This window comes from Ralstonia sp. SA306, from assembly GCF_054792405.1.
The window spans coordinates 2,791,888-2,847,954 of the sequence record NZ_CP096451.1 but is presented as its reverse complement, the minus strand read 5'-3'; the positions used below and the strand labels follow the sequence as shown (position 1 = coordinate 2,847,954).

The window sequence follows — 56,067 nt, the reverse complement described above, 5'->3', positions numbered from 1 at the left end:
TTCAAGCATCTCGCAGTGATGCCGGACGTGCACCTGGGTAAGGGTTCGACCATTGGTAGCGTGATCCCAACGCAGGGCGCGATCATCCCGGCGGCCGTCGGTGTGGATATCGGTTGCGGCATGATGGCGGCGCGCACGACGCTCACGGCCGCCGATCTACCGGACAGCCTGCACGGCCTGCGCAGCGCCATTGAAGCAGCGGTGCCGCACGGACGTACGCCGGGCCCGCGCGACAAGGGGGCCTGGAACACGCAGCCGGAAACCGTGGATGCCATGTGGGGTGAACTGGTCGATGGCTTCAAGCGCATCACCGACAAGTACCCGAAGCTGAACAAGACGAATAACCACAAGCACCTGGGAACGCTGGGTACGGGGAATCACTTCATCGAGGTCTGCCTGGACGAGGAGCAGCGCGTCTGGTTCATGCTGCATTCGGGTTCGCGCGGGGTGGGTAACGCCATCGGCAACCTGTTCATTGAACTGGCGCAGGCCGATATGCGACAGCACATCGCCAACCTGCCGGACCGCGATCTGGCGTACTTTGAGGAAGGCAGCGAGCACTTCAACGATTACGTTGAAGCCGTCGGCTGGGCGCAGGACTACGCGCGCCGCAACCGCGCCACGATGATGCAGAACGTGATCGCGGCCGCGCGCAAGGTCATCACCAAGCCGTTCGCGGCCGACGTGGAAGCGGTGAATTGCCACCACAACTACGTGCAGCGCGAAACCCACTTCGGTCGCGATGTGCTGGTGACGCGCAAGGGGGCGGTGTCAGCACAGAAGGGGCAGCTCGGCATCATCCCGGGTTCGATGGGGGCGAAGAGCTTCATCGTGCGCGGGCTCGGTAACGAAGAGGCGTTCTGTTCGTGCAGCCACGGCGCCGGCCGCACCATGAGCCGCACGCAGGCCAAGAAGCGCTTCACCGTCGATGACCAGATTCGCGCCACGGCCCACGTGGAATGCCGTAAAGACGCCGATGTGATCGACGAGATCCCGATGGCGTACAAGGACATTGACCACGTGATGGCGGCGCAGGCAGATCTGGTGGAGATCGTCCACACGCTGCGGCAGGTGGTGTGTGTGAAAGGCTAGGAGGATCGAGCATGCTGACGCGTGTTGAAGGTCCAGAGCTGGAAGCGATGCGCCAGCACTGGGCGCAAGCCGGCTGCGCCTTCGACTTCGTGCTGTATCGCGTTGAGGGGCCGGATGCGCCAGGCATTGAGATTCACCGCCAGGCGCTCGCCGGCTTGCTTGAGCAGCTCGAATGGCCGCCGCAAGACGTCCATCTGGACCGCGCTTGTTCAAGGAGCCTTGACTCCTCTGAAGTTCGCGCGCTGATGAAACAGGGCGGGGCGTTGGAACGCGCATTCCTTGACCCGCCTTATGGAACGAAGCTCGGCGCGAAGGACTTCCGGGATTGGCTCACGATGCTGTGCCTTCTACCGGATGACGAACTCGACGTCGCCGACTGGGTGGGCAACCCTGACGAAGCGCCCGAGCGCAGCACGTGGAGTGATTACTTTGATGCGGGAAAGGAATGGTGGGGCATCTGGTGCCTGACCGCCTACAACCCGCGATGCCGCACGTTGTGCGTGCTCGCAGCAAGCACCACCGATTGAGACAAGAACAACAAATCGCTATGACTTTCCTTTACTCACACCCCGTCTCAGACGCCATCCGCGAGCGCGTGCTGACGGAGCTGACGCACATTGAGCAGCAGCATGATGTGCGCGTGCTTTTCGCTTGCGAATCAGGCAGCCGCGGCTGGGGCTTTGCCTCGCCAGATAGCGATTACGACGTGCGCTTCGTCTACGTGCATCAGCCCGAGTGGTATCTGCGCGTTGAGCCGCAGCGCGACGTGATTGAACTGCCGATCAGTGACGAACTGGACATCTCCGGCTGGGAGTTGCGCAAGGCGTTGCAACTCATGCACCGTTCCAACCCGACGCTGCTGGAGTGGCTGGCTTCGCCCGTGGTGTACCGCCAGGACGCGGCGCTGGCCGAACGTATGCGCACGCTGGCGCCGACATTCTTCTCCGAGCGCAAGGGCCGTTGGCACTACGTCTCCATGGCGGCAAAGAACTTTCGCGGCTATCTGCAGGGCGAGACTGTGCGCATGAAAAAGTACCTGTACGTGCTGCGCCCGCTGCTGGCAGCACAGTGGATCGACGAGGGGAGGGGCATACCGCCGATGCGCTTTGCCGATCTGGCCGACGCGATGGTCAGGGATGCCGCGTTGCGCGAAGAGATCAACCAACTTCTGGCGATCAAGATGGAATCTGGCGAAGCGGAATACGGTGCGCGCTTTTCGCGCATCCATGCGTTCATTGAAGAGGCGCTGGCGCACGAAGATGTGCCCAGCGATTTCCGCCAGGCCACGGGCGACCCGGCTGCGCTGGATGTGTTCCTTCATGACACCGTGCTGACGCGCGCACCCTGTACAACTTGACGCGCATTCCATTGCGGGGTGTGCAGACCAAAAAAGAACAAACCATGAACACCCAATTACAACAAGCACGGCAAGTGCGGCCCGCCGACTGCATCGAGCTCGACGGCGCACAAGGTGAAGGGGGCGGCCAGATACTGCGCACGGCGCTCACGCTGTCCATGCTGACCGGCACGCCGTTCGAGATCACGAACATTCGGGCCAAACGTTCCAAGCCGGGTTTGCTGCGCCAGCATCTGACGGCTGTGCAGGCCGCCGTGCAGATCAGCGGCGCGACCGTGGAGGGCGCAGAAGCCGGCTCGCAGAGGCTGCGGTTCGCACCGGGCACCATTTGCGGCGGCGATTACCGTTTTGCAAAGCTGCACGCTGGTACTGCAGACCATCCTGCCCGCGCTTTGGTTTGCCGATGCACCGAGTACCGTGTCGGTCAGTGGCGGCACGCACAACCGCGCTGCGCCCCCTGTCGACTTCCTGATCCGCGCGTGGCTGCCGCTGGTGGCGCGCATGGGCGTGACACAGACGCTTACGCTCAAGCGTCACGGCTTCTATCCGGCCGGTGGCGGGGAGGTAGTCGCGACGGTGACACCATGCGGCGGCGCGTTGACTGCGCTGCATCTGACCGAGCGTGGGGCGCTGCGTGCGCTGCGTGCGGAGGGCATTGTTGCCGGGGTGCGCGGCAGTGTGGCGCGGCGCGAGTTGGACACGTTGAGTCGTCTCGTTCCCGGCATTGAGGGCACCGTGCGCGATCTCGGCAATGCAGAAGGCCCCGGCAACGCATTGGTCCTCGATATCGAGCACGAAAATGTGACCGAGGTCTTTACGGGTTTTGGCGAGCGAGGCGTGACGGCGGAGACGATCGGCAAGGACGTCGCCGGTGCCGCGCAGCGCTATTTGCAAAGCACCGCAGCGGTGGACGACTACCTCGCCGATCAACTCGTGCTGCCGATGGCCCTCGCAGGTGCAGGCAGTTTCACGGTGGTCGCAGCTTCATCGCATCTGCTGACTAACATCGGTGTGATCGAGAAATTTTTACCGGTGGAGGTGGCGGTGTGCCCGCTGGACGCAGGCGCCATCCAAGTCGAGATTGTTTGAGCCCGGCACCTCCCGGCTCACTCTTTCTCCCTATGCACCGGAAACAACGCCGACAACACCTGTCGCGCCGTTCCGCGCAGCACGCCGCTCGCATCCGGGTCGCCATACGCCAGTGCCGTCGCAAAGTTGCGTGCCTGCTGCAGCGTGACGTGCGGCGGCAGCGGCGGCACATCGGGATCGGTCTTCACTTCCATCACCACGGGCCGGTCTGCGTTGAGTGCTTCGTGCCACGCGCCGGCCAGTTGGTCGGGGTTGTCGACGTAGATGCCCTTCAGGCCGATCAACTCTGCAAAGCGGTGATACGGCACGTCTGGGATGTCCTGTGAGGCGGGAAATCTCGGGTCCCCTTCCATCACGCGCTGCTCCCAGGTGACTTCGTTCAAGTCCTGGTTGTTGAGCACCATGCAGATCCACTTGGCAGACTTCCAGCGCTTCCAGTATTTCGACACGGTGATGAGTTCGGCCATGTTGTTCATCTGCATGGCGCCGTCGCCCACGAATGCAATGACGGGTCTCTCCGGGTGCGCAAACTTGGCGGCAATTGCATACGGAACGGCTGCTCCCATCGATGCCAGCCCGCCCGACAGCGAGCCCATCATGCCGGGCTTGAACTTGAGATCGCGCGCATACCAGTTGGCGCACGTGCCGGAGTCGCTGGTGACGATCACGTTGTCCGGCAGCTTGGGTGACAGTTCCCAGAACACGCGCTGCGGGTTGACGGGGTAGGCCGGTTGCAGCGCGCGGCTTTCCAACGTTTTCCACCAGCTCTCATTCCACCGGGCAATGCGGTCGGGCCAGTAGCGATCGGTCTTGCGCTGGAGTAGCGGCAGCAGTGCTCGCAACGTTTGTGCGCTGTCCCCAACCAGATTGACCTCCATCGGATACCGCAGCCCGAGCATGCCGGGGTCCAGGTCGATCTGGACGCCACGCGCCTGGCCTTCCTTGGGCAGGAACTCCGCATAAGGAAAACCGGAGCCGACCATCAGCAGCGTGTCGCAGTGGTTCATCAGCTCCCAGCTCGGCTCGGTGCCCAGCAGGCCGATGGCGCCGGTCACATAGGGCAGCTCGTCGGGCAACACGGCCTTGCCGAGCAGCGCCTTGGCCACGCCTGCGCCCAGCGTTTCTGCCACCGCTGCCACTTCCGCGCTGGCCCCGAGTGCGCCGGCGCCCACGAGCATTGCTACCCTGCGGCCGCTGTTGAGGATGTCCGCCGCGCGTTCCAGATCGGCGGTTTGCGGCACTACGCTGGGCGCGCTGTAGCCGACGCCCGAGTGCACCGTGCCGTGCGCGCGCGCCGGCTCGGTGTAGGGCATTTCCTGCAGGTCGTTCGGCAGCACGAGTGCCGTCACGCGGCGCTGCCCGATGGCGATGCGCACCGCGCGGTCCAACAGATGCCGCACCTGCGCCGGCATGCTGGCCTGGTGCACAAACGCGCCAGCCACGTCGCGGAACATCGCCACCAGATCCACCTCCTGCTGGTAGTGCCCGCCGACGGCCGTGCGCGCCTGCTGCCCGGTAATCGCCAGCACCGGCATGTGGTCGAGCCGTGCGTCATACAGCCCCGTGATGAGGTGCGCGGCGCCAGGCCCGGAGGTCGCCATGCACACGCCCAGCTCACCCGTGAACTTGGCGTGTGCAGAGGCCATGAAGGCGGCCATCTCTTCATGCCGCACCTGCACGAACTCGATCTTGCCGCCCGCGCGCTGCAGGGCACCGAACATGCCGTTGATGCCGTCCCCAGGGTAGCCAAAGATGCGCCGCACGCCCCAGTCGTACAGGCGGGCGACGAGGAAGTCGCAGACGGTGGCTTGCATGGTCTCTGTCCAGTATCGGGTGGTCGTATCAGCTTGCTGTTTCGGCCAGCAGCGCTTCCTTGCGCGCGGTCATGGGCTCCTGCAGCGGCGTCAGGTCGACGTGCTGACGGACCAGCTTGGGAAAGAGTTCGGTCTCTTCTTCCTCCACGTGGTGTGAGACGTACTCGGCCAACACCGTGAACTTGGCCGCGAACAGATCGTCGCCCGCGTGCATGCCGTTCAACTGCTGGATCAGATCCTTGGCGGTGGCATGCTCGACCACGGCTTCGTCGACGAGGTCCTTGAACGCTTCGCCTCCGTTGTCCCGTACGAACGGGTAGAACACTTCTTCCTCGAGCTGCGTGTGCACGGTCAACTTTTCACACGCTTCGCGCACGATTTGCTCGCCGGCAGCCTTGTCCTTTTCTTGCTGGAACGTCTTAAAGAGTTTTTTCACCTCGCGGTGATCGTCCAGCAGCATCGACAGCACGGCGCGTTGCGCCACAGGGATTTCAGCTTTGTTCATGGGGCTCTCCGGTAGGGGTTTCTGTTTTGATACGCCGTACCGTCGAGCAAGCGCCATGCCGTGCGCGTGTCTTTCACGGCGATGCGCCGCAGGCAAGCTTCGTGCTGACACGGTTGATTGCGTGCGACAGACGCCGCGCTCATGCGTGGCCGCCGCACACCATCCTGAACGTCAACTGATTGATGGGAGTAACTGCTATGCAAACCACGACAACCGGCACCACGCTGGGCACCGGCACTGGAACCGGTGTAGGAACCACCGCCGGCATACGCATGCGCATCATCGGGCGCGCCGACACCGATTCGGCCGGCCCCGGCCCGGAGCTGATGGCCGCGGATACGCTGGAGGGCAATCGCGTGGTCAACCTGAACGGAGAAGACCTCGGCAAGATCACCGACATCATGCTCGACGTGCAGCGCGGCCGGATCGCCTACGCGGTGATGTCAGTGGGCGGCTTCCTGGGCATCGGCGACAAGCTCTTTGCAGTGCCGTGGAGCGCCATGTCGCTGGACGTTGACCGCAAGTGCTTCGTGCTCGACGCCAACAAGGACCGCCTTGAGGCCGCCCCCGGTTTCGACAAGGACAGCTGGCCCACCATGGCCGACCCGACCTGGGCCGAGTCCGTGCATGAGTACTACGGCTCGCGTCCGTACTGGGAAGAGTACTAAGGTACTGAGCGCCCGCAGGCACGCCATTCGCTTACGTGTCTTCAGCCACGCTTGAAACAGGAGGGCGCCATGGAGAAAGGCAAGAAAGAGAAGCATCCGCACGCAGAAAAACGTGAGGAACTGGTGGAAAAGGCCGTGGAAGACACGTTCCCGGCCAGTGACCCGCCCGCCACGGGCGGCATCACGCGCGTTGTCGACAAGGACAAAAACGCGAACGCACACCAGGACAAGCGCACCCACAACGGCAACCACCGGTAGACCTCTGCCGGCAATGCCGCGCCCGCATCGCCCCTCTGGCATGCGGGCGTTTTTTTCGATACCGCCGTGTTAGCGGTGCGCCAGGATGTTGACGACGTTGCCGAACGGATCGCGCACGTAAAAGCGGCGCACGCCCCAGGGCTCGTCAACAAGCGGGTAGACGATTTCCACGCCCAGCGATACGGCGCGCGCATGCACCGCATCCACATCGTCCACTTCCACTGACAGCGCCGGCACCGGCGTACCGTTTCCGCCTTCGCTGGCGATGCTGACCTGCGGTGTCATCGTGCTGGCCGTATCGGCAAAGGTGAGGATCCAGCCGTGGTCCATCACCACTTCCAGATCGAGCAGTTCGGCATAAAAGGCGCGGGCGCTTGCTGGATCGGCGGCATGCAGGTTGGGGACGATGCGTCGGACGGCCATACCGTGGCTCCTTTTTTACCGATTCGGTGATGGATTTTAGTCATGGCTGTGACGCCGTGTAGGCATGCGCACGGGGCGCACATCACGTAAAGTGGCGGGCACTCGAACTACAGAGACACGCACGCCATGGAATTCCTGCAATCGCTGCTGGCACCCCGCCTGCAAAACGTTGAAACCTCCGCCATCCGCGAGCTGTTCAAGGTGCTCGGCAAGCCGGGCCTGATCTCGTTTGCCGGCGGCTTTCCCGATTCGGCCCTGTTTGACGTGGAAGGCCTGAAAGCCGCGGCCGACAGCGCGCTCACCACCGACGCAGCCCGCGCGCTGCAATATGGCGCCACCGAAGGCTTCGAGCCGCTGCGCGAGGCCATCGTCACGCTGATGAAGGCACGTGGCGCCAACGTCGCCAACACCGACATCCTCGTCACCACCGGTTCGCAGCAAGGGCTGGATCTGCTGGGCAAGGTGCTGATCGGCGAAGGCGACACGGTGCTGACCGAAGCTCCCACCTTCCTCGCCGCCATTCAGGCGTTCAAGCTGTACGGCGCCAAGGTGGCCGGCGTGCCGACCGACGGCGACGGGCTGGATGTCGACGCACTGGAAAAGGTGCTTGCCACGGCGCGCCCCAAATTCCTCTACGTGATTCCCAACTTCGGCAACCCGAGCGGCGCGCTGATGAGCCTGGAGCGCCGCAAGCGCCTGCTGGACGTAGCGGTGCGCCACAACCTGCTGATCGTGGAAGACGACCCTTACGGTGATCTGTATTTCGACGCACCCCCGCCGCCGTCGCTGTATGCGCTTTCGCAGCAGACCGACGGCGCGCAAGGGCGTGTGATCTACCTGGGCAGCCTGTCGAAGGTGATGGCGCCGGGCCTGCGCGTGGGCTGGATGATCGCCGCGCAGCCAGTGCTGGGCAACGCAGTGATGGTCAAGCAGTTTGCCGATGCGCACACCTCCACGTTTGCACAGGCCACGGCGGCTGCCTACCTGCGCAGCAACCGCCTGGAAACCGTGCTGCCGCGCACGCGCGCCGCCCATGCCGAACGCGCCCACGCCATGGCCAACGGCCTGCGTGCGCTGCTGCCCGAAACCGAACTGAGCTTCAACCGCCCGCGCGGCGGCATGTTCCTGTGGTGCGCCTTGCCGGGCCGCAATGCCGGCGATGTGGCCAAGGTGGCCATCGAGCGTGGTGTGGCCTTCGTGCCGGGCGCGGCGTTTTACCCCGTTGACCCGGATCGCTCGACGCTGCGCTTGTCGTACGCCACCTCGTCGCTGGCGCAGGTGGAAGAGGGTGTGCGCAAGCTCGCACACGCTATCGGCGAGTTCAAGCTGGGCTAACCCACTCGCGCAGGCCGCGGTGGCAATGGCACACACCGACGCGCAGCAAGACCCCGCGCTGCTGCGCCGCCTGCTTCGCGCCAAAGACCGCATGGACGCCGCCTCGCACGAGGCATGGCCCGTCAAGCGGCTGGCCGAAGTGAGCGGCGTGTCGGAGGCGCATTTTGCGCGCTCGTTCAAGCAGGCCTTCGGCATTCCGCCGCACCGCTACCTGCTCACGCGCCGCATCGAGCAGGCCACCACCCTGCTGCGCGACACCGACCTGCCCATCATCGAGATCGCCTACGCCACCGGCTGGGAAAGCCTCGGCACCTTCGGCCGCATCTTCCGCGACATCACAGGGCAGAGCCCGAGCGCCCTGCGCCGCCACGCCCAGGCCACCGCGCCGCAGCAGCAACTGGATCGCGTGCCCGCCTGTGTGCTGAAGGCTGCGCAGCGGCCCGACCTTGTCACAGCAGTTTCGGAGAAGCGCCGCCAGCTGGCGGACGGTACAAATCCGTCACCCACCAACAACAAGGAGCGGTGATGAGCCAAGGGATCAATGTCGTCGGGCTGTATGTGGATGACCAGGACGCGGCGCTGGCGTTCTATGTCGACAAGCTGGGGTTTCGCGTGCATACCGATGTGCGCAACGGCCCGTACCGGTGGCTGACGGTGCAGCATCCGGAGCAGCCATCGTTCCAGCTGGGTCTGTTCCAGCCCGGGCCGCCCATTCACGACGAGGCCACCGCGCAGACGCTGCGCGCCATGGTCGCCAAGGGCGCGATGCCGCCGCTGGTGCTGACCGTTGCCGATTGCCGGGCCACCTATGCGCAACTGCGCGAGCGCGGCGTCGAGTTCACGCAGGAGCCCATCGAGCGCTTCGGCAGTGTCGATGCCGGCTTTCGTGACCCCGCTGGCAACGGCTGGAAGATGATCCAGGCCGCCGGAGGTGCAAAGTGAGCGCCCGCAACGCAATCCGCCAGTTCCATCGCTGGGTGTCGATGGCCTTCACGCTCACGGTCGTCGCCAACTTTGTCGCCATGGGTGTGGGCAAGGGCGCCCAGCCGCCGGCGTGGATCACCTATGCGCCGCTGCTGCCGCTGGCGCTGTTGCTGTTCACGGGGCTTTATATGTTTGCGTTGCCGTACGTTGACCGGCGTGGCGGGCGGGGTTCGACCGACGACCGGAATGCGCCTACTGCGGCGGTCTGAGCGCGGCGCGTGAAGCTTTGAGGCGCAATTGCCAGGCTCGGACTGTCGAGCGTGACTCTTGGAGGTTCGGGCGCCGAGCACAACGCGCCGAACATGACAGTTCGAGGTCGAAAATGTCGGGCTCAAAGGGCCGAGCGCGAGGTGCCGAAGGCCGGACGCCGAGCCTTTGTGGCCTGAGCGTCGACCTCGAAGCCTGCAGCGCGAGTGTTTGAGGTCGAAAATGTCGAGCCCAAAGTGTGGTGCACGAGGGTTTGACGCTCGGCCGCCAACATCCAGGCTCGGAATGCGAGGGTTTGACGTCTGAGCGCCGGGTTCAGAACCCGGCGCGTCGCGTTCTGCGCTGCGACTCTCAGTGGGCGACCGACGTGGCTGCAGGTTCATCAGCCGGTACTGCCTCATGCCGCCCGCCCATTCGCCACAGCACCACCGCCACCACATGGCATGCGGCCGCGGCCCACCCCAGCATGCCCGGCCCGCCATGGGCCAGCGCCAGCGCCCCCACCGTGGACCCCAGCGCGATCCCCACATACACCGCCGATGCATGCAGCGACAGCGTGATCGGCGACACATCGGGCGCGAGGCGGATCAGCCGCGTCGCCTGCGCCGGGCCGAAGCCCCAGCCCGCCATGCCCCACAGCACGACCGCACCGATGGCGATGGCGCCAGCCACCGTGCCGTGCAGCACCTGCGCCGACAGCGACAGCACCGAGAACGCCAGCACGATGCCAGCGCTGCTCACCGCCAGCACGCGCGCCACGCCTGCGCGGTCGGTCATGTGGCCGCCCAGGCCTGTGCCTAGCGCCGCAAAGCTGCCTACGAGGAACAGGACGATGCCCACATGCTGCGGCGCGAACCCCAGCCCTTGCACAAAGAACGGTGCGACGTAGGTGTAGAACGTAAAGCCGCCTGCCGCCCACAACGCGGACACCGCCAGCGCGCCCAGCATGCCGGGCCGGCGTGCCACGCTCAGGCGCTGCGCCAGCGTGGTCACGCTGTGCGGCAGGGCGCGTGGCAGGCCGAAGGCGAGGCCTGCCGTGGCCAGTGCCGACAACACAGCGCAGGCGATGAACGTCGAGCGCCAGTCGCCCTGGGCGGCAATCCACGCACCCAGCGGCACGCCGAGCGCCACTGCCACCGTGCCGCCGCCCGTGATGATGGCGAGCGCCGAGCCGCTGCGCCCAGCTGGCACCAGCGAGGTCGCCACCGCATTGGCCGTCGGCAGGAAGACGCCGGCCGCCAACGCCAGCAGCACGCGCGCCGCCATCAACTGCCCAAAGCCGTGCGCGCTGGCAGCCAGCAGGTTGCCGGCCGCAAAGATGGCCAGCGCGCCGATCAGCACGCGGCGCCGGTCCACATTGCCGAGCAGCGTCGCCATCACGGGCGAGCCCACGGCGTACGTGACCGCAAACACGGTGACGAGCTGCCCGGCCGCCGGCACGCTCACGCCCAGGTCTGCGGCCAGCACCGGTAGCAGGCCGGCAATCATGAATCCTTCAGTGCCGATGGCGAACGCGCCCAGGCACAACCACCACAGCGATGCCGGCATGGTCGGCTCCTGTCAGAAGAAGAAAGCGGAACGGAGGCGGAGCGCGGAGGCTCCGCGAGGATCAGCGCGCGGTGGAGCTGGCCGTCTGGCCCAGCAGCACGCTGCGCTCGTCGTCGGAGATGTCTTCGCGGCGGCGCGAGTAGGCGCGCTCGACCCCGGCATAGGCGCGCTGCGTGGCCGGGCGTGCGCCGACGGCTTCGAACCAGCGCTGCAGATTCGGAAAGTCGTTCAGGTCCTGGCCGTGCCCGGCGTGGGGCACGATCCACGGATAGGCCGCGATGTCGGCGATCGTGTAGTCGGTGCCCGCAATGTAGGGTCGATCGGCCAGGCGGCGGTCGAGCACGCCGTACAGGCGGTTCGTTTCCTTGGTGTAGCGCTCGATGGCGTAGGGCACGCGCTCCGGTGCATACACGTTGAAGTGGCCGATCTGCCCGGCCATCGGCCCGAGGCCGCCCACCTGCCAGAACAGCCACTTGAGCACTTCCATGCGGCCGTGCAGGTCGGAGGGCATCAGTTGCCCGGTCTTCTCGGCCAGGTAGAGCAGCATGGCGCCCGATTCGAACAGCACCACGGGTTCGCTGCCTTCGGCCGGATCGTGATCGACCATGGCCGGAATCTTGTTGTTGGGCGAGATGGCCAGGAACTCAGGCTTGAACTGGTCACCCCGGCTGATATCGACGGGGATGACGCGGTGCTGCAAGCCGGTTTCGGCAAAGAACAGCGCCATCTTCAGGCCGTTGGGCGTGGCGCAGTAGTAGAGGTCGATCATGGCGGGGCCCTCGTGTTCTGTCATGTTGGTTGACAGATTATGTGGGCGAGTGGCCTTTTGTAATGTCCAAAAACTGGAATTTTCAGGTGACCACTCACTGGCCGTGCGCCTGTGCGGGCTCCACTGTTTCGCAAGAGCGTGCGTACCATTCCCAGGCCGCGGTGCCGCACAGCACGCCCGTCGCCAGCGCCGACACGGCCAGTGCCGGAAGCTCGGCCGCTGGCAGCCATGCGCCGCCCAGCACCACCAGGCCGACCACATGCGCCGGGCGCAACCGCCCGAAGATCGCCCACTTGAACAGCAGGTTGCCCAGCAGGTATAGCGCTGCGCTGCCCAGCACCGCCAGCGCCGTCCCCGCATGGGCGTGGCCGACCGGATGCGCCAGCACGAATTCATCGGCCACCGCCCCGACGATGATGCCGGCCACCAGCACCACGTGAATGTAGGTGTAGGCCAGGCGTGCAAGCCGCCCTGGATCAGCCGAATGCGAGATGGTGCGCGCGCCGCGCTCGGCAATCGTGTCGAAGTACAGCCACCACATCGCCAGGCTGCCGATGAACGACATCGCCATCGCCGCGATGTTTTCTGCGTTCCAGTCGAGCGCGGCAAACGTGGAGCCCGTCACCAGCACCGATTCGCCCAGCGCGATGATGATGAACAGCGAGCAGCGCTCGGCCATGTGGCCGCCTTCCACGTTCCAGTCGTTGGTGGTGGAGCGGCCCAGACCCGGCGTGTAGAAGCCCATCGACGGCCCGAGCCATTCGATGGCCAGCGCGATGATCCAGCATGCCCAGCGCACGGAATCCTCCGACAGGCCACCGGCCAGCCACAGCACGGCCGAGACCCCGAGCCACGTGCCGATGCGTTGAAAGTTGCGCCGCAAGGGCAGCGACTCGCCACGCACGGCCCACAGAAAGAACAGCGTGCGCCCGAACTGCATGAACACATAGGCCAGTGCAAACGCCAGCCCACGCGAGCCGAACGCCTGCGGCAGCGATGCCGAGAGCAGCAGCCCACCCGTCATCAGCACGAGCATCAGCATGCGGATGGCGAGTTTTTCGGGGTCGAGCCAGTTCGTCACCCACGACGTGAAGATCCACACCCACCACACCGCCAGCATCAGCAGCAGCGCCTGCGCGCCGCCCTGCAGCGTGAAATTGCCGATCAGCAGATGCGAGAGCTGCGTCACCGCAAACACGAACACCAGATCGAAGAACAGCTCGATGTTGGTGACGCGGTGGTGGCTGTGGGCGCCACCGGATGTGATCGGCGCGGGGCGGAGGTAACTGCGGGGCATTGGGTGTCCTCGGTGCGGCTTGGAGCGCGATCAGGCCGACTGCATGCCCAGCGTGAGCGTGCCTGCGCCCACCATCACCGCGCCACCCGTGTAGCCGAAGCGGCGCTGTGCAGCCACGCTGGTCAGGCGCTTGGCGAGCAGCTTGGCGGCCAGCGCGTACATCGACGCATTGGCGGCGGCCAGGACGACGAAGGTCGGCAGCAGGATCACGCTCTGCGAGAGGAAGGTCTGCTCGGCCGACATGAACTGCGGCACAAACGCGACGAAGAAGACAATGCTCTTGGGGTTCAGCGCGGTGACCGTCCAGGCCGACAGGAAGCGGCGGCCAGCGGACTTCTGCTGAACAGGGATGGCGGCCTCGGGCGCGTCCGCCTGTACGTCATCGCGCAGGCGGCGGGCGCTGAGGATGGACTTGATGCCCAGATAAACGAGGTACGAACCGCCGATGAGCTTGAGTGCCGTGAAGGCCGTGGCCGAAGCGGCGAGCAGCGCGCCCGCACCGGCAAGGGAAATGGTCATGGCGGTCGTGTCGCCTGCCGCCACGCCGGCAACGGTGCTCCACGCCGAACGGCCACGGTTGGCCAGCGAATCACCGATCACCAAGAGGATGGTCGGGCCCGGGATGAGCAGGATGATGATGCTGGCGCCGATGAAGGCCAGCCAGGTTTGGACGGTCATGGAGTGGCTCGCTGTGTTGTTGGGGGGAGGGGACACAGTTATCCATGAAAAATTTGGGGCGTCAAATGGGGCGGGGGTTTTTTGTTTTTGTTTTTGTTTTTGTTTTTGGTTTTGGGGTTGGTGGTCCATCCGCTTTTCGTACCCTGCCGGGCACGACTTACTTTTCTTTGTCTTGCCAAAGAAAAGTAAGCAAAAGAAAGGCGCGCCCGAGATGGCGACATCCCCTTGAATTTGTGTGACCGTGCGGGGAAGGAGGCAAACTCGCTGCGCTCAGACAAGCCTCCTTCCTTGATCCGCCCGCTCACACAAATTCAAGGCGCCATCAAGGGCTCAACGTCAAAAGAAAAAGGCCAACCCGTCGCGAGGTTGGCTTTGTCGTTTGGGCTGGCGCTGAGATGGTTTGGCCTTTGACTTTCCTGCCCTTGATGGCGCCTTCAATTTTCGTAAGCGGGCGGAAAAAAGGCGGGGAACTGTTTGAGCGCAGCGAGTTTTCCCCGCCTCCGCCCGGTTACGGAAATTGAAGGAATCTTTCGCCATCTCGGGCGCGCATTTCTTTGCTTACTTTCTTTGGGCAAGACCAAAGAAAGTGAGTCAGCCCCGGCAGGGGATGAAACAGGGGATGGACCACCACGTCCAAAACAGCCCAAACAAAAAACCTACCCATGCCGCCGAGCCGCCAACCCCACCCCACTCACCAACAAAACCGCAGCCGCCACCTCAAGCCCATGAGGCCATCGAGCCTCATAGATAAACCCATACACCAACGCAAACACCGTCTCAAACACAATCAACTGCCCCGACAGCGTCAGCGGCAACTTGCGGCTGGCCGCATTCCACAGGCTATTCCCCAGCACCGACGCCCCCAGCGCCACCCCCATATTCACCAGCCAGAACATCCCCCACGCCGATGCGGGCTGCGCAGAAGCCGTCGCCATGCCGGGCATGAAAAACGCCGGCACGGCCAGTGCCAGTGACAACACCCCAGTCGCAACGCCAGTCAATAGCGACCACTCCCGACTGGTGAACTGCGGCCGCGCGCGCAGGTACCGCGCATTGCACACCGCATACACCGTCCAGCACCCCAGCGCGCCCGCGGCCATCAGCAGGCCGATGAAATAGGTTCTGCCGCCCGCATCCGAATGCACGTCGGGCGCATCCAGGTAGATGCACACCACACCGGCCACGGCCATCAGCAGCGGCAGGGCCAGACGGCGCATGGGCAGGCTGCCCCGTTCGGCTGCGCCCGCGAGCGTGACCGTGACCGGCAGCAACCCGACGATGAGCGACACCGGTGCCACGCCCGCGCGCTGCACGCCACCCGCCACGCACAGGTAGTAAAGAATGTTGCCCGGCAGCGATAACAGCAGCAGCGCCACCCAATCACGCCGAGTCGGTTTGCGCCATAGCGTGCGCCACACCGGCAGTGCCAGCACCAGCGACAACACGCCGTACAACACATACCGGGCTGCCGAAAGCGCTAAGGGCGAGAACTGCGGCAGCATCTTCGGCGCGACGAAGATGACGCCCCACAGCGCCCCGGCCGCGACGCCGTAGCCGATGCCCGTCAGGTGGTCACGCCGTGTGTCGTGCTGACCGTGATGAAGATGCGTTGCAGTGGAGGTGTCGCCAACAGCCATGGAGCGTCTGCCCGGAAAGATCAATCGAACCGGCACTCTGCGCGTGCGCGCGCCGCGCGTCTTGGCGAAGACGGCTGCGCTTTGGCAAAAACGGAAATGGGTGGGGCTAGCGCCGCACCGCGGCGGGGGTGATGCCGTGTGCGGCTTTGAGGTGGCGCGTGAGGGCGCTTTGGTCGTAGTAGCCGGTGCGCGCGGCAACCTCGGCGATGGGCAGGGCGGTGGTTTCCAGCAGCGTCAACGCATGCCGCAGCCGTACCTCGGCCAGATGCGCGTGCAGCGTGGTGCCGTATGCCGCACGGAACAGCGTGGCGAGGCGACGCGCGCTCACACCGACTTCTGCGGCGAGCGCATCGACGGTGAGCGGCTCGGCGTAGCGGTGTTCAATCGCGTGCCATACGCGCTCGGCACGCGCATCGGCGCGTGCGCGTATCTGCGTGGATTGGTTGGCCGGATGCGCGGCCAGCGTCGCCAGCGCGAGTGACGACCACGCATTGGCCAGCACCGTGTCGACGATGGGCGCGTCTTGCAGCCACGTCGTCAGCGCGCGCAGGCCCGGCGTGAGCGGAAAGAACACGCGATCGGCCAGGCCGCCCAGGCCGGGGGCGTCAGCGGCCTGCCCGGGAATGTCGAACACGATGAAGCGGTTGGCGCCCGTGGCTTCAAACGCATGCGTGGCGCCGGCCGGAATGAGCGCCGCGTGGTGCGTGTCGACGCGGCCGCCGCGGCCGTCTACGTCCATCTCCAGGATGCCGCGTGCGGGCATCACGACCTGCATGAAGTCGTGCGAGTGCGGAGGTGCAGCGAGGCCGTAAGTGCGGAAGTCCAGCATGGTGCCGCCGAGAATAGCACCGGCATCCGCCCAAAAAAATACCCGGCCACAGATCATGCTGCGCCGGGTCTCGGAACTTTCACGGAAAGAGGATCCGTGAGAAGAGGAACATGCACATCGTGCGCCGCCTGCATGACAGCGGCATGTCAGCAGCGCCTGCGCACTCATTCCTCCTGGATGGTCACCTTGTCCGGATAGAACGCGAGATAGCCCGCCACTTCACGCGCGACGGGTTTGGGCTGTTCGTACGTCCAGACGGCGTTGTCGGCGCGCACATCGCCGGCCACGATGGTGTAGTACGACGCGTCGCCCTTGTAGGGGCAATGCGTGTGATGCTGCGTGCGCTCCAGCAGGTTCATCTGCACATCGTCGCGCGGGATGTACTGCACCGGCGGGTACGACGCCTCGCGCAGCGTGCGCGCCAGATGCGTGCTGGCGATGGTGAAGCCGTTGAGGCTCACCGTCACGCGGCGCGGGTTCGACTCCACGGTAATGGGGTGATTCGGATCGATATCGGGCATGCGGCACTCCTGCAGTTGGGCGGGGGAACACGCTTTCACTGTAGCAAGCGCCGCGCGCGCCTTCTTTCGACGCCCCTGCTTACCAGTGGGTTTCCGATTCCGGCGTGGATGAGACGCGGTGGATCGCCAGGTCGGCGCCCATGAACTCGGCCTCGCGGTCCAGCCGCAGCCCCACGAGCTTGCGCAGGGTGCCATACACCACCGTGCCGCCAATCAGCGCAATGACAATGCCGCCTGCCGTGCCCGCCACCTGCGCCCAGAACGACACACCGCCCAGACCGCCCAGCGCCTTCAGGCCGAAGATGCCGGCCGCGATGCCGCCCCACGCGCCGCACAGACCATGCAGCGGCCACACGCCGAGCACGTCGTCGATGCGCCAGACGTTCTGCACGCGCGTGAACATCCAGACGAACAGCACGCCCGCAATGCCGCCGACGGCAAGCGCCCCCAGCGGGTGCATCACGTCGGAGCCTGCGCACACGGCCACCAGGCCCGCCAGCGGCCCGTTGTACGAGAAGCCCGGGTCGTTCTTGCCCATCCACCACGCGGTGAGCGTGCCGCCCACCATGGCCATCAGCGAGTTGATGGCAACCAGGCCGCTCATCTTGTCGAGCGTCTGCGCGCTCATCACGTTGAAGCCGAACCAGCCCACTGCCAGCACCCAGGCGCCGGCTGCCAGGAACGGGATGTTCGACGGCGGATGCGCGGCGATGCGGCCGTCGTCTCTGTAGCGGCCGTGGCGGGCGCCAAGCAGCAGCACTGCCGGCAGCGCGATCCAGCCACCCACGGCATGGACAACCACCGAGCCGGCAAAGTCATGGAACTCCGCGCCCGTCACGCTCTGCAGCCAGTGCTGGATGCCGAAGCGCTCGTTCCAGGCGATGCCTTCAAAGAACGGGTAGACGAAGCCCACCAGCACGAAGGTCGCCGCCAGTTGGGGTTCGAAGCGCGAGCGCTCGGCAATGCCGCCCGAGATGATGGCCGGGATGGCCGCCGCGAAGGTCAGCAGGAAGAAGAACTTCACCAGCTCATAGCCGTTCTGCTGGGCGAGCACATCGGCGCCGGTAAAGAAATTGACGCCGTACGCAATCGAATAGCCGATGAAGAAGTACGCGATGGTCGACACGGCAAAGTCGACCAGGATCTTGACCAGCGCATTGACCTGGTTCTTCTTGCGGACGGTGCCCAGCTCAAGGAACGCGAAGCCGGCATGCATGGCCAGCACCATGATCGCGCCCAGCAGGATGAAGAGCGCGTCGCCCCCGGTTTTGATGGAGTTCATTGCGGTTGTCGTGCGGGTTGAGGGATCAGCGCCATCCGGGTGCAGTGCGTGCCCACAAATGACGCAAAAAGCGCCGACAGATGCAATTCTTGTTCCAACGGTGTGCAAAAAGGTGACATGGCGCACCAGGGCCGTGCGCGCGAGGTCGTGGTCGGGCGGCGCGTTGAGGCGAGCCCGAAATCGGTGCGTGAGTGCCTTGAATTGGTGCGAGCGCCGCGCCAAATGCGCCGTCGTGGTGCGTTACGCCTTGGGAAGGTTACGGCTTGGCGCCCGCGACGCTAAACGATGCCGCCACGGCGTTCCACAGAGGCTCGTACCGCAAGCGCACGGTGCTGGCCTGCTCGGGCGATGTGGCGGGAGACTGCACGTGCAGCATCAGCAGCGCGCCGTCGGTCGGCACCATGAAGACGCGGCCGACCAGCGTGTTGCCCGGCGCGCGGGGGATGTGCGGGCCGGGCGATTCGCCGATGTAGCTGGCCCACACGCCGGGGCGCCCGCCGAACGATTGCGTGCCCCAGCCAATTAGCCGGCAAGGGGCGGCCACAGCTTGCTTGACGGCATCGCGCATCCAGCGAGGCTCGCGGCTGTCAGGGACGGTTTCGGGGTCGCCTTCGGTGGGATGCACGATCAGTTCAATGCGCGACAGCCCCGAGCCCCCCTGGTTGGCCCACGCGCCGATCGCCACCCGCGCCGGGTCGGGCTTGCGCGGCGGCGTGGGCGGCACGCGCTCCCAGGAGAACGGCAGCCGCAGGCCGAGGCTCGCACCGCGCGCATTCGGCCAGTCAGACAACGTCACGGCCTGTGTGAAGCGGCTGCCCAGCTCATCGGCGGGGCGGTCGTCGTAGACCACCGCCAGCAGCGTCTGCAGCGTGGCGCGATCCTGATTGCCTTGCGCACGTGCAACCACGCGCTCGGCCAGCGCGTGGGCCGTCTGGGCAGTCTGGGTGGCTGTCATCACGCTGGGCTGGTGAATATCCAGTGCGCGCTCGATCAGCAGTTGCCGCTCGTCGTCGGATAGCGGAATGCCGGCGATCAGGCGGCGCGTGCGGGCCAGCGCCTGCGGGAAGGTGTTGTCGAACTGGGTACGGGCGCGGATCAGCTCTTCACGCTGGCCGGGAAAGCGCTGGATGGCGCGGTCGAGCGCCTGCGATTGCACGGTCAGGAAACCAAGCACGCTGATCAGCCCCGGGATGGCGCCAGGCGTGTAGTCCCACGCCAGGGCGTGGCCGGACCACGCCAGCAAGGCGGTCAGACACCAGCGCATCGTTGCGCGGCTTGGCATTGGAATATCCCCCTATGGCCGGACCCCTCTCCGACCAAAATCTGACTCTAACGATTTGTATCGATTGTGTGCAAGCTGGGTGTTGCACCGAGATCGGACCGTTCCCGCCCCGCCATTTGCGCAAACCACGGCGGGGCGGCGGCGTGCCTGTTGGAAGGAATCGCGCTCCGGGCACCATGAAGCTGCAGGTAACGAAGCACTGGAAGTGCTGGCGCACCGTGCGGCCGGTTGACGAGTGCGTCAACCCCGAAAATACTGTCTGTTCGACCCGCCGACCGGCACGCCTCGCCTTGTGCGTCGTACAACACATCCAACGCCGGCGCCCACTTTTCGAAGGTGGAGACATGACCGATCTTTCCGCTGCCCGCGCGGCCGATCCCACGCCCGCCAGCGAGCCTGCGCCGGCGCGCAACAAGGTGCGCTTCGTGACGGCCGCATCGTTGTTCGACGGGCATGACGCGTCGATCAACATCATGCGGCGCATCCTGCAGTCGATGGGCTGCGAGGTGATCCACCTCGGGCACAACCGTTCGGTAGACGAGGTGGTCAACGCCGCGCTGCAGGAAGACGTGCAGGGCATTGCGGTGTCCAGCTACCAGGGCGGCCATGTCGAATACTTCAAGTACATGATCGACGCGCTGCGCGCACGCGGCGGCGAGCACATCCAGGTGTTCGGCGGCGGGGGCGGTGTGATCGTGCCGACGGAGATCCGCGAGTTGCAGGACTACGGCGTCGCGCGCATCTACAGCCCCGAAGACGGCCAGCGCATGGGCCTGGCCGGCATGATTGCCGACATGGTGCAGCGCTGCGATATCGATCTCTCCATCTATGCGCCGGCCACGCTGGAGCCCGTCGCCAACGGCAACCGCCGCGCCCTGGCGCAATTGATCACCGCATTGGAATCGGGCCGTATCGATCCGGCACTGCGCGAGGCCGTGCACGCGGCTGCGATGGCCACGCCGACGCCGGTGCTCGGCATCACGGGCACGGGCGGTGCGGGCAAGTCGTCGCTCACCGATGAGTTGATCCGCCGCGTCCGGCTCGACCAGCAGGACGCGCTGCGCATCGCCGTCATCTCGATCGATCCGTCGCGGCGCAAGTCGGGCGGCGCCCTGCTGGGCGACCGCATTCGCATGAACGCGATCAATCATCCGAACATCTTCGTGCGCTCGCTGGCCACGCGGGAGGCCAGCCGCGAGATCTCCGACGCGCTGCCCGACGTGATTGCCGCATGCCGTGCCGCCGGGTTCGATTTCATCATTGTCGAGACCTCCGGCATCGGACAGGGCGACGCGGCCATCGTGCCGCATGTCGATTTGTCGCTGTATGTGATGACGCCCGAGTTTGGCGCCGCCAGCCAGTTGGAGAAGATCGACATGCTCGATTTTGCCGATCTGGTGGCCATCAACAAGTTCGATCGCAAGGGCGCGCAAGACGCGTGGCGCGACGTCGCCAAGCAGGTGCAGCGCAACCGTGAGCAATGGCATGCCCGGCCTGAAGACATGCCGGTGTTCGGCACGCAGGCCTCGCACTTCAATGACGACGGCGTGACGGCGCTGTATCACACGCTGGCCGATCGGCTGACCGAGCGCGGCATGGCGCTGGCCGAGCGCACGTTGCCGCGTCCGGCCGGCAAATGTTCCACCAGCCACGACGCCATCGTGCCGCCCGCGCGCGTGCGCTACCTGGCGGAGCTGGCCGATACGGTGCGCAGCTACCACCGCCGCGTCGATGCGCAAAGCCGCCTCGCGCGGGAGCGCCAGCAGTTGCGGGCCAGCCACCGCATGCTGGAGCAGGCGGGCGCCACCGTGCAGACGCTGTCCGCACTGGACAAGCAAGCGGCCGAGCGCGACGCACAACTCGGCGCCACCGAACGCAAGCTGCTCGCCATGTGGCCTGACCTGCGCCGTGCTTATTCCGGCGACGAATACGTCGTGAAGATCCGCGACAAGGAAATCCGCACGCAGCTTACGCACACCACGCTCTCCGGCACCACCATCCGCAAGGTCGTGCTGCCGCCCTATGAAGACGATGGCGAAGTACTGCGCTGGCTGATGCGGGAAAACGTGCCGGGCAGTTTTCCGTACACCGCCGGCGTGTTTGCCTTCAAGCGTGAGAACGAAGACCCGACGCGCATGTTCGCGGGCGAGGGCGATGCCTTCCGCACCAACCGGCGCTTCAAGCTCGTCTCCGAAGGCATGGACGCCAAGCGGCTCTCCACCGCGTTCGACTCCGTCACGCTCTACGGCGAAGACCCGGCGCTGCGCCCGGACATCTACGGCAAGGTCGGCAATTCGGGCGTGTCCATCGCCACGCTCGACGATATGGAAGTGCTGTACGACGGCTTTGATCTGACCAGCCCTGCCACGTCGGTATCCATGACGATCAACGGGCCGGCACCGACGATCCTGGCAATGTTCATGAACACCGCCATCGATCAGAACCTGGCCCGGTTCCGCGCGGACAACCACCGCGAGCCAACGCAGGACGAGGAGGCGAAGATCCGCGCATGGGTGCTGCAGAACGTGCGCGGCACGGTGCAGGCCGACATCCTCAAGGAAGACCAGGGGCAGAACACCTGCATCTTCTCGACCGAGTTTTCGCTCAAGGTGATGGGCGATATCCAGGAATATTTCGTGCACCACCAGGTGCGCAATTTCTATTCGGTATCGATCTCGGGGTACCACATTGCCGAGGCGGGCGCGAACCCGATCTCGCAACTCGCCTTCACGCTGGCCAACGGCTTCACGTATGTGGAGGCGTACCTCGCGCGCGGCATGCACATCGACGATTTCGCGCCGAACCTGTCGTTCTTCTTCTCCAACGGCATGGACCCGGAGTACAACGTGCTCGGCCGCGTCGCGCGCCGCATCTGGGCGGTGACCCTGCGTGACAAGTACGGCGCGACCGAGCGCAGCCAGAAGCTGAAGTACCACGTGCAAACGTCAGGCCGATCCCTGCACGCGCAGGAGATCGCCTTCAACGACATCCGCACGACGCTGCAGGCGCTGATCGCCATCTACGACAACTGCAACAGCCTGCACACGAATGCGTACGACGAGGCCATCACCACGCCGACGGCCGAGTCTGTACGGCGTGCGCTGGCCATCCAGCTCATCATCAACCGCGAATGGGGCCTGGCCAAGTGCGAGAACCCGAACCAGGGCAGCTTCATCATCGATGAACTGACGGACCTGGTGGAAGAAGCCGTGCTGCAGGAGTTCGAGCGCATTGCTGAGCGCGGCGGCGTGCTTGGCGCGATGGAAACCGGCTACCAGCGGGGCAAGATCCAGGAAGAGTCGATGCTGTATGAGCAGCGCAAGCACGACGGCTCGCTGCCGATCATCGGTGTGAATACGTTCCGCAATCCGGACGCAGAGAGCGTGGTGCCGCCGCACATTGAACTGGCGCGCTCAAGCGAGGAGGAAAAGCAGAGCCAACTCGCGCGGCTGCAGGATTTTCACGCACGGCATGCTGGGGAAGCGCCGGCCATGCTGCAGCGTCTGCAGCGGGCGGTGATCGAGGATCAGAACGTATTTGCGGTGTTGATGGACGCGGTGCGGGTTTGCTCGCTGGGGCAGATTACGCATGCGTTGTTTGAGGTGGGGGGGGAGTATCGGCGGAATATGTAGGGGGTTTGGGTTTTGGTTTTTTGTTTGTGGTGCATCCCTTGTTTCATCCCCTGCCGGGGCTGACTCACTTTCTTTGGTCTTGCCCAAAGAAAGTAAGCAAAGAAAGGCGCGCCCGAGACGGCGACCCCTTCCTTGAATTTGCGTAACCGGGCGGAGGCGGGGAAAACTCGCTTCGCTCAGACAGTTCCCCGCCTATTTTCCGCCCGCTTACGAAAATTCAAGGCGCCATCTAGGGCAGGAACGTCAACTACCAAACCGTTGGTCTGCGTGCCCGAGTGGCTCTTGCTTGTTGCTGTTGCTGCTCGCTTTGCTCCGCGTTGTGCTGCTATCTGCGACTGCAGTTGTGCTTCGATGGTGTGGCCGTTGGGGCCCTAGATGGCGCCTTGAATTTCTGTTGCAGAGAGGAAAAAGGAAGGGAAACTGTCTGAGCGAAGCGAGTTTTTCCCTTCCCCTCTCTGCGACATAAATTCAAGGGGAAGTCGCCATCTCGGGCGCGCCTTTCTTTTGCTTACTTTTCTTTGGCAAGACAAAGAAAAGTGAGTCGTGCCCGGCAGGGAACGAAAGGGGGGCTGAACCACACCCGCCCGCCGCCGGCGTAGGCAAAAAACATCCACGACACAGAAACAAAACCTACCGCTGCATCACAGCCAGGACCGCCAAGATGCCCACCGGCGGCAACACGCACCAGAACGAAAACGTTGCAAACGCCAACGCCCCCAGCACCGCGCCCGTGGCGAACCCGGCCAGCGGCGGCACCATCTTCCGCAACCGCGTGCGCGCAACATCCTTCTGCGTACCACCCGGCGACAGCAGTTCGACCACGTCGATCACGATCTGCGTCGTGTTGCCGGTCATGATGGTCGTGGGTGCATGCTCCGACAGCACGATGCGCGCCTTGGCGTTCTGCACGCCCATCGCTGCAACGCCGATGAGCCCGACAACAATCGTGGCCGGTGCATCCGCCGATTGAATTGGCAGCGCCAGCAACCCCGCCACCATGAACGCCAGCAGGAGCACGGCCTGCGCGAACAGCAGCGGCCGCAGCGGCGCCACCCCGCGCTGTGTGAGCGCTGTCACGGCCAGCTTGGTCGCCGCCACGGCCAGCACGAACATCGGCAGCGCTAGCAGCTTGGCCAGCACGCCTTGCCCGGAGCCCGCCAGCTCCAGGCCGATCATCACGAAGTTGCCCGTAACGTGCGCGGTGAACAGCCCAAACAACGCCGCAAAGCCGACCACATCCACATAGCCGGCGACAAACGCCAGCAGCGTTCCCTGGGCGATCAGGAAACGCGCCGACGCTGGCGCTGCCGTCGCTGTCGTCGCCGTTTCAGAAGGCAAAGCACGAACACCCGAAGGCGCCCCAGAATCCGCGGAAGTCGGTCGTGGGCACGTTGGCCGTGCGGGCCTTCTGATGCGCATGGCCGTGCACGGAGCATGAGCCAACGCACTGGTGCACCTGCTGCTGCAACGGCGCAGCCGGCCGCCAGTGCCCCGGCACGCGTGCCACGGGCGACCACTCCGGCAGCACCGGAATCGGCGGCGGGCCGAACTCGGAGAACTCCGCTGCCCCGTAGACGATGCGGCCGCCCACCACCGTCAGCACCGATTCGATGGTCTTGATGTCGGCCTCGGGCACGCTGAAGAAATCCGCCGACAACGCTGCCAGGTCGGCGAGTTGCCCGACCTTGATCTGCCCCTTGTTGCCCTGGTCTGCCGAGAACCATGCGCTGCCGTGCGTGTACAGCTCCAGCGCCACCTCGCGCGGCAGCCCCTCCGGATACAGCGCCATGCCGCCCACGGTGCGCCCGCTCGCCAGCCAGTACAGCGACGTCCACGGGTTATAGCTCGACACGCGCGTGGCGTCGGTGCCGGCGCCCACCGGCACGCCTTCGGCCAGCATGCGCTTGATGGGTGGCGTCTGTTCTGCGGCGGCAGCGCCGTAGCGGTCGACAAAATATTCGCCCTGGAAGGCCATGCGATCCTGAATGGCGATGCCGCCGCCCAGTGCGCGCACGCGTTCGATGTTCTTCGGCGAAATCGTCTCCGCATGGTCAAAGAACCACGGCAGGCCGTTGAACGGAATGTCGCGGTTCACGCGCTCGAACACGTCGAGCATGCGCGAGATCGATTCGTCGTAGGTGGCGTGCAGCCGGAACGGCCAGCGTTGCGCAACAAGGTGGCGCACCACGGTTTCCAGCTCCTGCTCCATCGTCTCGGGCAGGTCGGGGCGCGGCTGCAGGAAGTCTTCAAAGTCGGCTGCGGAGAAGACGAGCATTTCGCCCGCGCCGTTGTGGCGGAAGAAGTCATCGCCCTGGCGGTATTGCACGCTGCCGGTCCAGTTCTTGAAGTCGGCCAGTTCCTCTTTCGGTTTTTGCGTGAAGAGGTTGTAAGCGATGCGGATGGTGAGCTGGTTCTGCACCGACAGCTCGCGGATGATTTCGTAGTCTTCCGGGTAGTTCTGGAAGCCGCCGCCTGCGTCGATGGCGCTTGTCACGCCCAGGCGGTTCAGTTCGCGCATGAACTGGCGCGTGGAGTTGACCTGGTATTCCGGCGGCAGCTTCGGCCCCTTGGCCAGCGTCGCGTACAGGATCATCGCGTTGGGCTTGGCGATCAGCATGCCGGTGGGCTCGCCGGACGCGTCGCGCTGGATCTCGCCGCCCGGCGGGTTCGGCGTGTCCTTGGTGTAGCCGACCTGGCGCAGCGCCGCGCGGTTGAGCAGAGCGCGGTCGTACAGGTGCAGCACGAACACGGGCGTATCGGGTGCGGCCTGGTTCAGCTCTTCCAGCGTGGGCATGCGGCGCTCGGCAAACTGGAATTCCGTCCAGCCGCCCACCACGCGTACCCATTGCGGCGACGGCGTGCGCGCAGCTTGCTCCTTGAGCATGCGCATCGCGTCTGCCAGGGAGGGCACGCCTTCCCAGCGCAGCTCCAGGTTGTAGTTCAGCCCGCCCCGGATCAGGTGCAGGTGCGAATCGTTCAGGCCGGGGATGACGGTGCGCCCGCGCAGGTCGATGATCTGGGTGGAGGCGCCGCGCTGGGCCATCACGGTCGCATCGTCGCCCACGGCAACAAAGCGGCCGTCACGCACGGCAACGGCGCTGGCGGTGGGGCGTTCGCGGTCGACCGTGTGGATGCGGCCGTTGTGCAGGATGAGGTCGGCGGTCATTGCGTCAGTATTTGGGGTAGATCGAAAAACGTCCGGGTCCGGCAATCAGGACCGTGGTGAAGATGATCAGCAGCATCCATCCGAACTGCCCATCGGCAAGCGACCAGTCAGGATGCACCACCAGCATGGCCACCAGCAACGTGGCGACGATGGGCAGACACGCCAAGCGTGTGAGCAGGCCGAGCGCAACCAGCAGCGGACACAGTGTTTCCGACAGGATCGCCAGCAGCAGTGTGGGGGCGGCGCCCATGTGGAACGGGTCTTCAATGCGCGTGAGTTCCTGGCTGTAGTGCAGCACCTTGGGCAGCCCGTGTACGGCAATCAGCAGGGCGCTGCCGGTCAGGCGCAGGAACAGCAGGCCAACGTGCAGGGCGGTATCGGCAGGGGCTGCAGCGTGCAAGGGGTCGAGCGAAAGGCGTGTCATGGCGTCAGCTCGGGTTGCGCGGCGTGGTGCCGCCAGAGCCGCCGGTGGCGGCCAGGTCCGTTGGTTGCGCCGCGGGTGGCACTTGGGGCGGTGCGCCGGTGATCTTCGGCACGCACTCGTGGCGGAACCACGCCATGGTGATCGGCTCGCCGGCCAGCAGGCGCTGCGCGGCCGGTACGACCTGTTCGCCGATCAGCATGCCGAGCAGCCCGACCAGCGCAATTGCCGGTGGCGCCGGTGAGCGGACGTGCAGCAGTGCGTAGATGATGCCGACCAGCATGCCGACGCCAATGGAGATGAGGTAGGGCTTCAAAGCGAGGGCTCCAGATCCAGAATGCGAAGGGCGGCGCGCTCGACGTGCGCCGCCCGCCCAGGTCAGCCGGTGATAAACGCCAGCAGGTCCGCGTTGACCTTGTCCGCTTCGGTCACGCACATGCCGTGCGAGCCGCCCGGATAGACCTTGAGCGTGCCGTTTTTCACCAGCTCCACGCCCAGCCTGGCCGAATCGTCGATCGGAACGATCTGGTCGTCGTCGCCATGCAGGAACAGCACCGGCACCTCGATCTTCTTCAGGTCTTCGGTGTAGTCGACCTCCGAGAATTCCTTGATGCACAGGTACTGGCCATGAATGCCGCCGGTCATGCCCTGCGCCCAGAAGGCATCGATGGTGCCCTGCGAGACCTTTGCGCCGGGCCGGTTGAAGCCGAAGAACGGCGTGGCGAGATCACGGTAGAACTGCGAGCGGTTGTCGGCCACACCCTTGCGGATGCCGTCGAACACGTCCATCGGCAAGCCCTTCGGGTTGGATGCCGTCTTGAGCATGATGGGCGGCACTGCGCCGATCAGCACCGCGCGGGCGACGCGCCTGGTGCCATGGCGGCCGATGTAGTGCGCGACTTCGCCACCGCCTGTGGAGTGGCCGACCAGCGTGGCGCCCTGGATGTCGAGCGCATCGAGCAGCGCTGCCAGGTCGTCGGCATAGGTGTCCATGTCGTTGCCCTGCGACGGCTGGTCGGAACGGCCATGGCCGCGCCGGTCATGCGCGATGACACGAAAACCCTTCTGCACCAGGAACAGCATCTGCGCGTCCCAGGCGTCGGCATTGAGCGGCCAGCCGTGCGAGAAGACGACGGGCTTGCCGCTGCCCCAGTCCTTGTAAAAAATACGCGTACCGTCTTGGGTGGTAATCGTTTGCATGGGAATGAGAGAGGGTGGTGGCTGATTGAATGGACGACAGGGCGACGCATGCGGTTGCACATGCGTCGCCCGGCCGGAGCAGCGTCTTCTTTTAGGGGCGGCAGCGCGATCAGTTGGCCGCCACGGGCGCCAGCGCCTCGTGCGGCGTGGCCGTGCGTTGCGAAGCCTTGTGCACCATCGTGTAGGCATAGTCCACGCCCATGCCATAGGCACCGGAGTGTTCCTTGACCAGCTTCATGACGGCGTCATACGTGTCGCGGTGGGCCCAGTCACGCTGCCATTCCAGCAGCACCTGTTGCCACGTCACGGGCACCACGCCAGCCTGGATCATGCGCTGCATGGCGTAGTCGTGCGCCTCCTTCGACGTGCCGCCCGAGGCGTCGGCGACCATGTAGATCTCGTAGTCGGCATCGTGCATGGCCGATAGCGCGAAGGTGCAGTTGCACACTTCCGTCCACAGGCCCGAGACGACCACCTTCTTGCGGCCGTTCTTTGCCAAGGCATCGCGCACCTTCTGGTCGTCCCAGGAGTTCATCGAGGTGCGTTCGAGCAGTTCCTGATCCGGAAACACATCGAGCAATTCCGGGTAGGTATAGCCCGAGAAGCTCTGCGACTCGACGGTCGTAATGGTGGTGGGGATGTTGAAGATCTTCGCGGCCTTGGCAAGGCCGACGGTGTTGTTCTTCAGGACCTGGCGATCGATCGACTGCACGCCGAAGGCCATTTGCGGCTGGTGGTCGATGAAGATCAGTTGACAGTTCTGCGGGGTAAGGACTTCCAGCTTGGGATTCATGGCCGTATCCGGTTCCGATAGGAGATGCGAGGGGGGCGCTGCAGATCTGACGCCGCATCGGCGCGGCGCGATCAACGGCCCAACCATGATAGGAAGTTGCGTACCGGGCGCAACGCTCAATCGGCGAGTGCAGTTTTTGCGATTGCCGAACAATCGTCGCGACTTCCCGAAACATTCCATCGGTACCCTGGATACGCGCGCCAGTCGTGGGATTCGGCGCACGCGGCAGTTAGCGGACCCAGCCGCGCTCGAGCAAAGGCGTGTCCCATGCCGGCTCGCCAGCGTGGTAGCTGGCGAGGCAATCGATCAATGCGCACACCTTGACGGCCTGGCGCTGCGTCGCCGGATACACGGCGGAGAAGTGCAGCGGTGTCAGGTCGTAGTCGGCAAGCACGGGTACGAGGCGGCCGGCGACCAGATCGTCGCTGATGACGAGGGTGGGCAGGCAGGCAATGCCGGCGCTGGTGAGGGCGTAGTCGCGCAGCAGATGCACTGAATTCGAGCGCACCTGCTCGGGCAGGTCCATCGCAGCGCTGGCCTCGCCATTGCGCGAGAACACCCAGCGCTTGCGGGTCGGGTAGCCGGAGTACAGCGCCAGCGAATGCTGCAGCAGATCGGCCGGCTGCTGCGGCATGCCGTACTCCTCGACGTACGCGGGGGTGGCGCAGAACATGCGCCGCAGCGGGAACAGGCGCCGCTCGATCAGCGAATCGTTGATCGGCGGGAAGATCTGAAACGCCACGTCGAACCCCTCGGCAATCGGGTCGACCACGCTGTCGTCGACCACCACGTCGAGCTGGATATCGGGGTACTGCGCCCCGAACCTGGCCAGCGGCTCGGCAAAGTGGCTGAGTGCGTACCCGGGCAGCATGCGGATGCGCAGCTTGCCGGCGGGGGTGGCGCGCAGGCCGCGCATCTGGTCGGTCAGGTCCGTCAGCATGCAGACGGCTTCGGCGCATTGCTTGTAGTAGGTTTCGCCCACTTCGGAAAGACGCACGTGCCGCGTGCTGCGGTGAAACAGCGGCGCTTCGATAAAGCGCTCCAGTTGTTGCACGCGGTTGGTGACCACCGAGTTGGTCACGCCCAGCTGGCGTGCGGCCTCGGCAAAGCTGCGCGTTTCTGCCACGCGCACGAAGGCTTCAATACTGAGAAAGCGGTCCATTTCCAGCGTCCTTGCGCCTGAGATGAGAGAGCGGCGCGACGCCGGTCATCATACGGCGATCCGGTGGAATGTGACGTTACCGTCAGCAAGGCTTTTCTGTGCATCGCCGCGTCGTTTATCCTCTGCAATCTGTTTCATTTCCATCTCTCATTCCAATACCAAACGAGGAGCAGTTCATGGCAATTCAAGTCGTCGGCATCGTCGGTGCCGGAACAATGGGCAACGGCATTGCGCAAGCGTGCGCCGTGGTTGGGCTGGATGTGGTGATGGTGGACATCAGCGATGCCGCCGTGCAGAAGGGCATTGCCACGGTGGCGGGCAGCCTGGACCGGCTCATCAAGAAGGAAAAGCTGACCGAAGCCGACAAGGCTGCGGCGCTCGCACGCATCCACGGTTCGACCAGCTATGACGACCTCAAGCGCGCCGACCTCGTGATCGAAGCCGCCACCGAGAACTTCGACCTGAAGGTGAAGATTCTCAAGCAGCTCGAAGCTGCGGCCGCACCGCACGCAATCGTGGCGTCGAATACGTCGTCCATCTCGATCACCAAGCTGGCCGCCGTGCTGCAGGACGCGAGCCGCTTCATCGGCATGCACTTCTTCAACCCGGTGCCGATGATGGCGCTGGTCGAAGTCATTCGCGGCCTGCAGACGAGCGATGCCACGCATGCGTCTGTGGAAGCGCTGGCCAAGCAGCTCGGCAAGACGCCGATCACGGTCAAGAACAGCCCGGGCTTTGTCGTCAACCGCATCCTGTGCCCGATGATCAACGAGGCGTTCTGCGTGCTGGGCGAAGGTCTGGCCTCGCCGGAGGAGATTGACGAGGGCATGAAGCTCGGCTGCAACCACCCGATCGGGCCGCTGGCGCTGGCCGACATGATCGGCCTGGACACCATGCTCGCCGTGATGGAAGTGCTGTACACCGAGTTTGCTGACCCGAAGTACCGCCCGGCCATGCTGATGCGCGAAATGGTGGCCGCCGGCTACCTGGGCCGCAAGACCGGCCGCGGCGTGTACGACTATCGCAAGTAAGTCAGCGGCAATCTTTCACGGCATTCGCGCTGTCCGCCAACTGTCAGGCCGGATTCGCGCGAACTGTCTGCAAGTGTGCATGGAGGCGGTGTGGGGATGCGTTGATGATGACGTATCGCCACACCGCTTTTTTTCTTCCCCACACTCCGGACGCCACCATGCCGCGCTACGCCTTCCGTCTGCTCAACGTCTTTGCCGAATCCACGTTCGGCGGCAACCAGCTCGCCGTCTTTGAAGACGGGCGGGGCCTGGACGACGCCACCATGCAGGCCATCGGACGCCAGTTCAACCTGTCCGAGATCACGTTCATTTTTCCCGATGACACGGATGGCGCCACGGCGCGTTTCCGCATCTTCACACCCGATTACGAGATGCCGTTTGCCGGGCATCCGTCGCTGGGGACGGCGCAGGTGGTGCGCGAGCTGTACGGCCCAGGCAATGAGCTGACGCTGCGTTGCCAGTCGGGCATCGTATCGCTGACGGCGCAGGACGAGGGGTGGTCGCTCGTGCCGCCGCGCTCGGGGGCGCTGAATACGCGCGAAGCCGATCCGGCCATTGCCAAGATGCTCGGGTTGGACGCCGATGCGCTGGCGGGCCCGCCGCTGTGGGTTGACGCAGGCATCGAACAACTTATGGTGCCGGTCAAGACGCGCGCCGATGTGGAGCGCGCCCGGCCCGACCCGTCAGCCTTCGATGTCTGGCCGCGCAGCCGCAACGACGGGCGCAACGCCTACGTCTTCACCATGCCCGCGCCTGGCAGTAACGATCCGGTGGCTTCGCGCTTCTTCTTCGAATACGGCACCGGCCTGTGGGAAGACCCGGGCACCGGTTCGGCGTGCGCCAACCTGGGCGGCTGGCTGCGCGCGACGGGCCATGCTTTGCCGGCAAGCTACCGCATCGAGCAGGGCGCCGCAGTGGGTCGACCCTGCCACCTGACGCTGCGTGTGGATGCCGACGGCACGATCCACGTGGGTGGCCGCGTGATCGAAATCGGACGCGGCACGTTGACGATTTGATCGGTCGACTAGGCCGCGCGGGCCGACGGTGTGAGCTGCTTGCAGAAGAACGTCGTCCCGCAGAATGCCCCGTCGGGCATCAGCGCGTAGTTGGGCACCACGCCCACGCGCTGCCAGCCGGCGCGTGCGTATAGCCGCTCGGCATCGCCGCCCGTCACCGTGTCGAGCACGAGCACCGTCTTGCCCTCGGCGCGCGCTTCGTCTTCGATGGCCGCCATCAACCGCTGCGCCACGCCATGACGGCGCGCACGTCGGTGCACGAGCATCTTGGCGATGTCAGCGCGGTGCGGCTGGTTTTCCGGCTGTGCGAGCACCAATTGCACGGTGCCCTGGATGGCGCCCGCTTCATCCTCGGCAATCAACAAGGCGCGCTCGCCGCGCGCCACGCCTTCGGCAACGTTGCGCCAGAACGCCTGCGCCTTGTCGCGAGACAACGGCCACATGAAGCTCACCGACGCGCCGCCTTCCACGCAATCGATCAGCACATCGGCCAACGCATCAACACACGCGCTTGCCTCGTTGGCGCCCACGCGCCGGATGGTCAGGGTGTCGATCATCAGGGCCTCCAGTGGGCAGCGGACACGGTTGTCAGCGCGACTAGGTAGCGGGCCGGCCGCCGTGTGGGGTTGTGATAGACGATCGGGCAATCCAGCCGCATGGTCAGGCAGTCGCCTGCATTGAGGCGCCAGTGTGTGTCGCCCACGGTCATTTCCATCGAACCTTCGATCACCCACACCTGCTGGTGGATTTCGGCATCGCGCGCGCCGGTGTCGTAGGCCACGCGCTCGCCGGCCGGAAAGCGCACCTCAACGAGCTGCAAGGGCGAACGCGCCGCCGGCGACAGGTTGCGGCGCACGTAGCCGGAGGCGGGGTCGGTCCACTCGGGCTGATCTGCCGCGCGTGATACGGGCGACGGTTCCACGGCCGGCGCGGGACTGTCTTCGAACAGCGAGGCAAGCGTCACGCCCAGCGCGGAGCTGAGCCGATCCAGCACCGCAGCGGTCGGGCTGCTCTGGCCGCGTTCAATGAGCGAGATGGCCGAACGGCTGACCTGGCTGCGCTCTGCCAGCGCGTCGAGCGACAGACCCTGGGCGTCGCGCAGTTCGCGCAAGCGGTGGGCGATACGTTGGTGGATGTCCATGCCATCCAGTTTAATGGAAATTTATCTCTAGTAAACTGGAATTTGCGGCACGGCCAAATTGGGCCCGCTCTGGGTCGTGCTTTGCCCAGATGGCGGGGCCATCGCGTTGGCGAGAGCGGGGAGAACGCCCCGGCCGCGTTCATCGGCCTGCTCGAAGGTCGCAACTTCGGCAAGCTCGTGGTGCGGGTGGCCGAGGCCTGACCGCGCGCTCGGCCGCTCTTGGCTATTGGGTTGCAGCGTCCCGCCGCTGTACGGCAGGCGGCAGCCACGATGCGTCGAGTGCCGCTTCCTTGGGCCAGGTCAGTTGCATGCGCAGCAGGAACGGGCCGCTGGGCGGCGGCAGCCAATTGTTGCGCATGCCCTTGGGCGGTGCGCGCTGGATCAGGATGTCGAGCGAGCCATCGCGGTTCAGGCGCGGGCGATCAGCTTCGCTCAGCACGTTGCGCAGGCCCGGGCGTTCGATCGCGCGGCGCGGCTGCTCGGCAGCGGACAGGGCAGCGATGGCCCAGCCGGCATTCTCGGGCGGCAGTTGGTTGCGCTCGAAATGCAGGACGTAGCGGTGCGTGCTGTCCAGCGCCATGCCGTTGACGTCGGTCCGGGCGGTGGCGATGAGCATGTCCTGCGGCAGGTCGGTGCCGCCGCCGTTCCACGCCACGATGGCGCGCTGTGCGTAATCCAGCCCGTAGGCGCCGATCATGCGCGGGATGAACCAGCCATTCTGCGTGACGGACGGTTGCTTGACGGCCAGCGCCAGCGTTTCGCGCGCGGCCGCCACCCCACCCTCCATCACCTTCAGGTTGGCTGCGCTCACGGCTTTGGCGTCGAATGGCGCACCGGGCACGATGCCCAGATCACGCAGCGATTGCAGCATCGTGGAGTCGGCTGCGTGCGGCGGATTGTCCTTGAGCAGTTCGGCAAAGCGCGTGAAGTAGCTGTTGGCGTCCAGCGCGGTGACACGGCGGCGCGCGGCATCCAGGCTGACGTCGAGGTCGGTGGCCTTGTCCGTGTTGACCTTGGTTTCGGCTTCGGCCTCACGCAGGGTGCTCTTGCTGAAGGCCTCCAGCGGGGTGATGCGGTAGCGGTCCTGTACGCGGCGTGCGGCGGTCAGGTCGCGCGGGCCGGCCACCTGCGTCCGTGCCACCACCCAGACGAGGCTGGTCGGCGCGGCAATCTGCTTGACGCCCGTGGGCAGCGTGCCCTCCCAACCCGGCGGCGTGATGGCGTAGTGCGCGGCACGCGCCCCGGTGGTGCGGTTGCCGAGCGATTCGAACACGTCGTTCCACCCGTCGTGCAGCGCCACCCAGAGGTGTCGGCGCCCGGCATCGGGCAGGCTCAGGACGACCGGGCCGTTACGCAAATCGACGAAGGCGCTGCTGGCGAGCACGTCCACGCGGGCGCGCACGCCGGTGGGCAGGGCTTCGTCTTCCAGCGTGCGCTGGTGCATGAACGTGCCGGCAGGCGCCAGTGCAGACGTGGTCTGCAGCAGCGCGTCGGTCATCATCAACGGAAACGCGTAGACATAGGCCGAGCGCACGAGCGCTTCGTTCGGCTGCGGCAGACGTTGTTCGATGGGGGCCGTGGTCGCGGCGTTCTGGGTGGAGCAGCCGGTCAGGCTCAGGGTAAGCGCCGAGGCCGCCACGCTCAGCGCCACGGCCGCCAGCTTGGTAAGCGGGCGCGCGGGCGCAGGGCAGTGCGTCATCTTGTTCTCCTTTTGTCGTCGTCGGTGCGCGCAACAGGAAAGCAGACGCCTGTCGGACATCCCCCCAAGGATGCTTGCGCATACGGTTGCGCGGTGGCCGATCCGGTGGCTCCGCGCATATCGTGGCTTGAATCTTTGGAATGTAGAAGCGCCGCCAGCGCAAGTCAATTTAAGTGCAGTGGGGCATGCATGCAGGGGGGGGCGATGCAGGCAGGTGTCTAGAGGCGCAGGTGCAGCGCAAGACGCAACTTGGCCGCGTCATATTCGGCCTTCATGCGCGCCACGATTTCGGCCGCGGGCGGCAGATCGGCAATCTGCCCCACCCCCTGCCCCGCACCCCAGATGTCTTTCCAGGCCTTGGCGCGCGAGCTGCCATCGCCAAAGTTCATCTTCGATTTGTCGGCCTCGGGCAGGGCCGCAGGATCCAGGCCCGCGAGTTCGATGCTTTCGCGGATGTAGTTGCCGTGCACGCCCGTAAAGAGGTTGGTGTAGACGATGTCCGACGCGGCCGCGCGCAGGATGGCTTGCTTGTAGCTTTCGGCGGCGTGGGCCTCCTGGCTGGCGATGAAACGCGTGCCGATGTAGGCGAGGTCCGCGCCCATGGCTTGCGCGGCAAGGATGGCGTCGCCCGTGGCAATGGCGCCCGACAGCGCGATCGGCCCGTCGAAGATGCGCCGCACCTCGCCCACCAGCGCAAATGGCGACAGTGTGCCGGCATGCCCACCCGCACCCGCAGCCACCAGGATCAGCCCGTCGACGCCGGCTTCCAGCGCCTTTTCGGCATGGCGCAGATTGATCACGTCGTGCAGAACGATCCCGCCGTAGCTATGCACGGCATCCAGGATCTCCTTGACGGGCGCGCGCAGCGAGGTGATGAAGATCGGTACCTTGTGTTTGACGCAGGTGGCCACGTCCTGCTCCAGCCGCGCGTTTGAGTGGTGCACGATTTGATTGACGGCGATCGGCCCGACCACTTCGTGCGGATGCGCGGTGCGGTACGCCGCCAGCTCCTCGTTCATCTGCGTGAGCCAGTCGTCCAGCATCTCGGCCGGGCGCGCGTTGAGGGCCGGAAATGCCCCGACGATGCCGGCCTTGCATTGCGCCAGCACCAGTTCCGGATAGCTGACGATGAACATCGGCGAACCGATCACGGGCAGCGTCAGGTGCTGCAGCATGGGCGGCAGGTGCTTGGCGGCGGGCATGGCGTCTCCTGGTTGGGCAAACCGGCACGACAGGGGCAGAGCATGTCGTTTGATTATAGGAACGATCCCGCACCCCGCCGTGCGCGGTCTACCCGCCGGGCTCAGACATGGGCGTGCTGCGTCAGCAGTTCAATGAAGGCGCGGTTGAAGGCGGGCAGGTCGTCGGGTTTGCGGCTGCTGACCCAGTTGCGGTCGGTCACCACTTCGCGGTCCACCCACATGCCGCCGGCATTGCGGATGTCGTCCTGCAGCGTCGGCCAGCTTGTCAGCGTGCGCCCGCGCACCAGGCCGGCAGACACCATCAGCCATGGCCCGTGGCAGATCACGGCGATCGGCTTTTTCGCCCGCTCGAACGCTTTCACAAAGGCCTGCGCGGCCGGCACGATGCGCAATGCATCGGCGTTGAATACCCCGCCGGGCAGCACCAGCCCATCGAAGTCGTCAGCCTTGGCTTGATCCAGCGTCAGGTCCACCTTGAAGGTGTCGCCTTTGGTTGCATGGTGCAGGCCCGTTACGTTGGGGCCCTTGGGGGCGACGATGCTGACGTTGGCACCGGCGCCTTCCAGCGCCTGCTTGGGGCTGGCCAACTCGGCCTGCTCGAACAAGTCGTCGACGAGGATGGCGATACGCAAGTCGTGCAATGGGGTCATGGCGAACTCCTTGTCAGGGGAAATCCAAAGAAGGGAACGGCAGGGGATGGTTCCGCAACGCGCGTGCCCGCTCTGCGCTAGCATGCGGAGCATTCGCCACGCATCACTTCACCCAAGACTGATCACCGGAGACTTGCATGACCACGCCGCTTTCCATCGATGCCGCCACCGCTGCTGCAGACGCCGCGCTGTTTCCTGGCTTCCGTCCGTTCCGCCAGGTGGTCAACGGTGTGGAAATCGCGGGGGTGATCGGCGGTAGCGGCCCACCGCTGCTGTTGCTGCATGGCCATCCGCAAAGCCATGTGATCTGGCACAAAGTCGCGCACGAGCTGGCACACGATTACACCGTCGTCGCGACCGATCTGCGCGGCTATGGCGCCTCGTCCAAACCAGCCGGCAGTGCCCGGCACGCCGAATACAGCAAGCGAACCATGGCGCAGGACCAGGTGGAGGTCATGCGCGCACTCGGCTTCGGCCGCTTCCGGCTGTGCGCGCATGATCGCGGGGCGCGTGTGGCGCATCGCCTGTGTGTCGATCACCCCTTGCACGTCGAGCGGGCCATGCTGCTCGACATCGCCCCCACGCTGGCGATGTACGAGCACACCGACATGGCGTTTGCATCCGCCTACTGGCATTGGTTCTTCCTGATCCAGCCGTCGCCGTTTCCTGAGACGCTCATCAACGCCACGCCCGATTTCTACATCGGCAAGCTGATGGGCCTGCGCCACGCGGGGCTCGAACCGTTTGCCCCGGAAGCAATGGCGACCTATGCCGCCGCCATGCGCGAGCCCGCCTGCGTGCACGCCATGTGCGAGGACTACCGCGCCGCCGCCACCATCGACCTCGAACATGATCGCGCCGACCGCGACGCCGGCAAGCGCGTGAGCGTGCCACTTCGCGTGCTGTGGGGCGAGCATGGCGTGATCCAACGTTGCTTCAAGCCGCTGGAACTGTGGCGTGCCGTGGCGGACGATGTGAGCGGTGGCACCGTGCCGTGCGGGCATTACGTGCCGGAAGAGGCGCCGGAGGCGTTGCTCAAGGAGATGCGGGCGTACTTTGCTTGATGCAGCCACCTAGGCGTCGGCCCACTCGCGCAGCAGGTTGTGATACGTCCCCGTCAAGGCGATGACTGACGGGTCGTCCTGACCTAGCAGCCCCATCAGCCGCTGCAGTTCCGTATCCATCTGGAACAGCAGCGTGCGATGCGCTTCGCTGCGCACCATGCTCTGCAGCCAGAAGAATGCGCAGACGCGTGCGCCGCGTGTAACGGGCGTCACGCGATGCAGGCTGCTGCTGGGGTAGAGCACCATGTCGCCCGCCGCAAGCCTGACGCGGTGCTCGCCGAAGGTGTCGTCGATAACGAGTTCGCCCCCGTCGTAGTCTTCGGGCTCCGTCAGGAACAGCGTGCAGGAGAGGTCGCTGCGGATGCGGAAATCTGTGCCGCGCAGGTGGCGCACGGCGTTGTCGACGTGGTTGCCGAAGGTCTGCCCGCCCGCGTAGCGATTGAACAGCGGCGGGAACACCTTGAGCGGCAACGCGGCGGAGAAGAACAGCGTATTGGCCGAAAGCGCATCCTGGATGAAGGCGCCAACCTCGCGCGCAGCCTGCGAGCCTTCGGGCAACTGCATGTTGTGCTTCACCTGGCCCGACTGCACGCCGGCCGTGACCTTGCCGTCCACCCATTCGGCGGCATCGATCGTGGCGCGGCACTGCGCAACCTGTTCCTTGGTCAGGACCTTTGGAATCTTCAGCAGCATGATGGTGCGGTTTCCAGCGCAGCGGCCAGCACGCATAGGCGCGCATCGGGATGGCCGGCCAGAAAGTCATGGGCCTTCGCGAGGAAGGCTGGTGTGGCGGTGTGCGGCACGGCGTGCATCCAGGTGAGGGCGTCGTCTGCGCGGTTGGCGAGTGCAAGCAGGCGCGCAGCGTTGAACTGGCCGCGGAAGTCGCCGCCCTCTGCTGCACGCAGGTAGCAGCGCAGGGCCATCGCTGTGTCAGCCTCGACTTCCCAGCTGTCTTCATAGAAGCCGCCGAGCACGTTGATCGACTTGGCGTGGCCTTGTGCGGCCGCGGCCCGGAAGAGGGTGAAGGCGCGGGCGCGATCAGCCGGAATGCCGCGGCCGAGCTGCAGGCTCGTGGCGTAGTTGTACTGGCCCCAATCGAGGCCGGCAGCGGCGGCGCGCGCGTACCAGTGCGTGGCGGTCTTGTCGCAGGCGGGCGCGCCCCAGCCGTGCTCGTAGCAGCGGCCGAGCATGTTGGCGGCCATGGCATGGCCCGACAGCGCGGCCGTCTTGAACCAGAGCAACGCTTCGGCCGGATTCCGTTCGACACCGCGGCCATCGAGCAGCCATTGGCCGAAGATGGCCTGCGCTTCCGTGTGCCCGCGCCGGGCGGCAACCGCCAGCCAGCGTGCGGCGCGCTCAGCAGGGCCGGTCAGCACGGCGTGGATGGCATCGACCACCGCCGCATCGGCAGCGGTGGTTGCAGCGTGTTCAGGCATCAGTAGCGGATGCCCAGCGTCAGGATGGCCGTGCGGCCAGGTGCCAGCGATGCGTAGTGCGATGCATACGCCTGGTTGAAGTACACCTTGTCGAACACGTTCTGCACGTTCAACTGCAGGGTGGTGTGCTTGTCGATGCGGTACGCGGCCATGGCATCAAAGCGCCAGTACGCCGGCACCCACTTCGGGTTGGCGGGGTTGGTGCTGCCCCACACCTTCGAGACGTAATACGCACCGCCGCCGAGCGTGAGCTTCGGCATCGGCTGATACGTCGTCCACAGGCTGAAGCTGTTCTTCGGTGTGTTGGGGAAGGCCGTTCCGTTGGTGCCGCCAAAGGCCGCGCCTGCGCCGCCGTTGTTGCGCAGCTCGCTCTTCAGATACGTGTATCCGCCGAATACCTGCCAGCGGTTGGTGAGCGCGCCCGACCAGCCCAGCTCGAAGCCATCAACGCGCTTGTTGCCGGCCATGGCGGCGGTGCCGTCCTGCAGCACGATGCGTGCATTCGTCGTTTCAATGCGGAAGACGGCGGCTGTCAGTGCAAGCTTGCTGTCGAGCACGTTCCACTTGGTGCCGAGTTCGTAGGCGCGGTTCTTTTCCGGGGCGAGCACGTCGCCGCGATTGCCGGAGCGGTCTGGCGTCAGCGCGCTGGTATCGGCACCCTGGCCCGCCACCGAGCCCGACGGCGTGGAAGACGTGCCGTACGCCACATAAATGCTGCCGTTCTGCGCAGGCTTGAAAACCAGGCCGAGCTGGTAGTTCAGCAGGTTGTCGTCACGCGAAAAACTCGAACGCACGCCCTGCGCATTCGCCGACGTGGTGGCCGATGCCGAGTAGCGATCGAAGCGCAGGCCGCCGTTGACCTGCCAGCGCGGCGACAGCTCGATGGTGTCGAACACGTAGGCCGATTGCGTGCGCACGGTCGTCTCGGCCGGATTGTTGTTGAGCTTGATGCTGCCCGCCCAAAGGTCGTTCGGGTTCGGGTTGAAGAGATCGGTGCAGTTGTAGCCGCCGGCTGCGCCGATGCCGTTCGGGCAGCGGTTGCTGCCGGTGGCCACCGCGTATGTGTCGTTGCGGCTGCGCTCGCGCGAGAACTCCAGGCCCGCTGCATAGCTGTGCTTGAACCCGCCGGTGTCGAACTTGCCCGTGGCTTCCGTCTGGTTGGCGATGGTGTTGGCCACGGAGTATCGCGAATTGGTGCGGCGCCAGACCATGCCGTAGTAGATGTTGCCCTGGCTATCGTCGGGCTGCGTCCAGATGGTGTCCTGGCTTGTGCGGGCGACGCGCGTGGTGTTGCGCAGCTTCAGCGCGCTCGACACATCGTGTTCCAAAGAAAGCGTGCCCATGTCGGCGCGGTCGCGGCGGAAGTCGCGCGACAGGCCGTAATAGACGCTGCGGTCGACATTCACGGGCGCGCCGTCGCCGGGGCCGAACAGTTGCGGGCGGCCATCGGTGCGGCGGTTGAACGTGCCGTTGTTGTACGGAATGCCGGTGTCGGGCGTGTCGTTCGATTGCAGGTGGTAGTACGACAGCGTGGCGCGCGTGGGCGTGCCCAGCCCAAAGGCGATGGATGGCGCAATACCCCAGCGGCTGAAGCTCGTCACGTCGCGGCCGGCAACGGCGGCGTCGTGCGCCATCGCGTTCAGGCGGAACGCGGCGTGCTCGCCGATCTGGTAGTTGCCGTCGGCCGTGACACGTTTGTACGCCGCGTTGCCGACCGATAGTGTGCCCTCGGTGAAGTGCTCCAGCTTGGGCGTCTTGGTGACGATGTTGATTGCACCGCCGGCCGCGCCGCGCCCTTCATACGCGCCCGACGGCCCCTTGATGACTTCCACCGATTCCACGTTGAACATCTCGCGCGATTGCGCGCCGATGTCGCGCAGCCCATCGAGGAAGGTGCTGGCCTGCGCGTCGTAGCCGCGGATGAACGGGCGATCGCCCACGGGGTTGCCACCTTCGCCCGCGCCAAACGCGATGCCCGGCACCGTGCGCAGCGCCTCGGTCAGGGTGGCGGAAGCGGTGTCCTGCAGCACCTCGGCCGGAATGACCGTGACGGACTTGGGCGTATCGAGCAGCGGCGCGGTGAATTTGCCACCCGAGGCCGCGTCCGTCTTGAAGCCGCTCCTGCCGGTCACGGTCTGCTCGGGCAGGGTGGCCGATACGGCGTCTTTCTTCGTGTCGGCCATCGCTGGCGCCGAAGCCACGGCAAAGCTCATCGCGCCGGTTAGATATCCCACGACCGAATGTTCGGTGCGCTTGCGTTCCGTCTGTGCTGCGTACATGGCGTGCTGCCCCTCCCCAAAAGTTCTGATTACATGCTTTTTGCAAATGAGAATTGTTATCGTTTACATGTGAACGAGTCAACGCCCCGGCTGGCGAATTCCTTACGAACACACAGGGTTCGTCATATAAATCAGGGGGTTATAGCGCCGCGACGCTGCTGTAGAAAATTGTTGGAAGCGATGTCGCTCGAACGCTTCCATTTTTTCAAGCAAATGATTTAGTATTGCCGGGCAGGTTGTCCAACCGAATCCCTTTTCAAGGCGAACATCGCGTGAGCACGGACCCGGAACTCCTCATTGAGCGGCGCGGCCAGGCGCTGTGGCTGACCATTCAGCGTGAAGACCGCCGCAACGCGATCAACGCCGCCGTGCTCGAAGCGCTGACAGCCGCGTTGGCCGACGCCAGCCGCGACACTTCCGTGCGGGCCGTGGTGCTGACCGGCAACGGCACGCGTGCCTTCTGTGCCGGCGCCGATCTGCAAACCGGCCAATCCTTTCGCTTCGACTATTCCCAGCCGCATCAGGCCCTGGCCGATCTGTTTCGCCAGGCGCGCCGCTGCACCGTGCCGCTCATTGCCCGCGTGAATGGCGCATGCATGGCGGGCGGAATGGGCTTGCTGGCGATGTGCGATCTGGCGGTGGCAAGCCGCAGCGCCACGTTCGGATTGCCGGAGGTGAAGGTCGGCGTGTTCCCCGCGCAGGTGTTGGCCGTGCTGCAGCACCAGTTGCCGCGCCGCGTGTTGAACGAGCTGTGCCTGACGGGCGAACCGATGAGCGCAGACCGCGCACTCGCCGCAGGCCTCGTCAACGAAGTCGCAGAGCCCGAAGCGCTCGATGGGGCCGTCCATGCATTGCTTGCGCGACTGCTCGACAAATCGCCGTCGGCCATCCGGCGTGGCTTGTACACGCTCAAGCAGGTTGAATCGCTCGGCTTCGAGCAGGCCATGGCGTTCACCGAAAGCCAGATCGGCCTGTTCGCCCTGACCGAAGATGCGCAGGAAGGGCAAGCCGCCTTTCGCGAAAAGCGCGCTCCTAACTGGACGGGCCGCTGACATGCGCAAGGACACCGTTTCCATTGGCGGGGCCAGCGGTTTCTGGGGCGACAGCATCACGGGCCCGATGCAGCTGGTCGCCTCGGGCCGTCTCGATTTTCTCGTCTTCGATTACCTGGCCGAGCTGACCATGTCGCTGCTGGCCAGCGCGCGCATGAAGAACGACGAGTTGGGTTACGCCACCGACTTTGTGAGCGTGGCGATGCGCGCGGTGCTCAAGGATGCGCTGGCGCAGAACATCCGCATCATCGCCAACGCGGGTGGCGTGAATCCGCGCGGATGCGCAACGGCGTTGCAAGCGCTGGCCGATGCGCTGGGCGTGAGCGTGCGCATTGCGGTGGTGGAAGGCGACGACGTCATGCCGCTGCTGCCCGCGCTGCGCGAGGCAAGCGTGCGCGAATTGCAGAGCGGTCGCCCCTTGCCCGACAAGGTGGTGAGCGCCAATGCGTACCTGGGCGCATTGCCGATCAAGGTCGCGCTTGATGCGGGCGCGCAGGTCGTCATCACGGGGCGATGCGTCGACAGCGCCGTCACGCTCGGCGCGCTGATGCACCACTTCGGCTGGGCAATCGATGACTACGATCGACTCGCCGCCGGCAGCCTCGCTGGGCACATCCTTGAATGCGGCTGCCAGGGTGCTGGCGGCCTGCATACCGATTGGGAAGCGGTGCCCGACTGGGCGCACAGCGGCTACCCCATCGTCGAATGCCGGGCCGATGGCAGCTTCATCGTCACCAAGCCCGACGGCACGGGCGGGCTGGTGACGCCCGCTACCGTGGCCGAACAACTGCTCTACGAAATCGGCGACCCGGCGCGCTACGTGCTGCCCGATGTGGTGTGCGACTTCACACAGGTGACGATGGCGCAGGCAGGCGAGCATCGCGTCGAAGTGCGCGGCGCACGCGGCCTTGCGCCTACGCCCGATTACAAGGTGAGTGCAACGTATGCCGACGGCTACCGCGCGACTGGTCAGCTCACCATCGTCGGCATTGACGCCGATCGCAAGGCGCGCCGCACGGCTGAGGCGATTCTGGAGCGCACGCGCGGCCTGTTCCGCCAGCTCGGTCTGCCGGATTACAGCGCAACGCATATCGAGACGCTCGGTTCGGCGTACCTGTTCGGGCCGCACCAGCCGAACGTGCCGCGATTCGAATCGGTGATGTGGCTGGCGGTGATGCACCCGAGCAAGCAAGCGTTGGAGTTGTTCGCGCGCGAAATCGCCCCGGCCGGCACGTCGTGGGCGCCGGGCACGACGGGCGCGGGTGGCCGGCCAAGCGTGGTGCCTGCCATCAAGCAATACGCCTTCCTGGTCGACAAGGCGCGCGTGCAGGCGCGTGTGACGCTGCTGGGCGGGGAGGGCTTCGACATTACCGTGCCGACGGGCGGTGCCGCGCTTGAGGCTTCCGCTGCCGCACCAGCATCGGATGCCTTGCCGCCCGGCCCGACGCGCGAAGTCCCCCTCATCGAACTCGCCTATGCCCGCAGCGGCGACAAGGGCGACACGTCCAATATCGGCGTCATCGCGCGTCGGCCGGAAGACCTGCCGCTGCTGCGCGCGCAATTGACGGAAGACGCCGTCGCCGCATACCTCGCGCACGTCGTGAAGGGTCGCGTCACGCGGTACGACTTGCCCGGCATCCACGCGCTGAACTTTGTGTGCGAGCAGGCGTTGGGCGGCGGCGGCATGGCCTCGCTGCGCAACGACCCGCTCGGCAAGGGCATGGCGCAGGTGCTGCTGACGATGCCGGTGCGCGTGCCGGTCGACCACCCTTGATTGACGAGGCGATCATGCTCTCAGGCCTGCTGCCGTCTGCCCGCTTCGACGCCGATCACGATACGTTTCGCGAGACCGTTCGTCGCTTCGTCGACAAGGCCGTGCTGCCGAACATCGATGCTTGGGAAGAGGCCGAGACGTTTCCGCGTGAGTTGTATCGCGAGGCGGCGGATCTCGGCTTACTCGGCATCGGTTTTCCGGAGGAGTACGGCGGTACGCCGGGCGACTTGTTTCTGGAACTGGCGATGATCGAAGAGCTGACGCGGGCGGCCAGCGGCGGCTTGCTCGCATCGCTGTTCAGCCACACGATCGGTGCGCCACCCATCGTGGCGGGTGGATCGGCCGAACTGAAGGCGCGTGTGCTGCCGGAAATCCTGTCGGGCGAGAAGATCAGCGCGCTCGCCATCACCGAGCCTTCCGGCGGATCGGACGTGGCCAACCTCGCCACCCGCGCGGTGCGGGAGGGCGATCACTACATCGTCAACGGCAGCAAGATCTTCATCACCTCCGGCATGCGCGCGGATTACATCACCGTGGCCGTGCGCACGGGCAGCGCGGGGGCTGGTGGCATTTCTGTGCTGCTCGTGGAAGGCGATACGCCGGGCCTGACGCGCACGCCGCTCAGGAAAATGGGCTGGTGGTGCTCCGACACGGCGCAACTGCACTTCGACAACTGCCGCGTGCCCATCGGCAACCTGCTCGGCGTAGAAAACCGCGGCTTTGAGCTGGTGATGCGCAACTTCAACCACGAACGCCTCGCGCTGGCGATGCAAGCCCATGGCCTGGCGCGCACGTGCCTGGCTGAAGCCGTGGAATGGGCCACCCAGCGTGAAACCTTCGGCAAGCGCCTCGTGCAGCATCAAGTCGTGCGGCAGAAGCTGGTGGCCATGGCCACGCGCATCGAAGCGACGCGGGCATTGCTTGAAGACCTGATGCGACGCATGCAGGCCGGCGATTCACCGGTCGCGCAACTGTGCATGCTGAAGAATTTCGCCACGCAGGGTCTGCAGTTCTGTGCCGACACGGCCGTGCAGCTGCTCGGCGGCATGGGCTTCATGCGCGGCACGAAGTCGGAGCGCATCTATCGTGAAGTGAAGGTCTACATGATCGGCGGCGGCGCGGAGGAAATCCTCAGCGATCTTGCCGCGCGCCAGCTCGGCTGGGCCTAAGGGCCTAACGCGCGCAATCAGGGAGAGAACCATGTATCGCTCAGTCTTTCGACCGGGGCTGTTTCAGGGGCAAGTGGCCGTGGTGACGGGTGGCGGCAGCGGCATTGGCCGGTGCACGGCGCATGAGTTGGCGTCGCTGGGGGCGGCGGTCGCGTTGGTGGGGCGCAATGCAGAGAAGCTTGCCGCCGTGCGCACGGAGATTGTCGAAGCCGGCGGCACCGCGCACACCTACGTTTGCAATATCCGCGACGAGGCCGCTGCGCAAGCCACCGTCGCGCAAATCTACGGCGAGCACGGCCGCATCGACGCGCTGGTCAACAACGCCGGCGGCCAGTTTCCGGCGCCGCTCAAAGACATCTCCGCCAAGGGCTGGGAAGCGGTGGTGCAGACGAACCTGACCGGCGGCTTCCTGATGGCGCGCGAGTGCCTGAACCAGGCGATGCAGCAGCGCGGCGGCGCCATCGTCAACATCGTGGCCGACATGTGGGGCGGCATGCCGAACATGGGCCACTCCGGCGCAGCACGCGCGGGCATGGTCAACTTTACGGAGACGGCGGCGTTCGAGTGGGCGCAGTACGGCGTGCGCGTGAACGCGGTGGCGCCCGGTTACGTGGCGTCGTCGGGCATGGACGCGTATCCGCCGTGGATGGCCGAGACCATCCGCAGCATGCCTTCGACGGTGCCGCTCGGTCGCTTTGCCACCGAGGCGGAAGTGTCGTCGGCAATCGTGTATCTGCTGTCGGAAGCCGCCGCGTTTATCACCGGCACGACGCTGCGCGTGGACGGCGGCCGCCCGAACGTGCGGCCCGGGTCGCCCATGCCGGCACCGCGTCATGGCGCCGAGCCGTTCAACGGCTTCCACCTGGCCGTGACGCCCAAGGTGCTGCAAGACGAGGAGGGCCGCAATGCCGGCGCTTGAATCGCGCATCGTGCCGCATAGCGACGTGTACCTGCAGAACCACGCCGCGCTCACGGAACTCGTCGGCCAGTTGCGCACGCTGGAAGACCGCACGCGCAACAAGTCCGAGGCTTCGCGCGCGCGCTTCGAGCAGCGCGGGCAACTGCTGCCGCGTGACCGGCTCGGCCGCTTGCTCGACGCCGGTGCGCCGTTTCTGGAGCTGTCCACGCTGGCGGGTTTTTGCCTCGACCACACAGACCCGGCGCGCTCGATTCCTGGCGGCGGCTTCGTCGCGGGCATCGGCTGGGTGAGCGGCGTGCGCGCAATGATCATCGTTGACGATGCGGGCATCGATGCAGGCGCCGTGCAGCCGATGGGCATCGAGAAGTTCCAGCGGGCTCAGGCTATTGCGCTGGAGCAGAAGCTGCCGTTCATCCACCTTGTCGAATCGGCCGGCGCCAACCTGTTGACCTATCGCGTGGAGACCTTCATCCACGGCGGTAGCGGCTTCTACTGGCTCGCGCGGCTGTCGGCGGCGGGCATTCCGGTGATCAGCGTGGTGCACGGGTCGAGCACGGCGGGTGGTGCATACATGCCCGGCCTGTCGGACTACGTGGTGATGGTGCGCGATCGCGCGCGTGCTTTTCTCGCCGGTCCACCGCTGCTGAAAGCGGCCACAGGTGAGATCGCCACCGAAGAAGAACTGGGCGGTGCACAGATGCACGCCAGCACGTCGGGCTTGGCCGAATACCTGGCCGAAGATGATGCCGACGCACTGCGCATCGCACGCGAACTTGTGGCTGCGCTCGACTGGAACCGCGATGTACCGGCAGCGGATCGCCCTTATGCGCCGCCGCGCTTTGATGCGGAGGAATTGCTCGGCATTGCGCTGACCGATCATCGCAAGCCGCTCGACATGCGCGAGGTGATTGCCCGCATTGCCGATGGATCGGAGTTTCTGGAGTTCAAGCCCGACTACGGCCCCGCAACGATCACGGGGCACGCGGCCATCTGCGGCATGCGCGTCGGCGTCATCACGAACAACGGGCCGCTGGACCCGGCCGGCGCCACCAAGGTGGTGCATTTCATCCAGGCGTGCTGCCAGGCCGACACGCCGCTGCTGTACCTGCAAAACACTACCGGCTTCATCGTCGGCAAGGCGTCGGAGCAGGCCGGCATGATCAAGCACGGATCGAAGATGATCCAGGCCATGGCCAACGCCACCGTGCCGCGCGTCACCGTGCATTGCGGTGCGTCGTTCGGGGCGGGCAACTACGGCATGTCGGGGCGCGGCTTCTTTCCGGATTTCTGCTTCAGCTGGCCCAATGCCAAGACGGCCGTGATGGGCGCAGAGCAGGCCGCCGGCACGATGGCGACGGTCATGGCCGCGAGCATGCAACGCAAGACGCAGACCGTCGACCACGAAGCCATCGAAGCGATGCGCGCCAAGGTGATCGACACGTTCGAGCGGCAGTCCGATGCGTTCACCGTTTCGGGCCGATTGCTGGACGACGGCGTGATCGACCCGCGCGACACGCGCAAGGTACTGGCTTGCGTGCTTGGGGTGTGCGACGAAGCGCGCCGCCGCACCCTGCACCCGATCCAGTTTGGCGTTGCGCGCCCGTAGCCACCCCGAACCCATACACGAACAGCCCAGGACAAGCGGAGCGAGACACCATGCACTTCACCCACGAGCATCAGGAACTGCAGCGCAACCTCAAGCGCTTCATCGACAGCGACATCAACCCGTACGTCGATGAATGGGAGGCAGCGGAGATGTTCCCTGCCAAGCAGCTCTTCAAGAAGATGGGCGAGCTGGGTTTTCTCGGCATCGCCAAGCCGACCGAGTTTGGGGGGCTGGGCCTCGACTATTCATATGCGATGGCGATGGCCGAGACGCTTGGCCACATCCACTGCGGCGGTGTGCCGATGGCGATTGGCGTTCAGACCGACATGGCGACGCCCGCGCTTGCCCGCTTCGGTTCGGACGACCTGCGCGCGCAGTTCCTGGCTCCCGCCATCAGCGGCGATGCGGTGGCGTGTGTGGGCGTGTCGGAGCCCAGCGCGGGCTCCGATGTGGCGAGCATCAAGACCACCGCACGCAAGGACGGTGACGACTACATCATCAACGGCAGCAAGATGTGGATCACCAACAGCCTGCAGGCAGACTGGATGTGCCTGCTGGCCAACACATCGGACGACTCCGCCCACCGCAACAAGTCGCTCATCATCGTGCCGATGAACACGAAGGGCGTGTCGGTCGGCAAGAAGATCCGCAAGATCGGCATGAATTCGTCGGATACCGGCCTCATCTACTTTGACGACGTGCGCGTGCCCCAACGCTACCGCATCGGCGAGGAAGGCAAGGGCTTCACGTACCAGATGCTGCAGTTCCAGGAAGAGCGCATGTGGGCCGCGGCCAGCAGCCTGGCGACGATGACGATGTGCATCGAGGCCACCGCCGAGTACGCGCGTGAGCGCAAGCTGTTTGGCGCCAGCCTGCTCGACAACCAATGGGTGCACTTCAAGCTGGCCGAGTTGAAGACGGAGGTGGAAGCGTTGCGCGCGCTCACGTATCGCGCGTGCGATCTGTACATCCAGGGGCAGGACGTGACGGAGCTGGCATCGATGGCCAAGCTCAAGGCGGGGCGGCTGGCGCGCATCGTCCCCGATGCCTGCCTGCAGTTCTGGGGCGGCATGGGCTTCACGTGGGACAACCCGGTCTCGCGCTATTACCGCGATGGGCGTCTGGGCTCGATCGGTGGCGGCGCGGACGAGGTGATGCTGGGCATCATCTGCAAGTACATGAACACGCTTCCGGGCAAGAAGGGCTGAGCGATGACCGCCCCGCATGCGGCTTTCCGCTCGATCCTGATCGCCAACCGGGGCGAGATTGCGCTGCGCATCATGCGCACGGCGCGCCGCCTTGGCATGCGCACCATTGCCGTGTATTCCGAGGCTGACCGCGATGCGCCGCACTGCCGCGCGGCCGATCTTGCGTTGCCGATTGGCCCATCGCAACCGCAGGCGTCTTACCTGAACATTGCGACATTGCTGGAAGCCGCGCGCAAGTCGGGCGCGCGGGCAATCCATCCCGGCTACGGTTTCCTTGCGGAGAGCGACGCCTTTGCCCGTGCGTGCGCAGACGCGGGCCTCGTCTTTATCGGGCCGCCTGCGGATGCCATCCGCGCGATGGGTAACAAGGCCGGCGCCAAGCGCCTGATGGAAGCCGCTGGCGTGCCGTGCGTGCCGGGTTATCAGGGCGAGGATCAATCCGCTGCGTGCATGGCGCACGAAGCCGCCCGCATTGGCTATCCGGTGATGATCAAGGCGGCGGCCGGTGGCGGTGGCCGCGGCATGCGCCGGGTAGACCGCGCAGAGGACTTTGCGGCCGCGCTGCAGTCCGCGCGCTCCGAGGCGGAGAACGCGTTTGCCTCGGGCGAGCTGATCCTGGAGAAGGCCATCGTCGAGCCGCGCCATATCGAGATCCAGGTGTTTGCCGATACGCATGGCAACGTGGTTCACCTCGGCGAGCGTGATTGCTCGGTGCAGCGCCGGCATCAGAAGGTGATCGAAGAATCGCCGTCGCCTGCCGTATCGCCCGAGTTGCGTGCGCGCATGGGCGCGGTGTCGGTGGCGGCGGCGCGCGCGATCGGCTATGTGGGTGCGGGCACGCTGGAGTTTCTGCTCGCCCCGGACGGCGCGTTTTACTTCATGGAGATGAACACGCGCCTGCAGGTGGAGCATGCCGTGACCGAAGCGGTGATCGGGGTCGATCTGGTCGAGTGGCAGTTGCGTGTGGCGCTTGGCGAGCCGTTGCCGCTCGCGCAAGACGCCATCGATGCACGTCGTGCACAAGGCGGGCACGCCGTCGAAGTGCGCCTGTGCGCAGAAGACCCACAGCAGGATTTCCTGCCGCAAAGCGGCACCGTTGCCCGCTGGCGTGCACCGCAGGATGTCCGCACGGACCATGCATTGGCCGACGGGCTTGTCGTCTCGCAGTACTACGATTCGATGCTCGCCAAGATCGTCGCGCACGGCACCGACCGCGCCGATGCGTGTCGACGGCTGGCGCATGCCTTGGATGATTGCCTGCTGCTTGGCCTGCCGACCAACCGTGCGTTTCTGCGCGATTGCGTCGCGCACCCGACGTTCCTTGCCGGCGATGTGTCGACCGCGTTCATCGCCCGGCATTTCCCGGCCGCGATGCGTCATGCGGCCGTACCCGACGCAGCGGTCTGCCAAGCGGCTGCCGTGCTGCTCACGCACCTGCGCCAGGAAACCGCGCGCCGCTATCCCGCAGAACTGCATGGCTGGGCCAGCAGTTGCACATACCCCACGCTGTGCCGCTTCACGCTCGACGATCAGGCCATCGAGATGCGCGTGCGAGCGCTCGGTGCACGGCGATGGGAATTGACTTGGGACGGCGGTTCCACTCAGGTGGCCCTTGTGTCAGCGGCCAACGACCGCGTCACGCTTGCGCTGGGCGACACGCTCCACGCGGTCGACTACGCCTTCACCGGCGACGCTTGCCACTTCGTGTTGAATGGCGTCGAGCACACCGCCGTCGACACCACTTACGCCCGGGCGGAGCGTGACGGCGTGCAAGCCGGCAGCGGCCGGATCAGCGCACCGATGAATGGCCGCGTGGTTGCCGTACACGTGGCTCAAGGCGAGGCGGTCTGCGCCGGTCAGGTGCTGCTGGTGGTCGAGGCGATGAAGATGGAGCACAGCATTGCCGCACCACTCGCAGGCGAGGTGAAAGGTCTGTTCACCCAGGTCGGGGCACAGGTTGCGCCCGGCGGGTTGCTGATGGAGATTGCCGCGGCCTGACGGTTGCACTGCCGTCCTGATCCATCGTTTCGTCGTGCAGCTCATGCGGTCAATGCAGTCCATAGGAGACGTCCCATGTCCGAAGCCACGCCAGACACCACGCTTGAAGCCAACCTGCTGAACCGGGTGGCGCTGGGCGATACGTTGCATCGCAGTGCACGCAAGTTCGGCGCGAAGGTCGCGCTGGTTGATGGCCCGCGTCGCATGACGCATGGCGAACTCAGCGCAGACAGTAATCGCTATGCGCACGCGCTGCTTGCAAGCGGCCTCACGCCCGGCGACAAGGTGGCGATGGTGTGTGGCAACTCGGCGCAGTTCTTGGTGGCCGCGTACGGCATTCTCAAGGCGGGGCTGGTGTGGGTGCCGATCAATGCGATGCTCGGGCCGGACGATGTGCGCTACATCCTCGAACATGCCGAGGCGCGCCATGTGGTGATTGACGCGGCGCTGTACCCGGCGCTGCGTGACACGCTGTCGGCGCTTGCTTTGCCCGCGCACCAGTGCTTCGGCGCACCGGTTGCCGATGGCCCGCAAACCGTGGAGCAAGCGTTGCAAGGCCACGCCGATACGCTGCCCGCCGTGGTGATCGACGATCGCGATCTCGCGCTCATCATGTACACCAGCGGCACGACCGGCCGACCCAAGGGCGCAATGCACTCGCATCGCTCGGTGCATGCCGCGCTAATGTCCAACATCGCAGGCCTGAATCTGAACGAGACCGATGTGTTCTCGTGCCTGCTGCCGATGTTCCACTGCGCGCAGTTTGCGACCGCCGCGTCCGCGATGCTGGTGGGCGCCACGCTCGTCATACAGCGCGGTTTTGATCCGGCGGCGCTGCTCGATGCGATTGCGAGCGAGCGCATCACGCAACTATTCGGCCTGCCGCTCATGTACGCCGCGTTGCTGCACCATCCGCTGCGTGCGCAGCGCGATCTCTCAAGCCTGCGCCTGTGCCTGTATGCGATGGCGCCGATGGCCAAGCCGCTGCTCGAACGCCTGATTGCCGAGGTGTGTCCGAACTTTGCGCTCGGCTCAGGCCAGACCGAAATTTTCCCGATGACGATGTACTTCGCGCCCAACCAGCAACTGCAGCGCACCGGCAACTACTGGGGCCAGCCATGCATGGTGAACGAGGCGGCCATCATGGACGATCAAGGCAATCTGCTCGGCCCGGACCAATTGGGCGAGATCGTGCATCGCGGCCCTAACGTCATGCTCGGCTACTACAAGGACCCGCAGGCCACCGCCAACGCGCGCCGCTTCGGCTGGCACCACACGGGCGACCTCGGCATGTGGGATACCGACGGCCAGCTTCAGTTCAAGGACCGCATCAAGGACATGATCAAGACCGGCGGTGAGAACGTGCCTTCGGTCAAGGTGGAAGAAGTGTTGCTGCGGCACCCGGCCGTGGCGAACGCCGCGGTGGTCGGCTTGCCGCATGTGCACTGGGTGGAAGCGGTGGCAGCGTTCGTCTGCCTCAAGCCCGATGCACACGCCGATGCCGCCGCGCTGCAGGCGCATTGCAGAGAGCATCTCGGTAGCTTTGAGGTGCCTAAGCACATCGCCGTGGTCGACAAGCTGCCCATGACGGCGACCGGCAAGATCCAGAAGCACGTGCTGCGCACTGCCAACCAGACGTTGTTCGAGGGCGATGCGCGCTAGGGGTGCTAAGCCGTCGGCTGGGGCGGCGTACGCAGGATGAACAGCACGGCCTGATCGGCCAGCGCGTCAATGCTGATGCCCGCGCCAGCCTGATACCACTGCGCCGTCCAGTTGAGCGCGCCGAACATCAGCAGGCGGTCGACGGGCGTCGGGTGTGCCCATTCGCCCGAGGCGCGCAGGCGGTCGATCACGCGCGTCCAGATGTCTTCGTAACGGTCTTTGAGCGCAATGATGCGTTCTTGCGCCTGCGAATCGAGCGAGCGCCACTCATACAGCATCACCGGAATGAAATCCTGGTGGGGCGCAAGGATCGTGTAGAGGTGCGCGCGCACGAGTTGGCGCATCGCCTCGCGTGGCGGCAGGTCGTCGATATCGATGGCTTCGATATCGGCCAGCGCCACGGTCAGGCCGTGTTCGATCACCGCCTGCAGGATGTCCTGCTTGGTTTTGAAGTGGTAGAACCAACTGCCCGCATGGACGCCCGTGGCGGCGGCAATGTCGCGCACCGTGGTGTTGCCGTAGCCCTTCTCGCGGAACAGCCTGGCCGATTGCTCGATCAACGCGCGGCGCAAGCCCTCGTTGGCATCCTGCGCGGGGCGGCCGCGCTTGCGGCGCGGCGCTTCGGCTTCAGTGGCGGCTCCTGTGGCGGACTCGGGCGGATTGGATGTGGCGGGTTTCGGCATGCCCAGGCGAAGAGAAGAGGCGTCGCTGCATTGTAGCGGGGCATCGCCGCCGCGCGGCACGTCAATCGCGGTTCAGGATGCGGCCGTGTTCGACGGTGGCAGCGCCTGCCTTGACCAGCGCCGCGATCGCGGCATCCACCAACGTTTCCATCGATTGGCTTGCGAAGAAGCGCGCTTGCAAGCGCGGCATCAGCGTGGTCTGCGTGAACCACGCGAACAGCGCGTCGTGCGACAGCGCCTGCTGCTCCAGCAGCTTGAACTTCACCAGCACGCGGATGGCGTGCAGCGCATTGCGCTCCGGGTCTGCGCGCAGATACGCAAGCCGCCCCAGCGATGCATCAATCGCGGCGTTGACGCTGGTGAACGGCCGGCCGTGTCCAGGAATCACCACGCGCGCATCGAGCTGCGCGATGCGCTCAAGAATGGCCTGCTGCTCGGCAAAACCGCTCTCGCCTTCCAGCTCGGGAAAGATCACACCAAAGCCGCGCTCCCACAACGCATCGGCAGAGATCAGCACGCGTGTGTCGGGGTTGAAGAGGATGACCGCGTGCGGGTCGTGCCCGGGCGCGCTGATGACCTGCCAGTCGAAACCGCCTAGCCGTGCCGTCATGCCGTCGGCGAGGCCCGCGTCGGCATCGCTGTCAGGCAGCGTGAAGCGTGCGCATTCCTGGCCGGTGGGGGCGTAGCTCAGGGCGTCGGTATCCCAGCGGCGCACGTCGTCGATCTGCGCCGCAGGCACGCGCGTGTGACTGCCGTAGAGTGCCCGCAGCGCGGCATTGCCGCCGCAATGGTCGGAGTGCAAGTGCGTGTTCAGCAGACGGCGCAGCGGCCTGCCTTGCAGGGCGTGCTTCACAAGCGCCACAGTTTGCGGGGCGTGCGTGAGGTAGCCGGTGTCCACCAGTGCGCAGCCGCCTTGCGCATCGTCATCGAAGAAAAGGATGTTGTTGGACGACAGCCAGCCGCGCTCGAACACGCGCATCGAATCAGGCAAGGTGACGATGTCGTGTTCGGCCATGGTGATGGGCGCTCAGGCGCAGGGCGTCTCGTTGAGCCAGGCGCAGGCGCGCTCGGGCAAGGTCTTCCACACGGCCTGGCGAGCGGTGTCGTTCATGGTCGACCAGGCGGCAATTTCGTCGATGGTGCGCATGCAGCCGATGCACAGGCCGCGCGCCTCGTCCATCTTGCACACGCTGATGCACGGCGACGACACCGGCTGGGCGCGCTCGGCCTGCGCGCGGCTATTGCGCAGCTTGCCGAGCGAGAGCTTCAGTTGCGCGCGGGTGCAGGCGTCCATGTGTGTTCGATCAGTCGCGCTGGGCGATGTCGGCCACAGGCGCGCCCGTCATGGCTTCCAGTTCGGCGGGCGTGAGGTTGAACACGGCGTGCGGGTGGCCGGCAGCGGCCCACACGCTGTCGTACTGGAACAGATCCTTGTCGAGCAGCATGACGGGCTTTACGGCATGGCCCACCGGACACACGCCACCGATGGCGTAACCGGTCTTCTCGCGGACGAACTTCGCATCGGCCTTGGCCAGTGCGCCCACGTGCGCGGAAACCTTTGCTTCGTCGACACGATTGGTGCCGCTGGCGATCACCAGCACAGGCACATCGTCATCCGCACGACGGAAGATGATCGACTTGGCGATCTCCGCCACCGAGCAGCCCAGTCCGGCAGCCGCTTCAGCAGACGTTTTTCCCGTGGCGGGCAGCATCACGATGGCTTTCTCGTAGCCGAGCGTGCGCAGGTGGTCGGCCACGCGTTGGGCAGATTCAGGCAGCGGTGCGTTCGTATCGGTAGCGGTCATCGTCGTTCTTCTTGATGGGGTTTCAGATGCAGGCCTGGGCGATCTGGTCCTGCAGCTTGAGCAACAGCGCGCGGCCTGCACGGGACGCGGTGGGGCGGCCGATGGCTTGCGAGATGAAGTCGCCCGCCAGCACGACCTTGTCCAGGTCGATGCCGGTGCGGATGCCCAGGCCGTGCAGCAGGTACAGCACGTCTTCGGTGGCCACGTTGCCAGTGGCGCCCTTGGCATACGGGCAGCCGCCCAGCCCCGCTACCGATGCATGGAAGATGGCGATGCCGACTTCCAGGCTGGCGAGGATGTTGGCCAGCGCCTGGCCGTACGTGTCGTGGAAATGGCCCGAGAGGCGGTCGATCGGGAACGTCGCCGCGGCGGCTTCCATCACGGTTTTCACCTGCCCGGCGGTGCCCACGCCGATGGTGTCGGCAATGTCGATCTCGTCGCAGCCCAGGTCGGCCATGCGCTTGATGACGTCCACCACCGACGATACCGGCACCTCGCCCTGATACGGGCAGCCCAGCGAACACGAGATCGACCCGCGCACGCGAATGCCTGCATCCTTGGCGGCCTTGGCCACCGGCGCAAAGCGTTCGATCGATTCGGCGATCGTGCAGTTGATGTTCTTCTGCGCGAAGGCCTCGCTGGCGGCGCTGAAGATCACGATCTCGTCCGCGCCTGCTGCCGCAGCGCCTTCGAAACCCTTCATGTTGGGTGTGAGCACCGAATA

53 protein-coding genes and 1 pseudogene (2 of these 54 cut by a window edge) are annotated in these 56,067 nt (G+C 65.4%); 22 read left to right on the top strand and 32 right to left on the bottom strand.

All coding sequences use genetic code 11. The features are described from left to right. The 4 genes and pseudogenes from M1D44_RS13620 to rtcA form a co-directional block, all read left to right on the top strand. Nucleotides 1–1,092, top strand: the 3' portion of a protein-coding gene (locus tag M1D44_RS13620) for an RtcB family protein (protein WP_316852834.1). The gene continues 123 nt to the left of window position 1, outside the view; the window shows 1,092 of its 1,215 coding nt (coding positions 124–1,215); its start codon lies off the left edge, out of view; its stop codon occupies nt 1,090–1,092. Between the two features lie 11 nt (nt 1,093–1,103). Then, entirely contained in the window at nt 1,104–1,619 is a 516-nt protein-coding gene (locus M1D44_RS13615) for a hypothetical protein (RefSeq protein ID WP_316683857.1), read from the top strand. 20 nt (nt 1,620–1,639) lie between these two features. Beyond that, nucleotides 1,640–2,449: a nucleotidyltransferase domain-containing protein gene (locus M1D44_RS13610; protein WP_316683855.1), complete on the top strand. Its 810-nt coding sequence runs from the start codon at nt 1,640–1,642 to the stop codon at nt 2,447–2,449. Between the two features lie 158 nt (nt 2,450–2,607). Next, nucleotides 2,608–3,538: pseudogene (gene rtcA / locus M1D44_RS13605) on the top strand (RNA 3'-terminal phosphate cyclase). 17 nt (nt 3,539–3,555) lie between these two features. On the opposite strand, the gene M1D44_RS13600 reads toward rtcA, so the two are convergent. Next, nucleotides 3,556–5,352: a thiamine pyrophosphate-requiring protein gene (locus M1D44_RS13600; RefSeq protein WP_316852833.1), complete on the bottom strand. Its 1,797-nt coding sequence runs from the start codon at nt 5,350–5,352 to the stop codon at nt 3,556–3,558. 28 nt (nt 5,353–5,380) lie between these two features. Continuing rightward, on the bottom strand, nt 5,381–5,857 hold the full coding sequence (locus M1D44_RS13595) for a hemerythrin domain-containing protein (protein WP_024976899.1): 477 nt from the start codon (nt 5,855–5,857) through the stop codon (nt 5,381–5,383). A 197-nt stretch (nt 5,858–6,054) separates the two neighbouring features. Between M1D44_RS13595 and M1D44_RS13590 the strand changes: the two genes are divergently transcribed. Continuing rightward, nucleotides 6,055–6,525, top strand: a complete 471-nt coding sequence (locus M1D44_RS13590; RefSeq protein ID WP_024976898.1) for a PRC-barrel domain-containing protein — start codon at nt 6,055–6,057, stop codon at nt 6,523–6,525. 69 nt (nt 6,526–6,594) lie between these two features. Beyond that, nucleotides 6,595–6,783 (top strand): hypothetical protein, encoded by a 189-nt coding sequence (locus M1D44_RS13585; protein WP_024976897.1) that lies wholly within the window; start codon nt 6,595–6,597, stop codon nt 6,781–6,783. A gap of 69 nt (nt 6,784–6,852) precedes the next feature. On the opposite strand, the gene M1D44_RS13580 is transcribed toward M1D44_RS13585, so the two are convergent. Beyond that, the gene (locus tag M1D44_RS13580) at nt 6,853–7,206 is read right to left on the bottom strand and encodes a glyoxalase superfamily protein (RefSeq protein WP_112186216.1); all 354 of its coding nucleotides are present in this window, start codon (nt 7,204–7,206) and stop codon (nt 6,853–6,855) included. Between the two features lie 126 nt (nt 7,207–7,332). Between M1D44_RS13580 and M1D44_RS13575 the strand changes: the two genes are divergently transcribed. From M1D44_RS13575 to M1D44_RS13560, 4 genes are read left to right on the top strand one after another with little or no spacing between them, the layout of a single operon-like run. Then, nucleotides 7,333–8,541 carry an aminotransferase-like domain-containing protein gene (locus tag M1D44_RS13575; RefSeq protein ID WP_439004510.1) on the top strand — a complete coding sequence of 403 codons (1,209 nt, stop codon included), beginning with the start codon at nt 7,333–7,335 and terminating at the stop codon, nt 8,539–8,541. Nucleotides 8,542–8,566: 25 nt separating this feature from the next. Beyond that, on the top strand, nt 8,567–9,067 hold the full coding sequence (locus M1D44_RS13570; protein ID WP_235193188.1) for a helix-turn-helix domain-containing protein: 501 nt from the start codon (nt 8,567–8,569) through the stop codon (nt 9,065–9,067). Then, nucleotides 9,067–9,483, top strand: coding sequence for a VOC family protein (locus M1D44_RS13565; RefSeq protein WP_112186214.1), 417 nt, complete (start codon nt 9,067–9,069; stop codon nt 9,481–9,483). The genes M1D44_RS13570 and M1D44_RS13565 overlap by 1 nt, the downstream gene beginning before the upstream one ends. After that, a complete protein-coding gene (locus M1D44_RS13560; RefSeq protein ID WP_316852832.1) occupies nt 9,480–9,734 on the top strand; it encodes a hypothetical protein in 255 nt (84 codons plus the stop codon). The genes M1D44_RS13565 and M1D44_RS13560 overlap by 4 nt, the downstream gene beginning before the upstream one ends. 349 nt (nt 9,735–10,083) lie before the next feature. Here M1D44_RS13560 and M1D44_RS13555 read toward each other — a convergent pair whose 3' ends face one another. The 9 genes from M1D44_RS13555 to M1D44_RS13515 all read right to left on the bottom strand — a co-directional run bounded on the left by M1D44_RS13555 (nt 10,084) and on the right by M1D44_RS13515 (nt 19,575). Beyond that, nucleotides 10,084–11,280, bottom strand: a complete 1,197-nt coding sequence (locus M1D44_RS13555) for an MFS transporter (protein ID WP_112186212.1) — start codon at nt 11,278–11,280, stop codon at nt 10,084–10,086. 61 nt (nt 11,281–11,341) lie between these two features. Beyond that, nucleotides 11,342–12,049, bottom strand: a complete 708-nt coding sequence (locus M1D44_RS13550) for a glutathione binding-like protein (protein WP_316852831.1) — start codon at nt 12,047–12,049, stop codon at nt 11,342–11,344. 94 nt (nt 12,050–12,143) lie between these two features. Continuing rightward, a complete protein-coding gene (locus M1D44_RS13545; RefSeq protein ID WP_024976889.1) occupies nt 12,144–13,346 on the bottom strand; it encodes a low temperature requirement protein A in 1,203 nt (400 codons plus the stop codon). 30 nt (nt 13,347–13,376) lie between these two features. Further along, on the bottom strand, nt 13,377–14,024 hold the full coding sequence (locus M1D44_RS13540) for a LysE family translocator (protein WP_316852830.1): 648 nt from the start codon (nt 14,022–14,024) through the stop codon (nt 13,377–13,379). A gap of 656 nt (nt 14,025–14,680) precedes the next feature. Then, complete coding sequence (locus M1D44_RS13535; protein ID WP_316852829.1) at nt 14,681–15,661, bottom strand: DMT family transporter; 981 nt, start codon at nt 15,659–15,661, stop codon at nt 14,681–14,683. Between the two features lie 106 nt (nt 15,662–15,767). After that, complete coding sequence (locus M1D44_RS13530; RefSeq protein ID WP_112186573.1) at nt 15,768–16,490, bottom strand: AraC family transcriptional regulator; 723 nt, start codon at nt 16,488–16,490, stop codon at nt 15,768–15,770. Nucleotides 16,491–16,654: 164 nt separating this feature from the next. Continuing rightward, nucleotides 16,655–17,011 (bottom strand): DUF427 domain-containing protein, encoded by a 357-nt coding sequence (locus M1D44_RS13525; RefSeq protein WP_316683844.1) that lies wholly within the window; start codon nt 17,009–17,011, stop codon nt 16,655–16,657. Nucleotides 17,012–17,090: 79 nt separating this feature from the next. Continuing rightward, the gene (locus tag M1D44_RS13520; RefSeq protein ID WP_024976884.1) at nt 17,091–18,293 is read right to left on the bottom strand and encodes an ammonium transporter; all 1,203 of its coding nucleotides are present in this window, start codon (nt 18,291–18,293) and stop codon (nt 17,091–17,093) included. 256 nt (nt 18,294–18,549) lie between these two features. Continuing rightward, the gene (locus M1D44_RS13515) at nt 18,550–19,575 is read right to left on the bottom strand and encodes a hypothetical protein (RefSeq protein ID WP_024976883.1); all 1,026 of its coding nucleotides are present in this window, start codon (nt 19,573–19,575) and stop codon (nt 18,550–18,552) included. Between the two features lie 344 nt (nt 19,576–19,919). Between M1D44_RS13515 and icmF the strand changes: the two genes are divergently transcribed. Continuing rightward, entirely contained in the window at nt 19,920–23,207 is a 3,288-nt protein-coding gene (gene icmF, locus M1D44_RS13510; RefSeq protein WP_316852828.1) for a fused isobutyryl-CoA mutase/GTPase IcmF, read from the top strand. 630 nt (nt 23,208–23,837) lie between these two features. Here the strand turns inward: icmF and M1D44_RS13505 are convergent. From M1D44_RS13505 to M1D44_RS13475, 7 genes are all read right to left on the bottom strand, one after another. Beyond that, nucleotides 23,838–24,545, bottom strand: coding sequence for a YoaK family protein (locus M1D44_RS13505; RefSeq protein ID WP_316852827.1), 708 nt, complete (start codon nt 24,543–24,545; stop codon nt 23,838–23,840). Continuing rightward, entirely contained in the window at nt 24,535–26,373 is a 1,839-nt protein-coding gene (locus M1D44_RS13500) for an amidohydrolase (RefSeq protein ID WP_316852826.1), read from the bottom strand. The genes M1D44_RS13505 and M1D44_RS13500 overlap by 11 nt, the downstream gene beginning before the upstream one ends. Before the next feature lie 4 nt (nt 26,374–26,377). Further along, nucleotides 26,378–26,797: a DoxX family protein gene (locus tag M1D44_RS13495; RefSeq protein WP_037031821.1), complete on the bottom strand. Its 420-nt coding sequence runs from the start codon at nt 26,795–26,797 to the stop codon at nt 26,378–26,380. A 4-nt stretch (nt 26,798–26,801) separates the two neighbouring features. After that, nucleotides 26,802–27,110 (bottom strand): XapX domain-containing protein, encoded by a 309-nt coding sequence (locus tag M1D44_RS13490; RefSeq protein ID WP_316683840.1) that lies wholly within the window; start codon nt 27,108–27,110, stop codon nt 26,802–26,804. A 62-nt stretch (nt 27,111–27,172) separates the two neighbouring features. Beyond that, on the bottom strand, nt 27,173–27,994 hold the full coding sequence (locus tag M1D44_RS13485) for an alpha/beta fold hydrolase (protein WP_316852825.1): 822 nt from the start codon (nt 27,992–27,994) through the stop codon (nt 27,173–27,175). 109 nt (nt 27,995–28,103) lie between these two features. Next, nucleotides 28,104–28,787, bottom strand: coding sequence for a hydrolase (locus M1D44_RS13480; RefSeq protein ID WP_024976877.1), 684 nt, complete (start codon nt 28,785–28,787; stop codon nt 28,104–28,106). A 229-nt stretch (nt 28,788–29,016) separates the two neighbouring features. Next, complete coding sequence (locus M1D44_RS13475; protein WP_112186203.1) at nt 29,017–29,949, bottom strand: LysR family transcriptional regulator; 933 nt, start codon at nt 29,947–29,949, stop codon at nt 29,017–29,019. 176 nt (nt 29,950–30,125) lie between these two features. On the opposite strand from M1D44_RS13475, the gene M1D44_RS13470 reads away from it, so the two are divergent. Beyond that, complete coding sequence (locus tag M1D44_RS13470) at nt 30,126–30,980, top strand: 3-hydroxybutyryl-CoA dehydrogenase (protein WP_024976875.1); 855 nt, start codon at nt 30,126–30,128, stop codon at nt 30,978–30,980. 158 nt (nt 30,981–31,138) lie between these two features. Beyond that, nucleotides 31,139–31,996 carry a PhzF family phenazine biosynthesis protein gene (locus M1D44_RS13465; RefSeq protein ID WP_316852824.1) on the top strand — a complete coding sequence of 286 codons (858 nt, stop codon included), beginning with the start codon at nt 31,139–31,141 and terminating at the stop codon, nt 31,994–31,996. Nucleotides 31,997–32,004: 8 nt separating this feature from the next. Here M1D44_RS13465 and M1D44_RS13460 read toward each other — a convergent pair whose 3' ends face one another. The 5 genes from M1D44_RS13460 to M1D44_RS13440 all read right to left on the bottom strand — a co-directional run bounded on the left by M1D44_RS13460 (nt 32,005) and on the right by M1D44_RS13440 (nt 36,688). Continuing rightward, nucleotides 32,005–32,553 carry a GNAT family N-acetyltransferase gene (locus M1D44_RS13460; protein WP_316852823.1) on the bottom strand — a complete coding sequence of 183 codons (549 nt, stop codon included), beginning with the start codon at nt 32,551–32,553 and terminating at the stop codon, nt 32,005–32,007. Next, on the bottom strand, nt 32,553–33,137 hold the full coding sequence (locus M1D44_RS13455; protein WP_316852822.1) for a helix-turn-helix domain-containing protein: 585 nt from the start codon (nt 33,135–33,137) through the stop codon (nt 32,553–32,555). Before M1D44_RS13455 ends, M1D44_RS13460 begins: the two co-directional genes overlap by 1 nt. Nucleotides 33,138–33,360: 223 nt before the next feature. Further along, entirely contained in the window at nt 33,361–34,836 is a 1,476-nt protein-coding gene (locus M1D44_RS13450; protein ID WP_316683838.1) for a DUF1254 domain-containing protein, read from the bottom strand. 218 nt (nt 34,837–35,054) lie between these two features. After that, nucleotides 35,055–36,038, bottom strand: a complete 984-nt coding sequence (locus M1D44_RS13445; protein WP_024976870.1) for an NAD(P)H-dependent flavin oxidoreductase — start codon at nt 36,036–36,038, stop codon at nt 35,055–35,057. Between the two features lie 101 nt (nt 36,039–36,139). Beyond that, nucleotides 36,140–36,688: a type 1 glutamine amidotransferase domain-containing protein gene (locus tag M1D44_RS13440; protein ID WP_316852821.1), complete on the bottom strand. Its 549-nt coding sequence runs from the start codon at nt 36,686–36,688 to the stop codon at nt 36,140–36,142. Between the two features lie 137 nt (nt 36,689–36,825). Between M1D44_RS13440 and M1D44_RS13435 the strand changes: the two genes are divergently transcribed. Beyond that, the gene (locus M1D44_RS13435) at nt 36,826–37,752 is read left to right on the top strand and encodes an alpha/beta fold hydrolase (protein ID WP_112186198.1); all 927 of its coding nucleotides are present in this window, start codon (nt 36,826–36,828) and stop codon (nt 37,750–37,752) included. A 9-nt stretch (nt 37,753–37,761) separates the two neighbouring features. On the opposite strand, the gene M1D44_RS13430 is transcribed toward M1D44_RS13435, so the two are convergent. Genes M1D44_RS13430 through M1D44_RS13420 form a run of 3 tightly spaced genes read right to left on the bottom strand, consistent with a single transcriptional unit; the run spans nt 37,762 to nt 41,467 of the window. Beyond that, entirely contained in the window at nt 37,762–38,445 is a 684-nt protein-coding gene (locus M1D44_RS13430; RefSeq protein WP_316852820.1) for a Fe2+-dependent dioxygenase, read from the bottom strand. After that, the gene (locus tag M1D44_RS13425) at nt 38,436–39,188 is read right to left on the bottom strand and encodes a tetratricopeptide repeat protein (RefSeq protein WP_316852819.1); all 753 of its coding nucleotides are present in this window, start codon (nt 39,186–39,188) and stop codon (nt 38,436–38,438) included. Before M1D44_RS13425 ends, M1D44_RS13430 begins: the two co-directional genes overlap by 10 nt. Beyond that, nucleotides 39,188–41,467 carry a TonB-dependent receptor gene (locus M1D44_RS13420; protein ID WP_316852818.1) on the bottom strand — a complete coding sequence of 760 codons (2,280 nt, stop codon included), beginning with the start codon at nt 41,465–41,467 and terminating at the stop codon, nt 39,188–39,190. The genes M1D44_RS13425 and M1D44_RS13420 overlap by 1 nt, the downstream gene beginning before the upstream one ends. A 272-nt stretch (nt 41,468–41,739) precedes the next feature. Between M1D44_RS13420 and M1D44_RS13415 the strand changes: the two genes are divergently transcribed. From M1D44_RS13415 to M1D44_RS13380, 8 genes are all read left to right on the top strand, one after another. Beyond that, on the top strand, nt 41,740–42,519 hold the full coding sequence (locus M1D44_RS13415) for an enoyl-CoA hydratase/isomerase family protein (protein ID WP_316852817.1): 780 nt from the start codon (nt 41,740–41,742) through the stop codon (nt 42,517–42,519). Nucleotide 42,520: 1 nt separating this feature from the next. Next, on the top strand, nt 42,521–44,293 hold the full coding sequence (locus M1D44_RS13410) for an acyclic terpene utilization AtuA family protein (protein WP_316852816.1): 1,773 nt from the start codon (nt 42,521–42,523) through the stop codon (nt 44,291–44,293). 14 nt (nt 44,294–44,307) lie between these two features. Further along, on the top strand, nt 44,308–45,462 hold the full coding sequence (locus M1D44_RS13405) for an acyl-CoA dehydrogenase family protein (protein ID WP_316852815.1): 1,155 nt from the start codon (nt 44,308–44,310) through the stop codon (nt 45,460–45,462). Between the two features lie 31 nt (nt 45,463–45,493). Beyond that, nucleotides 45,494–46,381 carry an SDR family oxidoreductase gene (locus M1D44_RS13400; RefSeq protein ID WP_112186185.1) on the top strand — a complete coding sequence of 296 codons (888 nt, stop codon included), beginning with the start codon at nt 45,494–45,496 and terminating at the stop codon, nt 46,379–46,381. Further along, nucleotides 46,368–47,987, top strand: a complete 1,620-nt coding sequence (locus M1D44_RS13395) for an acyl-CoA carboxylase subunit beta (RefSeq protein ID WP_316852814.1) — start codon at nt 46,368–46,370, stop codon at nt 47,985–47,987. The genes M1D44_RS13400 and M1D44_RS13395 overlap by 14 nt, the downstream gene beginning before the upstream one ends. Before the next feature lie 50 nt (nt 47,988–48,037). Next, nucleotides 48,038–49,195 carry an acyl-CoA dehydrogenase family protein gene (locus tag M1D44_RS13390; protein WP_316852813.1) on the top strand — a complete coding sequence of 386 codons (1,158 nt, stop codon included), beginning with the start codon at nt 48,038–48,040 and terminating at the stop codon, nt 49,193–49,195. Between the two features lie 3 nt (nt 49,196–49,198). Continuing rightward, nucleotides 49,199–51,193, top strand: a complete 1,995-nt coding sequence (locus M1D44_RS13385; protein ID WP_316852812.1) for an acetyl/propionyl/methylcrotonyl-CoA carboxylase subunit alpha — start codon at nt 49,199–49,201, stop codon at nt 51,191–51,193. Nucleotides 51,194–51,268: 75 nt separating this feature from the next. Next, nucleotides 51,269–52,855, top strand: a complete 1,587-nt coding sequence (locus M1D44_RS13380) for an AMP-binding protein (protein ID WP_439004509.1) — start codon at nt 51,269–51,271, stop codon at nt 52,853–52,855. A gap of 5 nt (nt 52,856–52,860) precedes the next feature. Here M1D44_RS13380 and M1D44_RS13375 read toward each other — a convergent pair whose 3' ends face one another. From M1D44_RS13375 to M1D44_RS13355, 5 genes are all read right to left on the bottom strand, one after another. Beyond that, entirely contained in the window at nt 52,861–53,538 is a 678-nt protein-coding gene (locus M1D44_RS13375; protein WP_316852810.1) for a TetR/AcrR family transcriptional regulator, read from the bottom strand. Between the two features lie 61 nt (nt 53,539–53,599). Then, a complete protein-coding gene (locus M1D44_RS13370; RefSeq protein WP_024976855.1) occupies nt 53,600–54,553 on the bottom strand; it encodes an MBL fold metallo-hydrolase in 954 nt (317 codons plus the stop codon). Nucleotides 54,554–54,565: 12 nt separating this feature from the next. Further along, on the bottom strand, nt 54,566–54,832 hold the full coding sequence (locus tag M1D44_RS13365) for a DUF1289 domain-containing protein (RefSeq protein ID WP_024976854.1): 267 nt from the start codon (nt 54,830–54,832) through the stop codon (nt 54,566–54,568). Between the two features lie 10 nt (nt 54,833–54,842). After that, entirely contained in the window at nt 54,843–55,343 is a 501-nt protein-coding gene (locus M1D44_RS13360) for a YbaK/EbsC family protein (protein WP_024976853.1), read from the bottom strand. A 22-nt stretch (nt 55,344–55,365) separates the two neighbouring features. Beyond that, nucleotides 55,366–56,067, bottom strand: partial view of a hydroxymethylglutaryl-CoA lyase gene (locus M1D44_RS13355; RefSeq protein WP_112186168.1) — the 3' portion only. It continues 228 nt past the right edge of the window; 702 of the gene's 930 nt are visible here — the last part of the coding sequence; its start codon lies beyond the right edge, outside the window; the stop codon is at nt 55,366–55,368.

What these genes read in the sequence shown, in the direction of transcription:
- M1D44_RS13615 (WP_316683857.1), top strand. Translation starts at nt 1,104, where the DNA reads ATGCTGACGCGTGTTGAAGGTCCAGAGCTGGAAGCGATGCGCCAGCAC.
- M1D44_RS13610 (WP_316683855.1), top strand. Translation starts at nt 1,640, where the DNA reads ATGACTTTCCTTTACTCACACCCCGTCTCAGACGCCATCCGCGAGCGC.
- M1D44_RS13600 (WP_316852833.1), bottom strand. Translation starts at nt 5,352, where the DNA reads ATGCAAGCCACCGTCTGCGACTTCCTCGTCGCCCGCCTGTACGACTGG.
- M1D44_RS13595 (WP_024976899.1), bottom strand. Translation starts at nt 5,857, where the DNA reads ATGAACAAAGCTGAAATCCCTGTGGCGCAACGCGCCGTGCTGTCGATG.
- M1D44_RS13590 (WP_024976898.1), top strand. Translation starts at nt 6,055, where the DNA reads ATGCAAACCACGACAACCGGCACCACGCTGGGCACCGGCACTGGAACC.
- M1D44_RS13585 (WP_024976897.1), top strand. Translation starts at nt 6,595, where the DNA reads ATGGAGAAAGGCAAGAAAGAGAAGCATCCGCACGCAGAAAAACGTGAG.
- M1D44_RS13580 (WP_112186216.1), bottom strand. Translation starts at nt 7,206, where the DNA reads ATGGCCGTCCGACGCATCGTCCCCAACCTGCATGCCGCCGATCCAGCA.
- M1D44_RS13575 (WP_439004510.1), top strand. Translation starts at nt 7,333, where the DNA reads ATGGAATTCCTGCAATCGCTGCTGGCACCCCGCCTGCAAAACGTTGAA.
- M1D44_RS13570 (WP_235193188.1), top strand. Translation starts at nt 8,567, where the DNA reads ATGGCACACACCGACGCGCAGCAAGACCCCGCGCTGCTGCGCCGCCTG.
- M1D44_RS13565 (WP_112186214.1), top strand. Translation starts at nt 9,067, where the DNA reads ATGAGCCAAGGGATCAATGTCGTCGGGCTGTATGTGGATGACCAGGAC.
- M1D44_RS13555 (WP_112186212.1), bottom strand. Translation starts at nt 11,280, where the DNA reads ATGCCGGCATCGCTGTGGTGGTTGTGCCTGGGCGCGTTCGCCATCGGC.
- M1D44_RS13550 (WP_316852831.1), bottom strand. Translation starts at nt 12,049, where the DNA reads ATGATCGACCTCTACTACTGCGCCACGCCCAACGGCCTGAAGATGGCG.
- M1D44_RS13545 (WP_024976889.1), bottom strand. Translation starts at nt 13,346, where the DNA reads ATGCCCCGCAGTTACCTCCGCCCCGCGCCGATCACATCCGGTGGCGCC.
- M1D44_RS13540 (WP_316852830.1), bottom strand. Translation starts at nt 14,024, where the DNA reads ATGACCGTCCAAACCTGGCTGGCCTTCATCGGCGCCAGCATCATCATC.
- M1D44_RS13535 (WP_316852829.1), bottom strand. Translation starts at nt 15,661, where the DNA reads ATGGCTGTTGGCGACACCTCCACTGCAACGCATCTTCATCACGGTCAG.
- M1D44_RS13530 (WP_112186573.1), bottom strand. Translation starts at nt 16,490, where the DNA reads ATGCTGGACTTCCGCACTTACGGCCTCGCTGCACCTCCGCACTCGCAC.
- M1D44_RS13525 (WP_316683844.1), bottom strand. Translation starts at nt 17,011, where the DNA reads ATGCCCGATATCGATCCGAATCACCCCATTACCGTGGAGTCGAACCCG.
- M1D44_RS13520 (WP_024976884.1), bottom strand. Translation starts at nt 18,293, where the DNA reads ATGAACTCCATCAAAACCGGGGGCGACGCGCTCTTCATCCTGCTGGGC.
- M1D44_RS13515 (WP_024976883.1), bottom strand. Translation starts at nt 19,575, where the DNA reads ATGCCAAGCCGCGCAACGATGCGCTGGTGTCTGACCGCCTTGCTGGCG.
- icmF (WP_316852828.1), top strand. Translation starts at nt 19,920, where the DNA reads ATGACCGATCTTTCCGCTGCCCGCGCGGCCGATCCCACGCCCGCCAGC.
- M1D44_RS13500 (WP_316852826.1), bottom strand. Translation starts at nt 26,373, where the DNA reads ATGACCGCCGACCTCATCCTGCACAACGGCCGCATCCACACGGTCGAC.
- M1D44_RS13495 (WP_037031821.1), bottom strand. Translation starts at nt 26,797, where the DNA reads ATGACACGCCTTTCGCTCGACCCCTTGCACGCTGCAGCCCCTGCCGAT.
- M1D44_RS13485 (WP_316852825.1), bottom strand. Translation starts at nt 27,994, where the DNA reads ATGCAAACGATTACCACCCAAGACGGTACGCGTATTTTTTACAAGGAC.
- M1D44_RS13480 (WP_024976877.1), bottom strand. Translation starts at nt 28,787, where the DNA reads ATGAATCCCAAGCTGGAAGTCCTTACCCCGCAGAACTGTCAACTGATC.
- M1D44_RS13475 (WP_112186203.1), bottom strand. Translation starts at nt 29,949, where the DNA reads ATGGACCGCTTTCTCAGTATTGAAGCCTTCGTGCGCGTGGCAGAAACG.
- M1D44_RS13470 (WP_024976875.1), top strand. Translation starts at nt 30,126, where the DNA reads ATGGCAATTCAAGTCGTCGGCATCGTCGGTGCCGGAACAATGGGCAAC.
- M1D44_RS13465 (WP_316852824.1), top strand. Translation starts at nt 31,139, where the DNA reads ATGCCGCGCTACGCCTTCCGTCTGCTCAACGTCTTTGCCGAATCCACG.
- M1D44_RS13460 (WP_316852823.1), bottom strand. Translation starts at nt 32,553, where the DNA reads ATGATCGACACCCTGACCATCCGGCGCGTGGGCGCCAACGAGGCAAGC.
- M1D44_RS13455 (WP_316852822.1), bottom strand. Translation starts at nt 33,137, where the DNA reads ATGGACATCCACCAACGTATCGCCCACCGCTTGCGCGAACTGCGCGAC.
- M1D44_RS13450 (WP_316683838.1), bottom strand. Translation starts at nt 34,836, where the DNA reads ATGACGCACTGCCCTGCGCCCGCGCGCCCGCTTACCAAGCTGGCGGCC.
- M1D44_RS13445 (WP_024976870.1), bottom strand. Translation starts at nt 36,038, where the DNA reads ATGCCCGCCGCCAAGCACCTGCCGCCCATGCTGCAGCACCTGACGCTG.
- M1D44_RS13440 (WP_316852821.1), bottom strand. Translation starts at nt 36,688, where the DNA reads ATGACCCCATTGCACGACTTGCGTATCGCCATCCTCGTCGACGACTTG.
- M1D44_RS13435 (WP_112186198.1), top strand. Translation starts at nt 36,826, where the DNA reads ATGACCACGCCGCTTTCCATCGATGCCGCCACCGCTGCTGCAGACGCC.
- M1D44_RS13430 (WP_316852820.1), bottom strand. Translation starts at nt 38,445, where the DNA reads ATGCTGCTGAAGATTCCAAAGGTCCTGACCAAGGAACAGGTTGCGCAG.
- M1D44_RS13425 (WP_316852819.1), bottom strand. Translation starts at nt 39,188, where the DNA reads ATGCCTGAACACGCTGCAACCACCGCTGCCGATGCGGCGGTGGTCGAT.
- M1D44_RS13420 (WP_316852818.1), bottom strand. Translation starts at nt 41,467, where the DNA reads ATGTACGCAGCACAGACGGAACGCAAGCGCACCGAACATTCGGTCGTG.
- M1D44_RS13410 (WP_316852816.1), top strand. Translation starts at nt 42,521, where the DNA reads ATGCGCAAGGACACCGTTTCCATTGGCGGGGCCAGCGGTTTCTGGGGC.
- M1D44_RS13405 (WP_316852815.1), top strand. Translation starts at nt 44,308, where the DNA reads ATGCTCTCAGGCCTGCTGCCGTCTGCCCGCTTCGACGCCGATCACGAT.
- M1D44_RS13400 (WP_112186185.1), top strand. Translation starts at nt 45,494, where the DNA reads ATGTATCGCTCAGTCTTTCGACCGGGGCTGTTTCAGGGGCAAGTGGCC.
- M1D44_RS13395 (WP_316852814.1), top strand. Translation starts at nt 46,368, where the DNA reads ATGCCGGCGCTTGAATCGCGCATCGTGCCGCATAGCGACGTGTACCTG.
- M1D44_RS13390 (WP_316852813.1), top strand. Translation starts at nt 48,038, where the DNA reads ATGCACTTCACCCACGAGCATCAGGAACTGCAGCGCAACCTCAAGCGC.
- M1D44_RS13385 (WP_316852812.1), top strand. Translation starts at nt 49,199, where the DNA reads ATGACCGCCCCGCATGCGGCTTTCCGCTCGATCCTGATCGCCAACCGG.
- M1D44_RS13380 (WP_439004509.1), top strand. Translation starts at nt 51,269, where the DNA reads ATGTCCGAAGCCACGCCAGACACCACGCTTGAAGCCAACCTGCTGAAC.
- M1D44_RS13375 (WP_316852810.1), bottom strand. Translation starts at nt 53,538, where the DNA reads ATGCCGAAACCCGCCACATCCAATCCGCCCGAGTCCGCCACAGGAGCC.
- M1D44_RS13370 (WP_024976855.1), bottom strand. Translation starts at nt 54,553, where the DNA reads ATGGCCGAACACGACATCGTCACCTTGCCTGATTCGATGCGCGTGTTC.
- M1D44_RS13365 (WP_024976854.1), bottom strand. Translation starts at nt 54,832, where the DNA reads ATGGACGCCTGCACCCGCGCGCAACTGAAGCTCTCGCTCGGCAAGCTG.
- M1D44_RS13360 (WP_024976853.1), bottom strand. Translation starts at nt 55,343, where the DNA reads ATGACCGCTACCGATACGAACGCACCGCTGCCTGAATCTGCCCAACGC.